Raw genomic sequence first — 57,671 nt, forward strand, 5'->3', positions numbered from 1 at the left:
TGGTTGCCACCACCACCGCCGCCGCCTTGGTTGCCACCACCACCGCCGCCGCCTTGGTTGCCACCACCACCGCCGCCGCCTTGGTTGCCACCACCGCCGCCATCGTCATCACTGGCGCCTTCCCCAACGCCAACCAGGAACCCCGATACCATGCTGAATCCTTCCTGGTTATCGGTTTCGAGGAGCACTTCGCCGGTATCCCGGTCTACGATCTGCTGCAGATCCTCAAGCGTCCTGCGCTCAAGGTTCCGATCCATGTCGTCAATCGGTGCAATGCTGTCGGCCTCACTCGGGTCGATCGCCTCCCCAAAGTTACGACCTTCGCCCGACGGGTCAGGGATAGAGACCGTGCTGGGGAGGGTGCCACGAGCGAGATTGACGGCATGATCGGGCGGGCTCCAGAGCACATCGCTGCTCACCAAAACGCCCAGCTCCTCTTCGTTCTCGCGCATGCCCTCCCAGACCACTCGAACAGCGACATCCAGCTGCGCAATCTGCCCCGAAGCATCATCGGTAGGGTCCACGTCAGAGCGGACGTGAAAGTTCGCGTTAACCCCCTGGACCGGCGATCCCTCCGGCGTATCCAGGGCATCGATCGCACGTACCAGGTCATCCTGGCTCAACGCATTCCGTAGACTGTCGACTCGCGATTCCGCAATCTGAATCGCCTCGGCGCGAGCCTTCGATTCGCCTGTGCTCGCCATGATTTCGCCGTAGAGCTTGGCAATCGCCAGCACGCCCACCGAAATCACCACCAACGAAATCAGCGCCTCCAGCAGGGTGATTCCACTTTGTTTGACTCGATAATCCTGCTTCATGCTTACGCCTTCCTGGGTTCTCGGTGTACGCGGGGCAGGGGCGGCCCAAGCGCACCAGCAATCGATTAATAAGAGGTCCAATCACGCCAGGATCCGGACACGACCGAGCGCGCCCCGATGTTGGCGCCACCGCTAGCTGCCACGGGGTCAAAGATGAAATTCGGCGTCCCTGCAATGAAGTGCGGGTCCGATTCATCGATCACCTCCGCCATTCCCTCAATGACGGCGGAGCCGTAGAAATTCGGGTTCCCCGTGGCTTCGAGGTCGCCCATGACGTACAGCACGCCATGGAAATCGTCGAAATTGCCGCGGGCAGTAACATCGCCATCGACTACCAAGATCACAGGGTTGTCGCGATCGCCGATCTGACCCAGGAGGCGGACATCCCCCTCCACCCAGTGCACTTGGCCACGCGCATCTTCGCCGAGGGCGAGTTCTCCGCTGCTGTGCACGTTCTCCGGCGGCACCTGGGTGTTCCTGAAGTCCTCTTTGCTCATGCCCATGAAGGCCTCGAAGAACTGATCCTGGGTGAGAGCGAAATTGTCGTCTCGGTCGATCACCCCCAGGCCAAGGTCGTCCTGTTGGCTGTCTAGCTGATAAATGGAATCGCCCGGTGCAGGAACCGGATCCGAATCAGACGGCCGCGGCGCATCCCGGTGTCGAGTGAAGGTCGTTCCAGACGCTCCCGAGATTGATACGCCGCCACCCGATCGAATCGTGGTGTTCTCGTAGGCGTTGTAGACGGAGGCCGAGCCCCGCATATCCAGTCCACCTCGAGCGACCAGCGGGTTATTCGGCGGGTTCGCCATTGCAGGGCCAGCCTTCATGCGCAGAACGACCACCTTTCGAGCCGCCAGGTCATCACTCCACCCGCAGGACACGATGGTGGCATCCCGAAAATTGTCGCCCTCCTGGAGCATGAGGCCCTCTGCTGCGGGCCCTGGAAAGTTGGCGGGCTCAGCGGGACAAACACTGTCAATGCCCGACACTTCTGGGGCGTCCATTGCATCCGGATCCAGAAAGGTCGCGCGGTAAATCCTGGGGTCACTCGCGCCCGATGCGATCAGGGTCGGGGTGCTGCTCGACTGCATGTGGGCCATGGCCTTTTCAAGGCCGCCCTGAGCTGCACTCGAGGTCTGCTTCATGCGCACCTCGTTCGCCGACATGCGCTGCTCGAGCGCAGCCGTTTGCGCCGTAAACACCAGTGTCAAGGTGACCGCCACCAGGATCACTACCGTGATCAAAAGGGTTGCGATTCCTTCCTGGCGTCGCCGGAGCCGATAGGGCAGACGGGGCTTATTCATGCGGTGTGCTCTCTGATTCGCGGTCATTCGGTAATGCGAACGTTGCGTACGCTCACGGTATTGCTGTACTGGACGCGGGTATTGCTATCCTGGGTGTGCTCCGCCTCCAGGGAGATCGTGATACGACGGTTTTCCGCCAGAACGGATCCTTCCTCGAGGCCCTCTCCGGAGGGGCACACATCGCCAACCGTGGTCGACCCATCGCTGCGCACCTCCATGCACCGAGATGGGCTCGCATCGAAATCGAGCGTTGTGACATTGGTCGTTAGCGGATCCGTCAGGGACGCCCATTCACCAGCATTGCAATCGAGAGTGTTGCGAACAGGGCTCACGAGCATCTGGATCTCGTTCCCGCTCAGCCGATACCCAAATACGAATTGGGAGCGCTCTTCCTCCTCGTCGCCCCACAGATCGCTGAGGTCGTGGGCGAGGGTGATGCCTGGATCCGTGACCCGGTAGCTGTAGGTCGGGTCATAACTCAGAAGGATGCACTGCCCCCCGTCATGGATCGCGATGTTCAGGTCGTCTTCCATAAACGGGTTGATGACTGGCCCATCCTCCTGCTCGCGGAGCCTCTCCGAATGCGAGTATCCGGCCCGACGAAGGTCATCGGTCATGAAGTCGATGGAGATTCGCGTCTCCTGCGTCAGGCGTGCCTCCCGTGTGGCAAAGGCACTCCCCTGGATGACCGTGATGTAGAGCGCAATGACGCCCGAGATCACGATCAGGCCCACCACCATCCCCACCATCAGCTCTACCAGGGTGAAACCCTGCTGCCGCGCGACGGTCCGCTGTTGCGGCCGGCCCCGTCGTGCCGCCAAAGACCGGCTCGTGCTCAGCATTGGTTGTAGGCCCCCAGCCCGCGTTCGATACCGCAGGCGCGAGGACGCCCGATTAGGTTGATGTCGACCTGCATGGATGCATTTCCCGAGGCCGAGGTGAACACCAGAGGTTCCGCCAGGGCTTGATTGCCTGGGGCTCCAACGCGGCTCACGGTGCCGCGGATGTGGCTGAAACGGAGCTCCTGGTCACCCGTCATGGAGACCTGGCTGAATTGATCCGACCGGGTTGCCCGCTCTACCGGGTCCTCCCCGCCGGCAATCGTGATCTCGCAGGCATTGGACGCGCCTTCCATGCAGCTGCAGCCCGGCTCTTCGGAGATGCCATGGCACCACTGGTCACCGTTGACCTCGCTGCGAAAGTACATGTCGCGACGCTGCTGAATCGCCTCGCTGCGCACGGCCTGAATCTGACTGAGCGCACTCTCGGCCGCGCCGATCACGCGCCGCTGCTCGGTCATATTTAGTACCGGGGTTGCGAGCATCATCAGGATCGCCAAAACGGCAATCGTGATCATGAGCTCAATGAGCGTGAATCCTTGCTTTTGCTTCACTCCAGGCATGAAGAGGCCTTCCAGAATCCGTCTGTACAGGGCCCATTATAATGCCTAGGTTCCAGAAGAATTGCATAAGTGCTACCGTTTATAGAATGATCCGAACCGTTCGGAACCTTTATTCCGAACCACTCGGCCAGCGCCATCCCATCGTCATCTCACCCCGCAGAACAAAGGACCACCCAATGGAACACCGAAATCGCCAGGCCGGCTTTACCCTGATCGAGGTCATGATCGTGGTCGCGGTCATCGGGCTGTTGGCCGCGATTGCCTACCCGTCCTACCAGAACCATGTCCTGAAGGCTCAGCGGTCCGATGCCCATGAGGCCTTGCTTCGCATCCAGATGGAGCAGGGGCGTCACCGGCTCAACAACCCGCAGTACGCCGAAGGTCTCACGGAGCTTGGCTACTCGAGCGATGTGATCGACTCAACCGACGGCCACTACCGTGTGCACATCGAGTCCGCGAGCGGATCCCGGTTCACCGTGGTTGCAACGCCCCAGGATCGGCAGACACGCGATGCCTGCACCAGCATCTCGCTTCAGTCCTCCGGCGGGTCCGCCACCCGAAACGGTGCGCCCTCTGGATCGATGTGCTGGTAGCCTTTCGGTAGGTGAGCGTCGACATGCAATAGCACTCGAACCAAAGGCTCGCGCTCAGGACCACCGAGAGTCATCGCCTACAAAGCGTGCTTTTAACGAATAAGAAACCAAGGAGTAGGGCCCATGAAGATTGTTCTCGCCGCAGCTGCAGGGGTCGTCCTGTCAGGCCTGGTGCCTGCTTTCGCCTCTGACGCCCAAGCCTCCGTCGCGGAAGATTGCGCATTCACGGAAACCCTGGCCCGCTCATCAATGGCGGCTCGTGTGGGCGGCCTGAGTCGCTCAGAAGCCGAGTCCGGGGTGCTCCCGACCACCGACATCCGTCAACCCGCCTCGCAGCTGTCCTACATGGTCATGATGCAGGCGTGGGATGCCGATCTTTCGTCTCTGGGGGGCGCCCAACAGGCACCGGACGCATTCGCAGCTCAGCAGCTCGAAACCTGCATCCGTAACCTGTCCGACCCGCAACTGTCCGAGCAATGGTTCCGGGATGCCGCCGCCTACACCCGAAGCCGCGGCGGCCCTCAGGTTCAGCGCCAGCTCAACCGTTAACCGCAGGACGCCCTCTGCATCACACCCCCCGTGCGGTGGTGGCGCCCCATCCAGGAGCGAGCACACCTCACGGGGTTCCTTCAGGAATTCCAGGGCAGTTCATATACAGGCCTGAACATGCGAATTCCGGATGCGATTCCGTTGCCTTATCGAGGCCCCTGAATTATCTTATATGATCTATTCTGTGCCGCATTTGCGATATGGGTCTTGTTCTCTAAAAGAGCCCGCACAAGCAATCATCAAAGGGTCGCGCGTTAATGAAAATTCTGGTGGTGGATAGCTCTCGAGTGTTTCGGGCCCTATGGTCTCGCATGATGCTCGCGGCAGGGCATAAGCCGATCATGGCCAGCAGCGGCGCCGAGGGTCTCGCGGTCATCGAAAAGGAGAGCGACCTCCAGCTGGTGTGCGCATCCATCAGCCTCCCGGATATGGACGGCGTTCAGCTGTGCAGGGAGATTCGCAAAACCAGCAACGGGCACGACCTTCCGGTGATCCTGCTCACCTCCAAGCGCGATCACTACATCCGCCAGGAGGCATTCGAGGCCGGCGTTACCGACCTCCACGACAAGAGCAACATCCGCGATCTCTTCCAGCAGGCCGCACGCTACGGGCGCGCGATCGAGAATTCCTATGACGGACGGGTGCTCTATGTAGAAGACAGCGCCACGGTCGCCCACGTCATGATCCGGGTGCTCAAGGATATGGGGCTCGAAGTAGCGCACTACACCAGCGCCGCAGACGCCCTGGACGACTTCGATGACGCGCGATGGTCACTGGTGCTGACCGACATCCTGGTGGAGGGCGATATCAGTGGCATGGGCCTCGTCAGCCGCCTGCGCGAGCGCTTCCCCGACAAGACCGAGCTCCCAATCGTGGCCATGTCCGGACTGGACGATCAGAATCGACGCGCAGAGCTGTTTCGCCTCGGTGTCAATGACTTCGTAACGAAACCTGTCATGGAAGATGAGGTTCGGGCGCGCCTTGGCAATCTGCTGACAACCCGAAAACTCCTCGACGAGGTCCAAGAGCAGCGCCAGCGTCTCTACGACATGGCCATGGTAGACCCGCTTACGGGGTTGAATAATCGCAACGTGCTCTCCGAGAAGAACCTCAGCGCGCTCTCCGAGAGCCAGAACGGCGATTCCTCCTTTAGCGCGATCCTCCTGGATATCGACCACTTCAAGCAGATCAACGACAACCATGGCCACCTGATCGGTGATGAGGTGCTCATGGCGGTAGGCGACCTTCTGCGCTCGTCCATCCGGGACACCGATATCGCGGTGCGTTTTGGCGGCGAAGAGCTGCTGGTTCTGCTCCCCGAGTGCAAGCTGAAAGATGCGCATGCCAGGGCAGAGGAGATCCGCCGACAGCTGGAAGCCCTGCGGCCATCCGGTCTGCACGTAACCGCAAGCTTTGGTGTCACTTGCTGCCCGGCGGGTCACCGCGGCCGACTCAATGAGCTCCTGCGCATTGCGGACAAAGCCGTCTACGAGGCCAAGAAGAGCGGGCGTAACCAGGTCGTCTCCCGTGTCTATGGCAAGACCCCTTCCGACGGGGAGGGCGCCCCCCAATGCGAGCCACAGAAACCCGAAAGCCGGTGTGGGCCTTTCGAAAAAGAAGAGGACACCGGCGAGCGCTGGTTCAAGACGCACCACCACTGCCGAGAATGCGGCCGCTCATGGGTGGATGAGGGCGGTCACGAATCGCACCACAGCACCTGCGACGTCTGCGAGCAGGAAATCGCTGCCCACTCCTGCGAACCCCTGACGGCCTAAAAGATATAAACTCCTATAAGCCTTGTTTTCGTCATACGCCTAGTATAAAATAGAATCATAGTCTGAATGGCGACATAAAACAGCGCCATCCACCAACGATTGCTAGGCGATCCAGCGCGCTGGAATCGCATCCGATATTAACGCCAGACGCTTCCCGCCCAGCGGGCGGCGGGCACTACGCGCTTGAAAGGAAGTCGATATGACGAACATGGACCCCAATCAGATCACGTCCCGCGAGCCGGCCCCGGAGCAGATGGGCCCGGAACCCAGCATGGCTACGCCCTGGGACGTGAACGAGAAAGAATATGCCCGCTGGAAGCGCTTCATGATGCAGGGCGCCAGCTCCCTGACCCTTATGTTCCTGGTCCTGTATGCCTGGGACTGGTTCGCCTTTGGGCTCCTGAATGATGGATGGCCGCAGTTCCTCGCCGGTGCCACTTCCGTGCTGGTGTCGATTGCTTCTTATATCGGCGTTGGTGCGTACAGCAGCGACTGGGATTCGGAGATTCCAATGAACCATCTGGCGCTCGCCTTAAGCGCATCGGTCATCCTGATGCTGGCAGCGGCCGTGATCGTTCCGGAGGCCATTCCGGGTCTGGTACTGGGCGCTTTCGTAGGTCTGGTTTTCGGCACGCTGTTCGGTCTCGTGCGCTGGGCGAGCGGACCCCTCCGGTAACTCGACTACCTGTTAACGCGGCAGGGTAGGGCTCACCCCCGATCCTGCCGCTTCACCGCGCAGCACCCCTCTCTTGGTTTCATCCACGATCGCCTCAAAGGGCGGGCCGGCGGCCTATTGCGAGCCCAGACTATCTTGTGCCCGTGGAATGCTATTCCGTAATTGATATATTATATGCACCCGCCATAAACATCTGAGACCTCGCTGTGAGACACCTATCCAGGCGCCGCCCGAATCACTTGCGCACGGCATTTTCCGCTGCCGCATCCCTAGGAGTCGCGACCGGCCTGATCGGGCTATTTCTTTCCTGGTCGCCACCGGCCTCCAACGATCGCTATATCAACGACGTGCTCTCCACCTGGGTGGAGGTCCACACGGTTGATATCGGACAGTTCGAGAGCGGATCCATCAGCCAGGAAGTCGCCCTGAACGCGCGCAACTGCAGGCTTTCCCGCGGTGAAGTCCGGAAGACAGTAAGCGATCAAGACATCACACCCGTGACCTGGTCCAGCTGGCAGGCGGACTGCCTGAATTCCATCCAGGACGCGCACTCCATGCACCACCAGGAGGCCGTGGCGCAGGCGTTTGACCAGCATGTCGCAACCGACTGCCCGGATACGGTCTGCAGAACTGGCCACACGGTCTCGTGGCAACTTCCGTTGCTGTCGGGTGCGCAGGGCGCCACGACCACAGGAGAACCACTTTGACCGCGCCGGTGATGGTACGCCTCGTCCTAGGGGGCACCCTGATGATCTCCGGGTTGGCGGCCGGCTTGTACGCAGGCCTCTGGTGGGCTCTGGTCGGCGGCATCGTCGACATCATCGGGGTCATCCAAGCCGACTACGTCGATACGGCACGGCTGGTATTCGGGATTCTCAAAGTGATGCTTTCTTCACTGATCGGATGGGCGGCCGCTTTCGCGCTCATCCTTCCAGGCTATTTCGTCCTTGCTCGGCCGCACGCGACCTGAAGGCAGCTGAACGCTCAAACCCCAATCTCAACCCCACAGGGAAACACCGCAGTGATCATCTTTCGCAATGCCAGCATCCGCTTCAAGTTATTCCTGGTCTTCGGATTCCTTATCGCACTTTCCGGAACGATCGCGGGCGTTTCCTACCTCTCCTCGCACACCCAGGGGGAGCGCTATACCGCGGCCCTCGAGGTCATGGACGAACTCCGACGCCAGACACAGCTGGAGGTCGACCATGTCCGCTGGTCATTGAACCTGGGCTCCAGTCTCATCACGAATGAGCCCTTCGAGGGGCAACTTGATCACCGCCGTTGCAACTTCGGGCAGTGGTACTACGACTTCAAGGGGTCCGATGCCTACTACCAGGCAAGCCCGGAATTCCGCGAGGCCTTCGATCGCCTGGAAGAACCCCATTACCGCCTTCACATGAGCGCGCACGCCATCACCTCCAGCATGGGGCGAGGGGAGACCGACAAGGCCGCCTCCACCTATAGCGACCGCACCCTGGTCGCTCTCGAAGAGGTGGCCTCAGGGCTCGATCGCTTCACCAGGATCCTGGAGGACGAGCGCGAGTATTTCCTGGCTCGAGCAGAAGATGGGCGCGCAACGGCGAATCTCGTAATTGCATCGACAACAGCCGCCGGCGCCTTCATTGCGCTCCTGGTCGCATCCTCATTTGGGCGCTACCTCACCCGGGCGATCTCGGCCTTGCGGGATCGCGCTCGCTCGATGTCCAGGGGCGAGCTCAACCAAAGCCCCATTCCGGTCGCATCCAAGGATGAGCTTGGTCAGCTGGGCGAGGCCTTCAACGAGATGCAAGGCCATCTATCGAACCTGGTGCGCGATGTGACGTCTTCGGCCGAAGCTCTCTCCGAAGCCGTGGACCTTCTATCGGCCAACGCCACCCAGGCAAAGTCGGGATCGAGCGCTCAGCAGCAGAAGATCGACCAAGTGGCAGCGGCCATGAACGAGATGAACGCAACCGCCCACAGCGTCGCCGAGCGCACCGAGCAGGCGTCAATCTCCGCGAGCGAAGGGAAGTCTCAAGCCGAGACCACCAGCACACGCGCGCGAGAGTCGAGCCTCCAGGTCAACGATCTCGCCAACAGCATCGGCCGATCGTCCGAGCGCGTAAAAGCCCTGGCTGACCAGACCAACAAGATCACGGACATCGTCGCCCTCATCCAGGGAATCACCGAACAAACGAATCTGCTGTCGCTCAATGCCGCCATCGAGGCTGCACGCGCCGGAGAGGCGGGGCGGGGCTTTGCCGTGGTGGCGGACGAGGTCCGAAAGCTTGCGCATCACACGAACGAAGCAGCTGACGAGATCGGTGCCACGGTCAAGTCCCTGCAGGCCGATGCCGAATCCGCGGTGTCAGCCCTGAACGAAAACGAAGAGGGGGCGGCCCAGGTTCAAGGGGACATCACCGCGATGCTTCAGCAACTGCAGCAACTGGAGACCTCCATCTCTTCGATCGAGGAGATGAACCTGCACATCGCGAGCTCCACAGAAGAGCAGTCGGTGGTGTACGAGGAGGTGAACCGAAACCTCCAGGGCGTCACAGAAGAGGCCTCCGAGCACAGCAAGGGGGCGGACCTCCTCGAGACGACTGCCCGAAGCCTGGCGGACCAGGCCGCTGACCTGCGCGAGCACATTCATCGGTTCCGGCTGTAATCAGGCCCACGCACGCGCCAGGCACATCAATCGCGGGCGAGGGACACCTCAGCCCGCACTCATATCCAGGGAGAAAGGGGCGACAGATGAGCGAGAACACTCAGGCAGCGCGACATGACCGGATCTATGCCCATACCGTTACGATGACGGTCTATTCCGATAGCCCGGATCGACTGGGTCAGGCCATTAAGGCGATCCCCACATCAGAATCCGCCCTTGGCGACTCGCTCTTCATCATTCGCCATGACCAGCAAAAAAGCCTCACCGCACTGGAGGCGTCCTCCGAGATCCTGGCAAATGGGGGCGACCCGGGCCACCTCCGGCTACCCAACCTGGACGCACTCCTGGCGGATTGCCAGGACGCCCTGGTGGCCTGCGACTCCATCCACTCCGAGACCTTTCGGGGCCACCTGAATGTCCTGATCCATCAGGCCGGGCTCTACCCGGGCGATAGCGTGGAGATGTTCTTTTTCGGCAAAGAGGGGATCTGGGGCCAGGCGAACCGGCAAGAGCGCATCGACATGCTGAACGAGTACCTGGAGCTCGAGCGCTACGTCCACAATGCATTCGCTATCCCATGATCAGGATTATCGACCGCATTCTCGGCGCCACTCAACACTCGACGCCCACACCGCACGAGAAGGACTTCCTGGATTACATGGAGGAGGCGACTGCGCGCGTGGAGCTCACCACCAAGGGGGCGCCTCGCACACTACACAGTCAATCGCGCGTCACGCCCGAACCCATCGAGGCGCTTCCCGAGCATGAGCTCGAGTCTGGTGATCAACTGGAACTGTGGGGCCGACTGGGCACCCTGTTGGGCTGCGAGATCATCCAGCACAAGACCCGCCGCCTGTAGCCCGATCCTCCGGGGCACGATCACGCCGTGTCCGAATGACCCCGCCTACCGAACCAGTCGTAGCTTCCCGTGGGGGCGCCCACGGGGCGCTTTTGGTCCGCTATCCCCCAGGGAGGGGCGCTCCACTGAACCTGGACCAGAAGAGGGGAGGGACGGATGCTCATGCGCAAAGACCGCCTCATCGTCCACAGCCGGGGCAACATCATCCCGAATCATCGCGAACATCGAGGCCGTGCGACGGTGGATTTCGACACAGGTTGCCCATAGCTCTGGCGCGCGAAATCGATCAGACTCTCTCACCTTGACCATGGGAACCGAAGACGCGCGGACGGGGTACCACATGTCCGCGGGATCAAAGCGGAAGTAGAGGGCAACGGGTTCACCTTGGTATTCGGGGGCCTGGTCTGCCCGAAGCGCCCGAAGCGCCCGGTCAAGCCCGGTCGCAAAGCTGCGATGATCGACCGCATCAAACGGTCGCCACAGGGCTTTGCACTTACTCGATACGGCTAGCCTCATATACCCCTCCCTTGTATGCCCAGGGGTGCATATTCGCACTTGCAATCCACCTGCAGACCGGCGCAGCGAGCCCGGTTGCGAACCAAGGTGGAGGCGTGGTTTGTAACACGGTCAGCGCGCCATGGCGACAAAAAAGCCGACCCAGGACATCCTCGAGCCGGCTATTTGTGAAGGGGTTCGCGAGAACGCCACCAGGCTAGGCCGCCTGATGGTTCGCCTCATCCCCCGCCAGGCAGTAATGCCCACGACGCGGTGAATCTACGCGCCCGGTGCTCTTCAGGTAACTCATCACCTGCGCCAGGTGGCGCGGCTCTTCGTGGCCGGCCGCCGCAAGGCGCCGACGAATCTCATTGAGCGAAAGAGCCTCATTCTGGGGCATCAGCTCGAGGATCTCGTTGGTCCCCGCAGCGTTCGGATTCCTCCGGCGGGTCGCACCCTTGGGCTTCGGCTTCACACCCGCCCGAATACCGAGCAACAGCTCGAGCTGCTCAATCTTCTTCTCGACCGACTGAAGATCCGACTGCTGATCGCGCTCCAGCGCGCGCTCCTCCTTCCGGTGTCGAGCGTGCAGTTCGCGCTTCTGCGTGCGGTGCTCTTTCTTGATCTCGCGACGCTCGTCCTTGGCCGCCTTGAGGGAGGCCTCGATCTCGGCGCGCTTTGCCTCTTTCTCTTCCTGCTCGCGTTCGTCCGCCAGCTGGCGAAGCTGTTCCGGTGTTAGGTTTTTCACCAGATCTCCCAAATTATCGTCCATTTATAACCTCCTGATGCTCTTCTTATTGGCACGCCCAAATGGGCGCGTTCTATCTAAAATCATGAACCGCCAATTCCGGCCCCGTGCCCCCGGGTGAGCAGACCTAAAGCGGCACGAAAACACCACCGAATCCCATCGATGCAGATCCAGCAGAACCGCTCATGGCGTCTCGATTCCGGAGCCTCTTTGTTCTTCGTCCTTCAATTCGGAGTCCTGCGTGACTCCCTCTTCTGATGGACTACATGACAATGTGACTCGCATTATAGTAGACACGTTCTAGGTTTCAATGCGGCCACTGAAAACAGGACCCTAGAACACATTAAGACGCATGAAATCACAATATCACTTGCGCTCTTTATAGCGAGATCAATTTCCTTGTTATCACGCCAAATCGACCCCACCTGAATCAGCAATATCACCAGCAATGTATGGGGATTTCATCGAAAACGACCACATGCCGCGCGCGACAGAGGAGATCGCATGAGAAAAATCACTCTAGTTTTTTTTGGGGTCCCGATCCAAAGAAGGCGCAAACCCAATGCAGCATATAAGCAAGAGGGGTATCAGATAACACAAAGAGTCCCCAATATCACGGCCCCAAACCCCTATCCGGGACCATGAAAACCAACATCATTCTTAGATGAACTCCATCGCGCCCCCGGGCGTGGCCCGCATCCCATAGAAACCATCAATCAAAGCCCCCTCATTCCGCCAGGCACATTCCACGAGACCCGAATACACCAGGTGGCCATACCTGTTGAATCCTCCTGAACACCGCGAAAGAGGGCGACATCGAGCGAATCCCGACAGCCTTCGATGGGGAGCTCTCAAACCCCGGCCCCAGAACAAGTTCAGACACGCACCGTCCGGGCCCACCCCAATCCGGACTCGATACCCAAGAGACCGAAGACCCCCGATCTCGAACGCCAGGAGAGGGTCCGCTAATAAGAACAGTTCTCGAACCAGAATCGGCACCATGAGGATTAGGAGATCCCAACCCGGGGAGGAGAGGGCGCCAAAAAGTGCACCGTAAGAGTCAGGACTCGGGATAGCGGTTACGCACCGCGCCGAGAGCACCCCGCCAGGAGCCGCATCAATAAACGGATCCCGGAATCAGGAGACACCGCAAAGAGAACAGTTCTCAATAAGCTGGGTGTCTGCGGAGTGGGTGGCGAGACCCCCACCCGGGAAGACCCCGATCACCGCAGATTTCGATTTAGAGCGCCAATTCCCCCGAAATCGCCCTCAGCCACTCCGTTGGCGAAAAAGGCTCGAATACAGGCTAATTCCGCCCCTTGAGATCGCTCGGGAGCACGCGAGAAGAGGGCAGATCCGCGGAATCACACCATCGGGGCCGAATCACTCCGAAATCACCCCGTCGGGCCCGCAAAAGCACGAGCCCGAAACACGCGCCACAGAGAACCAGCGAAAAGGGGTCAGAACGAGAGGAACCCAGAACGAACGGATCCAGGTATGCCGATCCCAATCACCCGGTTTCAGGATGAACGAGGCCAGGCAGGCTGAGACCAATTGCCCGGTCTCGGGATTGCCCGGTCTCGGGATTGCCCGGTCTCGGGATTGCCCGGTCTCGGGATTGCCCGGTCTCGGGATTGCCCGGTCTCGGGATTGCCCGGTCTCGGGATTGCCCGGTCTCGGGATTGCCCGGTCTCGGGATTGCCCGGTCTCGGGAGCACGAGATCGAGAGAGAAAGAAGGATTTCGGAATTACCCGGTTTCAGGACGAACGAGGCAGGCAAACCGAGCCCACTTATCCGGTTTCAGAATCACGAGATCGCGAACGATAGACCTCGGGATCACCCGGTTTCAGAATCACCCGGTTTCAGAATCACGATACCGAGAAAGAAGGATCTCAGAACAAGAGAGCCCAGAAAGGCGGAGACCCGAACTGGCGCCCCCACGGCGCAGCCAGCAGAGCCCAAACAGCACGAGATCACGCATCAGCGGATTCGCAATCCCGGTCACCAAAAACACCCGATCTCAAAACAAACGATTCCTGCCGCAGAAACCGATCAGCTCGAGCTCGACCCGACGGAATCAGCCCCGAATGAAGCCGGAACAGAACGAGCCCAAAAGAGAGTAGGGCGCCACACGATCCCAATTGGATGCGGACCCCACTACACAGACCCCGATCAAAATACCGAATCCTCCCGCGGTCCCTGTGGCCGATCGTTCAAGATCCCAAAACCATTCAGGCTCCGAATCATCCGGTCGAAGTCCGCCACCTCGTCCTCCGCCAAGACGCTCGCTTCCCCCTTCACCGTCCGGCCGTAATGGTGTCGCGCCGTCGCGTCCGATGTGTGCCCCACGATCAACATCTGAGACAACTGACTCAGCCCACTCCGCTTGAGCGTGGCCGCGTACTGGTGGCGGGCCGAATAGAACGTCACCCTCTCTGCCTCGTAACCAAACACCGCCACAGACGCCCGACTCAACACGTAACGGCACCGCTCGTAGAACTCCTCCCACGTCCCGTTCTCATGCTGACGATTCGCCTCCTTGATCTGGTGAAGCACAATCCTCTGCTCGTGCTCGTCCAGGTGGCCGACCGGCACCCACCTCTCCGGCAGGAACGGGATCTCGAGACCCTGTATCTTTGCGACCTTCGCCGCGTTCGTGCGCTTCCTGCTTCGAACCCTCACGCACTCCAGGCCTACGCCTTCCACTTCCTCGCGCACCCACTTCGCATCAACCCATTCGGCCGGCCGCAGCCCGGTCACCTTGGTCGCCGCCAAGAAAATCAGGACGTCCCTCGCGAACTCTGATCGCGACTTCTTTAGATACTTCTCAAGCGCTGCGAAGTCTTCCGCGCTTAGATACTTCCTCCTGAGTGCCGACCCTTGTTTCTCGATCATTCCCTTCTTGTTCGCAGCCGGCCCCCCGACGATCTTGCTTACTTCTTCCCCCGATCCCGCTGCTGCTCTAATCGCACAGCGGTAGAGCTTCCACGTATTGAATGAGATTCCCTGCCTTACCTCATCCCTCAGCCATTCCGCTACATCTATCCATTCGCTCTCGCTCTTTGGTGTCCACCTCTCTCCCTTCGCTTTCTCCCTGCCGTATCGCTTCACCAGTTTTTGCACTGTCGATCGATACGACGGAGGCTCGCTCCCGATCGCAGCAGGATCCCCTGCAGCTTGATCCTTGACGGTCATCCGTGAACTCCCTCTGTCAACCTGTTTTTCTGCTCTGGTATTATTACCGTTGTCACGTTAACTGTCACACGCAACCTCCGGGGGCTCGAGCAAGCCACCCCTGATCACCCCTCCGCGCGGGCCTCTCCGCGCAGAGGCCTGCACCCTTTGTCCGCCCCAGCGAGCACCCCTGGTAACACCTCTGGCCCCTCGGCTTTGTCGGCCTCTGCGCGCGGCAGTCGGGCCGCTGACACCCCCACATGGACCGCCCAGCCATTGCGTTTGCGCCGCCACAACCCAAGCCGATAACGGCCGGCCTGGCGGGGGAGGGCGGGCGCTCGAGTCACGCGCATTCTTGTACGTGAGCCACCGCGGATCACTGCTGGCCGGGCATTCCGGCCTTTGGGGCAATTTCTGGCACTCCGGGTCAATTTCTGGCACTCCTGGTCAATTTTAGGGCGACAGTACGCAGCCCCCTCCCTCGAGCTGGGTCAATTTCTGGCACTCCGGGTCAATTTCTGGCACCCCGCAGCCCCCATTTTTCGAGCCGCCCAGGTAAGCCGGACCTTCCATTAGGGCTTTGTCCTTAGGTGATGCTGTTTGAGCGTGCACGATTTACGCCCAAAACCCGGGAATCCCCTGTACGTCCTTTATTGCTGGCCCCTTTGGTTTATTGTATATTCCTAAGAGATACTTCTTGTGCTTCTACAAACAGGGGTTTTATATGACCGAATCACTCCCGCACTACCTCTCAGGCCGACGTCGACCGCTCGTTTTGGCGGCCGCCATCGCGCTCTTCACTGCGGGCTGTACTGCAACCCCGGAACCCAAGCCCCAGGAGGGTCCGACCGAGATCGAGCGGTCTCTTATGGAGTCGGCATCCACTATTGCTGAGTCTCGCCGGGCGCTAGCCGAAACCAAGAACGCTGACCTGACCTTGAGCCTGTCAGCGGAAGATCACGCCCTACTTGATCGCCATGCGCGACAGGTCCCGCCGGGAATGGATCGGGAGATCAGCCTCCAGTGGGACGGGCCGGTCGATGGTGCTCTCGAGATCGTTGCGGGACTCGTTGGCTACGACTTCAAGCAAGTTGGAAACCCACACGGCAGCGCCCCCATGGTTCGCCTTCGCGCCAATAATCGAATCGCGGTGGACCTGGTGCGGGAGATGGGAACATCGGTCGCCGAGCAGGCTGAGGTTCGCGTTCACCCGCGCACCGACCACGAGTCCGGGCTCATCGAGCTGCAGTACCCGGGGGTGGATGAGGGATGATCCAGTTCAAGCGGTCTCTATGCGCATTTGGCGTGATGGCGGCGCTGTCCCTATCGACAGCTGCGGCCGGCGAAGAGGACAAGGCCGAAGGGGAGCGCGAACCACTCCAGTTCAGCCAAGAAGAAAGCCAAAAATCAGCCGAACGATCCGCTCAGGCCATCGAGCATCTGACCGTGGACCTGTATGTCCCGCCCCGCAGCCGGAGCGCGAATACCGGTGAGCCGCAGATGCTTCGGGATCTGAAGGATGTCCGCGACTGGGACGGAACCGATGCGGAGCGTCGTTCTTCAAGCCTGCGAATGAGCGCGATTGAAAGCGCCGCTCGTACCGCGGGCATTCAGGGTGGCCTCAAGTGGCGGACAGACCAGATTACTGAGGAGGTAATGAGCCTCGAGGAAGTGCTCGACGAGGTCTATGAGTTCGACTCCCTGATGATCAAGTCGCGTAACCACATGATCAAGCCGCCGGTCATCACCGACGCCAACAGCATCACCCGCATTACTGATTCCGGTCAGACCCTCCGGATTGCCTCAAAGACCTTCCGGATCCTATCTGAGCCGAGGTTCGTGACTCACCCCCCTGATTGGCGGAACTACCTGATCCTGCCAGTTCCCGAGCCGCGCTCGGTTCACCGCTCGTTGCGCCCGACAAGCAAGTCCGAGCATGACGCATGGGTGCGCGGTGCGGAGAAGGGCTGGGCGGAGGGCGTGGCCCAGGCAGAAGAGATCTTCCAGCTTCAGGTCGCGCGCCTCTCCCGGGATCTGCACGGGATGATCACCTACCACATCCTCCGCTCTCACAACATGGTGACGGAGCCGATCGTCGATCAGAACTACAACCCGGTGAGCGGCGGCGGAGATCAGATGGCGATTTCAGATCGCATCATGACGATCGAAGTTTCACCCAATCTCAACCCAGACCAATCATCCTGGGAGGCGGTCCCCAGGCTGCCCGACATCGAGCGCCTGTATCCGCCGAGCTACCGGATGAGAATGATGGAACTCTCTCGGAGCCAAGAATGAGCCAAGCAGCAGTCGCCACCACCGAAGAGCCCCAGGTAGACGAGGCGCAGGAGCCACTTGCGGACCTCCTTAAGCGGTCGATCAATGTTCCGCTCGGTTTCTCCGGGCCCGAGCTCAACGAGATCCTGCAGCAGCTCGAGGAGCTGGAAGGTTTTGACGACCTCTACATCTCGACTGACATGCGGATGATCGTGAAGCTCCACGGTCACCTGTATCCAATCGGGAAGGCTCCCCTCAGCTATGCCGACGTCGAGATGATCATCAACTTCATCTATGGCGACAACGGAGCGGCCGAGGTCTACCGAGGAAACGAGATCGACACATCGCACGACTTCCAGGCGTCCAGAAAGGTGTCGTATCGGTATCGTGTCAACGCGGTGGGCATTCGCTCAAAGAGCTCCACCAAGGGCATCCAGATCACGATGCGATCGATCAAGAGCGATCCGATGCACATCGAAGATCTTGGCGTTGAAAACGAGGTCAAGGAAAACATCCGTCCCCGACAAGGACTGGTGCTTGTAGTAGGGGAGACCGGGTCCGGCAAATCGACCCTGCTCTCCAGCGTGGTCCGATCGATCCTCGAAGACCCGGAAGAGAATCGCGTCATCCTTACCTACGAGGCGCCGATCGAATATGTGTATGACAGCGTGGAGAGTCACGGCTCAATCGTCATCCAGAGCGAGATCCCGCGGCACGTCAAAAGCTTTGCAGCCGGCGTTCGGAACGCCCTCCGTCGAAGCCCGGAAATCATTCTGATCGGTGAGGCCCGCGACCGGGAAACAGTTGAGGCGGCCATTCGGGCAGCATCAACAGGCCACCTCGTCTACTCCACCGTTCATGCCAACTCTGTTGCCGAGACCCTGCGACGCGTCACAGGAGAATTCCCGGAGGGCTCCCGGGAGTCGCGCATGAAGGAGCTGGTTTCAAATATGCGAATGGTCGTTGCCCAGTACCTCGCGCGCGGCGCTCACGGTGGGCGCGTTCCGATCCGCGAATACCTGACGTTCAACCGAGAGGTTCGTGAGGCGCTTTCGGACGGACGGATCGACACGCTCATCAGCGACGTGAATCAACTCGTTGAACTCCACGGCCTACCGATGGCGAGGGACGCGAAAGACAAGCTCGAACAAGGCCTCATCACCAAAGAAACCTACGACTTGGTCGTTTCGGGGATCTGATATGCACCCAAGCAACTGGCGAAACATTTCCAAGATGCCAAAGATGGGGGTCGAGTCCTTGGCCCTCGATCTTCGCATCCTTCTTGTCTGGCTCCCGCTCATTGTCACGCCTGCACTGACGACCATCAGCGCAATCGCGACCGTGATTCTTCTGATCGCTCAATTCAAAAAGGTGAATGTGAAAATGCTATTCCGACTGGCACGGCGCAAAATCTACGGAACCCGCCGAGGCGCCCATGTACTCTGGCGAGAGGGCTCTATCCTTTCGGTCGCACTCGCTTCGGTGGTGGTAGCCGGCTCAATGTCGGCCCCGGCCACCCCCGCCAATGCGTCCTTCTTGATTGTGGATCCGGCGCCGGGCCCAGGCGCTGAGGCGCGCCAATACCCGTACCCGCTTGACCCAGTTGTGCAGGGCTTCGCCCAAGAGGCCGAGATCAAGAAGACGGTGACCGAGCTTCTGCCCGGCGGATGGGCTGCCGAGTTTCAGCCCGCCTCTCTGGCCAACGAGAAAGTCCGCTGGTGGAGCGACCAGCGTTCCATCGGTCACATCATTGACCACCTGGGCGACCAGATTGGGGCCGCCGTTACATTCGAGCTGGACTCCGGTCTCGTCCGCTTTGTAGACCAGCAGCGTGCTTTCGGAGAGAACGGCGCGGCCCAGCCGCTCAGCTGTGAGCGCTATGCTTCTCAGCGCCAGGCTGGCAACCAGGGCGCCGCTGAAAGTGAAGGCGCGGCCGCCGCCCCTCGGGAAGCAGCCTGGGGGCACCCGAGTGACGCAAAGGACGGCGCGGAAAGCGCGTCCTCAGGAGGGCAGGCGGGAGGCCGATCATCGTCAGCGAATGGCGAGCGCGCCCAGTCCGAGATCGAAGGTCCCGCATGGGGAACCAAAGATCAGCCTGGCGCTCACTTCATGCGAACCGACATCCTGAGCGATGGCACCGAGCTGGTTGTCCGCTCGTGCGAGTACCGCCTGAAGGAGGACTAACCCCAGACGGCTGAAAGGCCAAGTAGTGGGCTAGCCGCCCTCACGTCACCCTGGATCAAGGTGCGTGAGGGCGGTTTCTTTTTGCGTCCACCCCATCTCGGATACGGATGGATAGACAGACCTTTCCGGGCATAGCGATGAGGCCCCGCAATGCGGGGCCTCACGAGGCACTTCAGGATTCGATACGGCCCGCTTCTCTACGCGAACTCAAAGTCCAAAGAAGGCTCCGCACCCCTGAAGAAGCGACCTTGAACGAGCCCCAGGTTCAACCGATACAGATCAGCCAGGACGTCAGCGTTCTCTACGCATGGGACGATGAGTTTCTTGCCATGCTCCTGGGCGGTCTTGGAAATCTCTTCCATCTCGACCTGGCCTCCTTCTCCGCCACTTGCGAGGCCCTCAGTGAAGGATGCGTCCAGCTTGAGGTGATCAGCCTCGACATGCTGCAGGAGTCGCAGCGGATCCAGGCCGCCCCCGAACTCGCTGATACACATACCGACCTCCATTTCCCGAAGGCCGCTAGCCACTTCTCGAGCGTGTGCAAGATTGGCGGCCACTGCCGCCTCCTTGAATTCAACTGCGACGTTTTCCGGGGGCACGGTCGTCTCACCCAGGTCTTCTTTAAGCCACCCAAGGACGGCTTGATCCACCAGTGACCCAGCGCTCAATTTAAGGAAGAACAACGTGCTCGGGTTCCCCTTCATCTGATCAGCAAGGGCCTTCAGGGACGCCTTTAGGGTCCACCGATCAAGCGACGCCGCGAGACCTGTCCGCTCAGCGCTGGGGACGAAGGCGCTCGAATCGTGGATCTCGCCGTCTGCATCCTTGAGGCGAACGGACACAGAGTACCGCGGACGATCAGTCCCATGGATGTTCACGATCGGCTCGTACATCAATTCGAGCCCGCCCTGGTCAATGGCCTCCTTGATGCGGGAGGCCCACTGCTGATCCGACTGAACCTGAGTGATTTCACCTTCTTCCGGGCGGAAGAAGCACACCTTGGGCCCTTCACTGGCCACCGAGTCTTGCAGGGCCTTATCCGACAGCGACAGAAGGCACTCCGCGTCCGACGAGGCCTCATCCGCAATCACCGCACCGGCCGAAAGCGTACATTCCACGGAGCTGCCATCAAAATCAAAGATGCGTCCCGAAACAGCGCCCATCAGTGCGAGTACCCGTTCCTCGACTTCGCCCCTTCGCGTGTCGGGGATCAGCAATCCGAAGTGCTCACCCTCCATGCGGGCGGTGACGGACGGGTCGCCAAAATGCTCATCGATCATATTTCCAATCTCGGCAAGCAACAGGTCACTGGTCGACAGCCCAATGTTGGCGCGGATCTCAGTGAATCCATCAACCGCTAAGGTGACCAAAGCGAAGGGCTTTTCTGATGCCGCCGATTTTTGGTGGGCGGCCTCAACCATCTCCGCAAAGAAGTGCCGGTTGTACATCCCCGTAACCTGGTCGCGCTGTGAGAAGAAATCGGCCTTTCCTGCAAGCGCAGGATCTTCTTCCCCGGCGCCCAAAAGCACCTGGATGCAGTCTTCTCCGTCGACATTCGCAGCGGACAATCGAACGTCAGTTTCGAACTCCTCGCCGTCATACGACTGGAGCCGCATGACCTGGCTGACCGATCCCGAATTCCCGCTGACCTGGAACTTGCGCATGAAAGCCTTCAGATCATCGCGAGCACCCGGCGCCACCAAGTCCATCAATGGCAAGCCCTCGACGTCATCCGGGTCCTCAATCCCAAAGCGCTCCCGCCAGGACTCGTTAGCGTAGAGATGCATTCCTTCGTGGACATAGGCAATGGCGTCGCGAGAATTATCGAGGAGTTGTGCGCAGCGCTTCTCGGCCTCCTGAAGCTGAGTCTCCGCCCGAACCTGCTTCTGCCTCACCAGGAAATGCTCGCGCGCACGCACCACCAGGATTCTCGCGAGATCATTCGAATCGTGCCCAATGGCCGCATAGGCGCCCATTTCGTAATCGGCAACGCGCTCCTCTTCCGGGCGATCGGTCATCACCAAGAGCGGAGTGCTTCGGCCCGCATCAAGCAATTGGGCGTCCACCTGCGCAGGCGTCAGATCTGAACCGCGCTCGATCAGCACGACGACGTCGGAACGGTGGCTCTCCAAAGCTTCGGCAAGATCCTCCGCAGTGGCCACTTGGTCCGGCCGAACCGCGTGCCCGTTACTCCGGATGCCACTAATGACCTCTTCCGCTTTGTTCGGGTTGCTGGTCACAAAAAGAATGCGGATTGGTTCGTTCATGATCTGAGTGCACCGTCTGCGTAGTTAACCGTCATGTAGGCCTCAAGCTTTTCTTGCCGGTGGCCATGTTCCCTTCTCGGGATGCTCCCCATCGTTGTCAGCGGGGTGGTGAAGCTAACCCAGGACACTGCCTAGGCTCGCAAGGGATCCTCGGCCTTCGGAGTCGCCACTCGTGGGGGCGTCCTGTTTCATTTCCCCGTCGGCCGCGTCCCGATCATCAGGGCGGCTGCCCTCCGATCGCTCGGCAAGTGGCCGCGGGGCTGGGACGTGCTCTGGTGATGGTTCGGGCGGGTCGTTCTGGTCTGGTGGCGACTCAACAGGTCCTTGTCGAGGGGGTGGCACTGCGTCATCAACTTCCGGCCAGGTCGTCGCGGGTGCGGGGCGAGGCCGAGACTCCGGGGCCTCCTTGCGCCCAGGCTGCTTATCAGCTCGCCCAATGCGGATCTCTGGCGCTTGCTCTTGAATGACCACTTGGACCGGTTGCCCACCCGAAAGAGATTCCCGGCACCGGAGATCAGCCTCCATCTGGTTGATCATGGCCCTCCGGACCCACTGGTTTCGCACATGGCCGCCCATGCCCGACAGGTACAGCTCGAGATTCTTCTCCCCCGGGTCCCGGTCAGGATGGATCCGGATCCTCAGCCTGAACTCTTTTGAATCGCTTACCGCCACGGAACACTCCTACCTTCGATCCCTAACTTGAAGGGGGCCGAAACGCATCAGCGATCCGACCCCGTTCCTCGAGAACCCAGCCAGTCAATTGCGCCCATCAGGGGCGAGTGGCGGTTACTTGGCTACGAACCTCATGTACTTCGCCATCCCACGGGCGTTCGCGAAGACGGGCTCATCCGCAACCGTTTGGTGGGGGAACCAGTCCTCAAGCATCTCCCTGAGACCCATCGACCCACCACCGATAAAGATGATGTTGTCCAGGGTGGCCGCCTGCCCAAGGAGTCGCATGGACTCATTGCTGATGCGACGCACCACCGCAGCCTTGGCTTCGTGAACCATCTGCGAGACGTCGATCTGCTTACCAAGCAGCTTGATCGAGCCCGTATCGACCGCCTTATCGATCACTGCATCGGAAAGCTCGGAAACGTCGTACTTGTTCATGATTTCGCCGCGGACGTGCTTGTGAACGTCCAACATTCCTACATTCACGGACCCACTGCGCGCCATGTCGACCACCTGCGATTCGATCACCGCAAAGTCCGTGGTGCGGCCGCCGATATCAATAATCGCAACGCTTTCGCTTCGGCGTTCATCCGATGCGACCATTCGGCCATCGCTGTCGAACTGGATGATGTAGTCAAACCACGCAGCCAGGCCTTCCGGTAGGACATCGTGCCGAACGATGGTGGCCATTCCCCTGTCAGCCTTATTCGGCGCCTTCACCAGCGAAGCTGGCGCCATGATGTTCTGCGTCTTTTTGTCGATCAGGGACTCATTCTTCTCGGTCACCGCGCCCGGGCGGTAATAGAGGCGAATTGGGAGGCCAGTGGCGATCTCCACGTCATGCCCGCCATAACCTGCAGACATCAGAGCGTGGTGAACGATGACCCGATTGAGAGGGGAGGTTGGGTAGCCATCGAAGGCGATGTTGTCGCCGTTCACTGCGCCGGCTGAATAATGGACGCCATCAACCTCGATCTCCGAGATGTCCGTTACGCGACCATTCAGAGCGAGCTGCTCTGAGCGCCCGACACGGGCTCGGCTTTGGACAATGCGTGGCGACTTCCCAACTTGAACGATCTTCGTGTTGAAGAAGCCATCATCGACGCCCAGGATCACTTTTTCACTGGCCACTCTTATCTCCCAATGTCACTGTTTGTATCGGTTCTAGTATGCATAGAATGTATCACTTTACATTCAATTCAACAAGTCTTTGCCAGTGATCATGCACTCGACCGATATACCTTTCGTGATGCTCGGGGGTACGCGAATGGTAGTTACCAACACCTTCCCAGAAGGTCTCGGCCCTGCTCAGCTCGTTTGCCAAGATCCAGGCGCCGATATGAAGGTTCATGCACCCATTGTCGCGAATATCGACCACCCCCAGATCCACCCCAATTCTGTTCTTCATCTCCTGGATCCAGATCGTATTGATCTGCATCGGCCCAAGATCCCGGGTGCCGTTGGTGTTCTCGACCTCCAACCCAGTTCTACCGCCCTCTGTAGCCAAGATCGACAGCAGAAGCTCGGGCGCAATGCGATACCTGCGAGAAACAGACTCCATGCAATCCTTGTATCCCGACAAGTAGGGGAATTCCCGATCTACGATTCGATGCATCCATAGGATCTGTCGATCGGTGGGCTCTTTTCCGTATAGGGCAGAAGTGGAGCCCAGGGGGCTCGCCGAAGCGGGGGCGGTATAGAGCGCAAGAAATATCACATAGGCAACACAAACCAGCGAGAAGTAGAACGCTTTTCCTGTTGATAGCGAATGCATGACGGATTCTATTGAGATAATAAGGGATTAACGGGAACTCCCCCGCCAAAACTGACGGGGGAGGGGGCCACAGCGGATCGCACGGGATCGGGTTTTACGCGGCGTCTTTTTCCGGATTCGACGACTTCTTCTTATTCCAGGTGCGAGTCTTCCAGATGTCATCGATCCCTCGGACGCGGGCCTCGAGGTTGACCATGTCGACCCATTCCTCGAAGCGGCCGGCTTCGGCCTCCCGCCTCAGATGGACCGCTAGACGGGCAACGGCAGGACTATACGCTGACTGCTCATTCTTCCAGCGCCGACCGGACACCATTTGCTTACCTAGGGCAATCCCAATTTCGTAAACCCCAAGGCCGGTCATCTCCATCAGCTCATCCACAGTCGGCGGCTCTTCAATCGGCCAGCGCTCTGGATTGTCCTTCAGGTATCGGAAGAGGATAGCGATCGGGGGCGATACCGCCTCCCGGGGTTGCTTGTTCACAGCCTTCCCCCAGATCGGCATCGTTACACCAAGCGCCTGCCGGACTTCCTCAACGGTCAGATTGAGATCCGTGAGGATCGCACCCAAGTGAAAGCCAAGAACGGGCGTCTTGTTCAGGTTCATCGAGGCGCCGCTGGCCGTATCTACCTGGACGGGATTGTCAGTCGACCACGTATCCCGCTCCATGATATCCCCAAGCCCTCGAAGCTCGGCCTCTTGTTGCACCAAGGAGAGCCAGTAGCTCAAGCGCCCACGGTTGGCCTCATGCATGATGTGGTGCGCAAGGCGCGCCACCGGCTGGGACGGCTTCGTTGTTCCATTGAGCCAGCGAACGGCCGCGGTGCTGTGGCACCCCAGTGCGAGACTGAGCTCCTGGTTACTCAAGCCTGTGACTTTCTGGACCTCGCGCATATCCGGCGCATCCAGGACAGGGCAGTGCTCGGGATGCTTATCCAGGTAGCGGAGGAGGAGGGCGATCGTCACGTTCCGCACCGGGCAGAGCCCTTCGGCGCCCTTAACCTTGGCGGTCCAGTGCTGGATAGCCAGCCCCAGAGCGAACCGCATCTCCCCAACCGTCAGCTCCAGCTTCAGCCGCATGCGGTCAGCATCCCGACCAATCACGGGCCGATTCGAAGGAATTATAAGTCTTTGTTTTTGTTCTATGCTCATCTGCCCTCCCGTGAGGATTTCCAAAGCCAGGCAAAAACCGCCCAAGCCTGGATTACTGGTCGCGTCACAGAGATGCGCGGGGGGGGGCTTGCCCCGAAGTGCGAAAGCATGGTGAACCAAGCGCCCAATCGGCCTATGATACGAGCCATGCGCCACAGCACCGCGCCGCACCCTGTTTTTCGTAAGTGTACACGATTTTCATGCGTTGCGCATCATTTGTGGTATTCTCCTTGCGAGCGATAGAGCGGGATGAGCAACATGGAAGAACTAGCGAAAGAACGGGAGATGGTCCTTCGGGGGGCGCACGTTTCCTTTGGAGACGACGGCATCGAGGACCGCAAAGGATTGATTCTCCACTCTATCCCCATGCCCATGAGGATCCAAAGCGAGAGCCTCAACGGATCGGGGCTGCCGGAAGGGGCCATCACGCTTCTGTACGGCCTAAGGACACCCCTGTCCAGCGTACCCGCGCTTCACGAAAAGACAGAGAAGGAGGACGCTACCGTTCACCCGGTGAAGGTGCGCGTCCAGCTCCCGTGCCCCGCAGGCATCAACGCCACGATGGAGAACCTTCCGCACATCAAGATGATCCACCTGGATCATGCCCAGAGACCGCTGATCGAGCGGTTCACCGAGGAATTCCTGAAAGCGGTTCGATCGGAAGGAATCACCCCAAAGAACAAGCTCGGAAAGGAAATCGAGAGCCTGTCGGGGCTATCAATGACGGACATGATCGACCTGGTGGGCCGATACCCGGAGTTCCTGTCGAAAGTGCTCAGAACCGATGACTTCAAGCATATCCAGCTCGTTATCTATCGGATACGGGAAGAGGGTCATTCGGCGATCCGCGCATCGCTATTTTCCGCGGATCCGGTTGTTGAGACCTTCCTGGTAGAGGCCCCAGATTTCCCTGTTTCGATGCCACCCCTGGGCTTGTAGCACCTCTCAGAGACGGGCGAGGAGGTCAATAGAACCCCCGCCCATCTTCCTCCAGCTCCTCTTCGCTCACGCGCCCGCTTCTCGGGGCGAAATCGCCACCAGCTGAATCACCGTCATCGTCGTCCATGGTCTCAAGGATCTGGCCGATGATATCGACGACGACATCCGGGTCATGATCAGGAGTCGGATCGGTGGGGTAGCGCGTCGCCTGAGACAGCCGCTCGGTGGCTCCGCGAGCCGACTTCTCGGCTGCCCCCTTCTCCATTCCGGCATACTCATTCACTCTCGCCAGAGAGGAGGTCAGGCTGTCACGGTCAATCAGCCCTGATCCAAAGATGTCGCCGAAGTGCTCCTTGGCCTCAGAGTACGCATCGTCAGCGGCTCCCATTTCCTCTACCCGGCCACGAACCCCGATAAGATCGTCCTCTTCCGGATCGTCATCATCCGATTCAGGCCCGAAGCCCTCGTAAACGTCACCACCAAACGGATCCTCGCTGCCATCAGCACTACTGATCTCATCAAGCTGATCGCCCAGGCTCCCCCCCTCGCTTTCATCCAGGGGCTCGCCCTCGATATCCCGGAATCGGTTGCCGCCGGCTGCCTCATCTGCTTGCTCTTCCTGTCTGAGCGCACGGATGTTTTCGGCAGCTCGGTCCGAAATGTCATCTGAGCCCTTCAAGGCCTCCAGGGCAGACGCGGCACGCTCATCCTCGAACGCAAACCCTCTCATGGCGGCAAGAACAGACTCGAGTGGCCCGGCACCGTTGGACCTCGCCTGCGCGATCAAGCTTGCTACCGATTCAATCGCCTTCTTGTCGTGATGCGCCTCGACTTTCCTCGCTGGATCCACCTTCTCCTTCAGGATCTCCATGAACGTCCTGGTCGCCTTCTTACCCGAGTCCTTGATCCTCTCGATCTCGGTCTCGCTCGGCGAGTCAATCTCGAGCCCGCGAGTTAGCTGTACAAAGCGGATGAGCTTCGGATTCGCATAGAACATATCGACGCGAATGAGCGTGTCCTTGAAATTGATGAACACTTGCCCCTCATCCAGGACCGCCAAGTCTCTCGGATCAAGTCGATTGCGGCGCGTTACGTTCGCGCCCGACTCGTAGTAGTCGCCGGCGCCGTCTTCGTTCCTCTGAAGGGACGTGTTCTCGCCAAAGTAGCCCTCACCAGCTCGCTCCTTGAACACCTTAACGGTTTCCTCGAACTCCTCGAGGCGGCCAACAATCTTGATGTTCGTGTTACCGATTACGGACGCGGTTTCCCGAGCCGCCTTGTCGCCAAGGCGCTTCATGGCGGGCACGTCCTGAGCGGCGTAGATCACCTGGAAACCAATGCTTCGCGCCTGCGCAGCCGCCACAGCCATCCCTGAAACGAAGTAGTAACCCACCTCGTCAAAGATCGCCGGGAAGGGGACACTCGACGCTGTCGGCCTGTTCTCCAGGTTGTCGTGAACATCCCCCTCCAGCACTGAACCCAGAGAACTCGCCATCATGCTCTTCAGTGAGGCGACCACAATACGCCCCAGGTTAGCCAGTGAGTTCTCGGACTTTTCCAGCGCAGGAAGGAGAACGATAAGGATGCGGTTTCTCAGAACCACATCCTCCATATCCACTTCACTCATGCGCGCGTTGAATATGTGCCCAAAACGACCCGAGAGCTCGTTCAAGGCCGGAACCAGCTGCATCGTCACATAGCCGTGCTGCTCGAATGCGGTCGGGTTGTTGACCTGAGCGCCCTGAGCCAGGGCATCGATTTCTTCCTCTTTCAGGCCGGGGAGCGTCTTGAGGTATGCCGTCAGCTCGGCCCGAGCAACCATCGGAATGGATTCGTCCCGGACGATCTTTGCCACCTTATCGAGCTCGAGGTTTTCCCGAATGATGTCAACCGTCAGGTGCTTACCCTGCGAGTCGCGCTGATACACGAGCGGCGTAACGAAGGCCGAGACTGCCGCCTCGGCCCGCTTGCCCCAAATATCCTTGTCGGCGTCGACGAGGCTTCGGAGAATCTCGATGATCGCGGACGACGAGCCTCGAGACATGAAATTGAAGGTGTTCGTAATCTGCGAGTCAGGGAGGCTCCATGCGTCCACGTTACCCGTGAGATAGTTCACGACCAAGACATCGTCAGCCCGACCTACGCGGTGTGCTAGCGACATGATCCTGACCGCCACGTCTAGATCCGCCTTACCGTCAACGAAGACGAATCCGGACCCCTGGATGAGGGGGTTCCACATCAGCGAGGTCAGCGACGCGGTTTTGCCGCCACCGGTCGTAGCAAGGAAGAGGAGATGCTGGCGAAGAGCGTTATTGGTGAACCAAATTTCTTCGTCGGTGTAATGCCCTCGACCAAAAAAGTAAATGCCAGACGCGGGGCCCATTTTTCCGCTTCCAGCCTTAAGGTCATGAGGATCTTTTCGAAGGCCGGATGATGCCGGAAGAAAGAATGGTAGCTCCACGAGGCGAGCGAAGTGCCACCAAAACAGAAGACCGAATAGCAGCAGGGACAAAGGGGCAACGCCAGGGATGAAGAGACCGAACAACCCGAACATCCCGACGACGATCCCCATGTCCGGGGACGCCACAAAGGACAGAGCCTTTTGGATTGGCGGTCGCGTATCCCGACTTACTAAGCGGCGATCAATCTCTTGATCGCGGACGTGAAGCTTCTCCGCGGGCATCTACGCACCTTGTGAAAATAGTGAGGCCTCATGCGGGGAGCGCAGAGGAGGCGCGACGGAGGGCGGGCGCGAGCTGCCCGTCAATAAGGGAATCCACCACCACCCGAAGGGTTGAAGCTTCCATCCCCAAACCCACCCCAGGTGCTCATTCCGCCACCACTGGTGGGAATGTCAGTACCGCTGATATCCGAGATGGCCCCAATGATTGCCGTCTCGCATGACCCCAGCTGACCACTAGAGCCGCCACCGAAGCCGCCGCCAAACGAGCTGTTATTCAGGAAACCACCAATCCCGCATGACGACATCAGTGACTCGCCAGCCTCCATTAGGTAGCGATCTGCGGCCGCCTGGTGGGCGTCCGCGGTGCTCTGGGAGCAAGAGGAGGGTGCAGCCTGAGACACCGAAGCAAGGCCTGCGACCGCAGCGCCCACCAACCAAAGCCCAATCTTGTTGCTCGTCTTCATCTTTCCCGGTCTCTACTGGGTTCGTTGTGGTTATCCTGCTGCCGCTCGGTCTCGCTCCAGAGCCTTAAGGATGACGGCCTGGCGCTCCTCCGAGAAGATCGTCCTCGCGATCTCGAGGCGCTTGATGTGACCAATTCGCATCAACAGGGTTCGTACATGCAGGTTAGCGACCCTCAGCCCAACCTTGGCCGGGTTCAGAAGTTCTTCAATGCGCTCCGGAGACTGTTCGACAACCTCCCTGAGCGTTAGGAATGAACGAGGGAGATTAATCATAGCTAGTAGACCGCAAAGTAACGCCGGATCGGTCTCCGCGAGGATCTTTCTATTTTCCGGCTTATCCAGCTTGGCGCTCAGTGCCTCAAGTGCAGACGAGGTTTCCTGGTCCTCGTCTGAAGGCCACCCTTCGTTGTTCATGGTGATCTCAACGAGGGTGCGAACGTCAATTTCGAGTTCGTCTAGAAAGCCCTCAACGTCCGATTCCCTCAGCACCCCGGGAACCTCTCGATCTTAAGTCTCGGCGTATTGTCGATCTTTATCATAAGTGGCATAGTACACGAAGATACTGACACCGGCAACAAGGGCAGGGGCCACATTAATGCACATAAGTGATCGTCTATTTTCACTCTCGGCCTCTGGTCCTGGTGCGCGATCGAAACGGTCAAGAGGGGGCCTGTCTCGCCCGCTCTCGGGCCTCTTCCTCCTCCTGTCCCTCCTTTTTTTCGCGAGCTCAGCGTTTGCGCAGTCTGCAGACGAGCTCTCCCGGACAGAGCAGCTGCACGAGCACAGCGCATCAGAGCTCATCTCGGATGCGGAACAGCCGGGCTTGCCACCGGGATCGCTGCAGGGTCCAGCCGAAGATGACCTTGGTTACCTGATTCTGCGAAAGCTGCTCGGGGCGCCGGCATCCCAGACGCTCGAATACTTTGACCGGTCCGACGCTTCCCCGCCTCCGGGCGCAACGGCAACAGCTTACGTCCTAGGGATCCTCCCTGGAATCGCGCTAATTATTGCGGGCGTCCTGTTCGTCTACCTGTTCCTGATGGGATCTTTCAGTACGGGTAACACCGGTCAGTTCCTGGGCCGCAAATGGGACTCCGCCATGGTTCCGGTGCGATCAGGCCTCTGGGTGATGATGCTCATGCCTTTGCCCGGGTTTACCCCTTTGGCCGGTGTCCAGGTGCTGGTTCTGTTTCTGGCGCTCCTCGGGATCGGCATGGGGTCGGCCGTCTGGGCGCAAGCCGCCAAGTACATCGTTTCCGCCCCTATCGTCACTGTTGAGGTCCCCCAGTCAGCCGAGGCGGCAAACGCGCTCTTTCAAGGAAATGTCTGCCTCCACGCCCTGCGGGAACAGCGAGTCCTAGAGGGAAGCGGAGCAGCGATAGATTGGGGGGCGCCTTATACCCCAAGCAACCCGAGGTATGCCGAGCGCGACCAGACCAACCCGTACGCCATGTCGACCCCGAACACGCTTGAGGATAGGAATGAGACGTGGCAAGAGATCAGGTTCGGCGAGGGCGGCGCCTGTGGCGCTAAAGAAATCATGACCGCTGTCCCGAACGCCGTGCCTGGGAACAGCCCGAATGCAAATGTAAGCAACCTAAATCGGGAGCAGTTCAACCGCATTGCTCAGCCGGTGCTCCCTGCCATGCAGGCTTTCGTTTCGTCCACGAACTCCCTCGCCCAGCGCATCGGCACAGATGCGGACTACGAAATCACCTCCGCCGACATCACTGAATACAGCCAGGCGATGGCGACATTCCGCACTGCTGTGCAGGCCGGCGTCTACTCGGATCCTTCCGATCTATCTGAACTCGAGCTCCAGTATGCAGAAGACATCTCCAGAGGGGGGTTCGTCCTCGCAGGCGCCTTCTACTGGCAGATGGAGCGCCGCCACGATGCGATGGTCTCGTCCATCAAGCAGGCCATCTCGACACTGAGCGAGCCCGATGTCCCCAGCACCGGCACTGACGGCCTGTGGGAGCGCGTCAAGAACTTCATTCGGTCCGAGAAGGCGACAAACGAGTTCGTTGAAACCGCCATGAGCAACTCGGACGCGCTGATGCGGGAATACCTCGCTGCCACCATGTCGCCAAAGGAGCAGTTTGAAGCCACAGCCACTGCATACGGGGCATCCCCTCAGTTCCTTGGCGTCGGCCGCTGGCTCTCAGGGGCATCAGCAACGCTCGCCGAGAATCTGACCCGCATCATCCGCCATGACCAGCTTGCTGGGCACGGCGTAGACAACGCCAATCCAAATCCGATTCTCGAGATCAAGCTAATGGGCGACGTGATCACGAACGTCGCCACTATCGCAATGGTTGCGGGCCACGCCTTCAAGTTCAAAAGCGAAGGCCTGTCTAGCCAGCCTGTTATTGGGAAGGGATTTTCAGCAGCGCTTGCGGTTCCAATTGGAACCGTTTCCTATCTCCTGATGCTCGCAGTTTTCCTATTCAAAATAGGGTTCCTTTACGCGAACATTATTCCCGCGATCCCGACGATTCTTTGGTTTACAGCAGTTCTGAGCTACTTCATTTACGTCATTGAGAGCTTGGCTGCCGCGCCGTTCTGGGCAGCGATTCATGCGCACCCCGACGGGGGCGATGAATGGGCAGGCCGAGGGGGGAGCGGTTATCCCATCGTCCTCACTCTCACGCTGATGCCATCACTGATGGTCGTCGGGTTTGTCCTGGGCAACGCGATCATGCGCATGGGCGGCTGGCTCATCAACATCCTGCTGTTCGGGGCCCTGGAAGATATGAACTCGATGGGTCTCAACCTCCTCGCGTTTATTGGCATCCTGGTGGTTTACGGGATCCTGATGGTGATCCTGATTTACAAGTCATACTCCCTGGCCTTCACGCTGCCGAAGACCGTTCTGTCCTGGATGGGCGTCAACAATGCCATGGGCGACCTGGGCAGCAGCGAGGACAAGAACACCATCCTCATGGGTGCAGGTGCCGCGGGTGCCGCCGCTGGGGGAATCGCCCAGCAGGGACTCAACAAGAAACGCGGACCCGCGCCGTCTGCTAACCCCTCCGGTGAGCCGCCGCGCGGCGGAGGAGGCGAAGGTGGAGGATCTGATAGCACCACCGATGCCAAGGGAGGCTCATCCCGCGGGCAACGAGCAGGCCGGGTCGGCGACATAGGCCGGAAATGATCGGCGCACCCTAGGCCTGCCAGTTCCTAGCTAACCAACGAGGACTGAAAACGGAAGCCCGCCACATGGCGGGCTTCTTATTGTCTTGAACCCAGGCTTCAACGTTCGGAAGTGATTACACGCAGGCGCACAACAAAAAACCGGTGCAGGAGCCTCGCTCTTGCACCGGTCTATGGGGCCCACATCTGGCCTAGAAGGCTACATTCTCTTCCACTGCGCGCGCGACAAGTCCGATGTGGTCGTCATGTCGCCATAAATGGCGCCGGCCGTGCACTCGGACTCCATGGCGCAATGCTCATTTTGCGCCTTCATCTGCTCCAGATTGCGGCTCTTGGAGAGACCGTTTCTCGCCATGATGTTGAAGCCACCAAGCTCGGGGAACGGATCGTTCCCATCCTTATCCAGGATCGGAGAACTGGTGCGCTGGTAATACTCCATCGGGAAATAGAGGAGGCTCTTTCCAGACTGCTCGCGGAAAGTCCCGTTCTCCAGGATGAAGCGCTTCCTTCGTTCCAGCCATCCGTCATCCCGCTTGATGTCGGACGCTCTCTGCACCTTTCCAATCTTCTCCGCTTCCGGGGCGACACCCTCCGACGCCATACGGGACTTGTCGATACCTTCCCGCAGGCGATCAATGTAGCTCCTGGCGATCGCTATCCTCTCCGCGATTTCATCGGCACCGGCTCCGGATAGGTCGCCCCCGAGGAATGCATCCAGGTCATCACAGGCATCCCTTGCCATCCACGCCGGGACCACCATATACATGGCGACCCGCTCGGCTCGTGCAATCGCCTCGACGGAATACTCTCGGATCTTCTCGTTGCGCTCATTCTCGTCCCATTCATGATGGGAGTAGTGGCGGGGATCGGAGGGATTCTCAAACATCGCGATTATCCGAGAGATTGCGACCTTCACCTCCATCTCCAGGATGGAGGAGATGACTGACCCGATGGGCTTGTCGGAGATGAGGCTGGGCTGAAGCTCCTCTTCGCTCACTCGCTGTTGTAGCTCGCGGGCACTGTCTTGCTCGCTGGACAGCTGTCGCCGGGTAGCTTCGAGGTTCTGCTTTAGAGCCCCGATCTCTTCGTCGAGGAGCGCGTTCTGTCCGCCTTCCTCGCGTTTCTTGGCGTTGAGATCGGAGATCTTCTGTACGACCCGATTGAAGTCCTCAGCGAGGTTGTTGTACTCATCGACCAGCGTGTTGTACTGGCCCCAGGACGGCCTGGATTCCGCGTGACGCCTGGCCGCGAACATTTCGCGGATGGCGCTAGCCTCCTCTGGCGTTGGCCCCGAGAAGCAGGATGCGATAAACATCCCGCCCGCCATACCACTCCCGTTTCCTCGTCCAGACATGCTCAGGCCCCCACAAGGGTTGTCGTTTTCTTATTGGTTAGCGTGACGCCTGGCACATCATTTGTCAACCTATCCCGCAACCCCTGGGCGGCGTGACAGGGCAGGGGTGATGCTCGTTTCTTTCCACCCATCAAGAGAGGCATCTCCCACGGCCTCGAGATCTTTCTGCATCTCCGTGTGCTTCGCTTTCTTCTCGAGCTTCTCCATCGCCGTCTCATAGATGTCGTCGATGTCCATGCCATCAGGGTCGAAGGAAATCACGTTCTCCCAGCACACGCTCATTCCGCGGTCGTGATTTTCCGATTTCCGAAAAGCCTCGCGAATGGAGTCTCCCTCGTTGACCTGATCCGCCAAGCCCTTGCAGATATTCGCTTCGAGAGGTAGGAACTGCGAGATGTAGTCCCAGCGGGAATCCTCCGCGATTCGCTTCGAGATGGTGCGCGAGCGGTATTGGGCAACCAGGACCCACTCGTGAAAACGGAGTCCGCGCTGCTGAGGTTGCGGAGCGTTATCCCGCAGGCTCGGAATCGCCTGCCCCTCCGGCGGCTGGCTACCTGACGGCACTGCGCTCTCCGGCGCAACCGGGCGAGTGAGACCATTGCGCTCACGCCTCTTGTCCTCAAGCGCGGCCACCCATAAGGCCTCCGGGATCTTGAGCTTCTCGGAGAGCTCTTTAGACAGGTTTGTTTCGATAGGGTGAGGGGAGGGGAGGCGAGAGAGGATGTCCTCGATCTCTCCGTAGCAGAAGAACCTTCCCTCCGCTGATTTCGTGAGCCCCCTGGCGGCGAAATCCTCGACAAACGCATCGGTCAGCGCCATGACGTTTTCCCGCATAAAGGCCTCGAACTGCTCTCTTCCTTTTTCGGTAATGAAGTCGTCAGGGTCGCTACCTTCAGGAAACAGAACAAACGCCGCCTCGAAGTCCAGGGCCGGGTCTGAGAGGATTCCATTGCGGATCTTTCGCATGGCTGCTCGGCCCGGGTTATCGCCGTCCATGGCGAACAGAACGTACCGACCTGCTTCGTTCAGATTCCGAAGATTTTCCTCGGTCATCGCAGTGCCCATCGATGCCACGACGTTTGGGATTCCGTACTGCGAGAGCTTGATGACATCCATGTAGCCCTCGACAACGAAGGCCGGCTCGAGATCGGTTACCACCCCTAGGCGATGCGCGCCGAATAGGATTGATGATTTCTGGAAATGCTCGGACTCTGAGGAGTTCAGGTACTTTGGTCCGGCCGCATTATCATCGACCGCTCTGCCCCCAAACCCGGCCAGCGTCCCGTCGGCCGCCCGGATTGGGATCATGATTCGGTCCCGGAAGCGGTCAATCACCGCGCCTCTGTCCGTTTCGATGAGAAGGCCCGCTTCGACCCCCACCTCCTTGTCTAGATCCGTCGCAAGGTAGGCGCTCGATCGCGGGGAGTAGCCAATTTCCCAGTCCTTGACCGTCTCTTCCGAGAAGCCCCGATCCAGCATATAGCCCAGAGCCTCTTCGGACGCCCAAAAGGCTTCTTGAAAACGCTTGCTCGCCCACTCCAGAGTGTCGGCGACGTTCGCTTCTGGTTTCTGTTCCTTCTTTCCGAACCCAAACATATCGCTTACACCGCAACCCTGGGCGCTCGTTGAGGCTCCGATTGAGATGGGGCAGAGGGGGAGGGCTGGTCAACGTGCGCGGCTTCGGGCACAAGGACCGATCCCAGAATGTTGTACGCCTCGTCCTTGAGAGACGCCAGCGATGCATCGTTCCACACCACCAGGTCCCCGTCCTTCTCCTGAATGCCGTCTTCGCTGCAATGGGTGGCACTCTGAGGCGGCAGCTTGCGCCGGCGGGCATTGGCCTCGGAACGGATGTGAATCAAGGCGCCACCACTTTCACGAACGAGGTCACCTTCGTCCTCGAAGCGGATATCTGAGACCAGCGTCCTGGCTCCTTTCGGAGCCCTAATAGCCAAGCTTTGAACCCAGACCTTTGGGTTCACCATTCTTTGCCCCCAATCGGTGCCGATAGTCTGCTCCAGCGAGCGCATCGTCCGCCCTCCAAGCGCTTCGATGGAGGCGTCTTTGATCTCTTCGCGGCGCGCGAGCGAGACCCCAAGAACAGCGCACGAAAGCTTGCGGAGAGGGGCGGCAAACGAGTCCCAGTGGAAGGCTCCCCCTGATCCTTCCTGGAGAAATCTTGCAAACGTGTCTTTCCCGGCCCCCGCAAAACCCGCAATGCCCACGGATCCGCGGTTAAGCATCGCTTCCTGTCCGTGCAGATAGAGGGCCTTCCGCGAACCCCAAGGCTCGTCCAGTGGGATTGCCACCGTGGGATGCTGAAGCACGATCGGGAGCCTCCAGAAACCATGCCCAACGATGGCGCCCCAGTCGTGACGCAAAGATTGGGCGAGATCTGCCGCCGTCCATCCCGGCGCTGCATTAGCGGGCCGCCCAGGATGCTGGGCGACATCGAAACCCGAGATGTCTGACACCAAATCAGCGAACGGTTTTGGCAGCTCCACAACACCCATGACTGAACCCTCGTGAATATTGCGCTGACCATATCACTTTCGACATTCTGTGCAAACTGTTTCCGGAGGAGCAGCGTTCGCAGTGCGACTTGCCGGTCTGGCCGACGGAAGGCTCTCGAGGCCCACAGCGGCGCATATCGATCAAGCGTTACCGAATGACGTGCCGCGCCGAACGACGCCCATCATCAGCGCCGTTCGTTCTGTCACGGAACGGGGTACACAGGAAAGATGAAGCGAATCGAAAGCGCTTCATAGCGCCCTACTTGGGCCCATTCTTCTACTTCTGATAATAGGGGTTATCAGCAATTAGAGCCCTCCAGGGCCGCCTCTTGCTGCTTTCGCTTCTTCCCCGGCCGCACAAACCACAGGGTGTCCGAATCAATACCCCAGTTCTCCACCGCGCCGACCTCGACCAGGCGCTCCATTGCCTTCTTGGTCTTCGCCTTGAATGCCCGCTTCGACTGCGTTTCCGACCCGCATAGCTCGATGATCTTCCCGATCGAGACGCGATGCGGAACCGGCCGCGTTACGTGTGACATCACGTACCCGAAGAGCCAGCGCGCCAGGTCGCCCCTCACAGCCAGCCACATAGAGCGTTCATAGCGCGAGAAGCCATCCAGGAACAGCCTCGCAAGATTTACGTTGAGGTGAAGGTATGTCTCGCCGGTCTCTGCATCCGAGCTGAACTCATGGATCAGGCTACCTTTGTAGGTGGATCGCGGCGTCTTCACCTTCACCACGCACGCCATCATTCGGTCGATGCTCTCACCGAGCCATTCGTAGTCGGACTGTCCGACGTTCTTGCCAAGCTGTTTCAGGATTCCATGAAGACTGCACCGCACCACGTCACCCTCCATCGGAGGCTCGTGATGGTCGGGCTCACGCCCTCCATCATCTTTGGCGGCTTGCTCCTGCAGCTTCCTGTCATACCAATGGCTCAGGTTCCCGTATTTCTTCCTGTACAGGTCGACAGCGTGCATCCAGACAAGCAGGTCTGATTGGTCGAGCCGCATACCCGTGTAGCTGATCGAGACGCCCTTCCAAGCCGCAATATCGCGGTTCTTGTACATGTCTCGAGCCCCTCGCCCAGCAACCTTGAACAAAGCCGACCTGAGTACGCAGTGCGGGGCGGCGATCTCGTCCTCCTTCCAGTACGGAATCACCTCCTTCCTGCGTCGCCCGCTCGCCCCGGAATCGATTCCCAGCTCCATCTGCTGCCCGTTGCTCGCCATAAGCCCTACTCTCCCCCTGGAACATAAGAAGCAAAGGATATCATGAAAGCATTTAAGAGATCACTTGCGAACATCGAAGGCCGGGTGTATATTACCCCCTCAATGATCGTATGTAGTCATGTTGTTTCATCTCCTGGATCGGGGGCTAAAGATGGGTTCCACGGCTGAAAGACTGATTGATGCGTTGCCTCAGCGCCCGCACATCCGCGATGAGGATGTCGCCCGCTGGCTCGACGCTGTTCGTCGCCGGGATCCTGGGCGCGAGGTTTGGCACACGGACCGTCTGTTTGGTATTGGCGGCTCCGAAATCGGCAACTTCGTTCTGCACTCGCGAGGCGCCTTCGCGTTCGATCACCCGCGGAACATCATTCAGTCCAAGCTCCTTATGCGGGCGCCCAGTCCATCGAACCCTGACACGGAGCGCGGGACCGATCTTGAGCCGATCATCGGCAAGAAATTTCTCGAGCTTTCGGGTGGGACTCGGGACACCGAGGCGCTTCGTCACCTTGAAAACTATGACGGCCCTAAGCGTGCGAGCTGGATGCGGTCCAACCTTGACGACATCGTCGTCATTGACGGCAAGCGCTACATTCCCGATTACAAGGCTCCCGGGCCCGGCCGCGCTGAGATGTACAAAGAGAAGGGCGCCCCGCTCGATTACTCCTGCCAGCTCCACCAGTACCGGATGTGCTGCGAAGATGCCGGAATCCCAATCGACGGACTACTTCTCGTCCCTTTCTCTATGAATGAGTGGACCCCTCTTCCGCTCGAGATCGCCCATGACCCGAATCTCGATTCCGAAATCGTCGCCGTGGGAGATCACTACTGGAATGAGTGCGTACTGAAAGGCTTCATTCCTCCATACCGGGAGCCCGATGAGGACCCCGACCCCGTCGAGATCCCCGATGAGCTGCGGGAGCTCGCGGTTCGTTTCGCCCAGGCCCGCGCGCTCGAAGAGGAAGGCAAGGATCGTGCTGCAACGCTGAAAACCAAGATGGCGTTCATGGCCGAGCACTACGGGCTCACCCAGCGCCCCCTGACCTCGGTAGGCGTGGCCAACTTCAAGACCGACCTGCGCACAACGATTGACCGGGACCGAATCAACGAGCTCCTTAAAGCGCAAGAGGTCGACCCCAAAAAATTCATGAAGGTCGCGCGGAGGGAGTTCGATCATGTCGCCGCGATCGAGGAAATCGAGAGGCTTTATCCCGACATCGACTCAGAAGAGCTTGTCTACGAGAAGCCCTCGCTAACGGTTTCGCTGACCCGGAAGAAAAAGGGTGACGAGGCCGAAATGCTGGAAATCATTCGATCCGAAGTGCGCTCTGCAGCGTCTTCGGTTCTCTCATCCGACGAGCCCGCTCAGGGCGAGCACGAAGAGGAAGCTGCCCCAAAAGAAACCGAGACGAAACCGAAAAGCAGTAACGAACCCGTACAACAACGAAGCACCCTTCATCAACTCCGCGGTCGCATCTAACAACGACCCCTGACGAGGACGAAATCATGAGTCTTTTTGCGCAGCTCCAAGAGAAAGCCCAATCCGCCAACGCTGAGGGCGGCGGCTCCATGGCCCCCATGGAAAACATTGCAATCGCAGTTTCCGGGTACGACATGTCGGGGCAGACGCATTACGCGGTCGGCCGGCGCATCGATGATGACGGAAACCCCGACCCGAATTCGCCAGAGATCCGGATCAGTCTGCGCGAGGACAAGCAGAAGCGCGCTAACCCCCGGGCCGAGATCGCGGATTTCGCGAACCCTTCCAGCAAGAGCCACACAACGCAGGGCGGCATCCTGGTCGCCTCGAACTGCTATCCGACCCGGGGCGCAGAGAACACCTACTCCTCCCGCTGGCTGAGGCCGTACGCCCACAACCCGAGCGAGGCGATCGTGCTTCGACGGCTCACCACCGTTGATGCCTACCAGGGTGTTGACGATAAGAATCAGCCGCGCCAGTTCGTCCGGCTGGTCTCGTTGCGACCCTCGGGCGCTCAAGCGGTTACCAGCTCCGCAGACCTTCGGGCCAAGCTGCGCGATGCCCTGCAACCCTCCAACCCCGCCATCAATACGCTTGCCGTAGTGCGGGCTGTGGCGGCCGGCCCTGACGGCACGGACCAGACGTTCGGTGTTGTGGTGGACTCCCACTCCGAGCGCGATCCGTCTACGGGCTACAACCTCACCGCAGACGCAGAGAAGTCCCTGCAGATGCTCGAATCGAATGGCACCCGTAGCGGCTTCAGGCTCGCGGACTTCGACCAAGTGCTGGGCGATCCAAATCTCAAGATGATGGAAGTGGTTCCCGGGACCGCAATCTACATGGGCAAGCAGTCGGTGCAGGCGTTCTTTAAGAACCCCAAAACCGTCGATCTGACCAATCAGACTTACCGCGTCCCCAGTCTCGCGGAAGACGGCGTCGAGCGCGCCTTCATCCCGACTTGGGTTGCTCTGCGCGAGTACCCGCAGCGCGACCCCAATGTGGCGCCCGGTCTCTTTGTCACCGAGTTCGCACCGGAATTCTCGTTCCCGGATCGCTATCGTCTCCACGATATTCCGACGCCGAACTACTCGAATCCGGCTGCCGCTTTCCCCTCGAACCCGCCGAAGAAAGAAGGCACGCAGCATCAGACCCCGATGAATCAGGGTCAGGCTATGCCGCAGCAGCAGAGCCCGATGAACCAGGGTCAGGCCATGCCACAGCAGCAGAGCCCGGTGAACCAGGGTCATGCCATGCCGCCGCAGCAGAGCCCGGTGAACCAGGGTCAGGCCATGCCGCAGCAGCAGAACCCGATGAACCAGGGTCAGGCCATGCCGCAGCAGCAGAACCCGATGAACCAGGGTCAGGCCATGCCGCAGCAGCAGAGCCCGATGAACCAGGGTCAGGCCATGCCGCAGCAGCAGAACCCGGTGAACCAGGGTCAGGCCATGCCGCAGCAGCAGAACCCGATGAACCAGGGTCAGGCCGTGCCGCCGCCTCACCAAGGGTTCGATCAGACCCCTCCGCCTCCGATGGACGATCAGGCTGACGGACTTTCCGAGGAAGATGCCGCCTTCTTGGACCAGATGGCTCCCAGCAGCGCATTCCGGCCGCAGGTCTGATTTCCACTCGACCCAATCAACCCTGCCCCGGTTTCCGGGGTGGGGTTTTTTCCGTTCGGAACCGGAATTCCTGAGATGCGATTAACCGACGAACAGCAGGCCATTCGAGACACCCGCAGCAAAAAGGTGTCGGTATCCGCTTTTGCGGGAACAGGGAAAAGCTCAACGCTCAGGGCGCTTGCGGAAAGCCGCCCTCGCGAAACCTTCTTGTATATCGCCTACAACTCATCCGTTGCTCGCGAGGCAAACGATAAGTTCCCGGCGAACACGAAGTGCACAACCGCTCACGGCCTCGCATACGCGGGGTACGGGCACCTCTATCGATCCAAGGGGAAGCTCCAGGCTGGAGGCTCGATGACCGCCTGGCAGGTGCTCCAAGCCCTACCGGAAGCCGCCCAGTCCCATATTTCCGAAGAGCAGAGACCCGTATTTGCGCGTCACGTCCTCGAGTCCCTGAACCGATTTCTCTATTCGAGCGACAAGCAGATCAAGATGCAGCACGTTGCCTTTCGCAAGGCCAATGATCCCGATGCCAACTACGACGCCCACGAGATCCTGAAGGCCGCACGATTTTGCTGGAGGCTGATGGTCGACTACTCCACTCGCGCGCTGCCGATGACTCACGACGGCTACCTGAAAGTCTTCCAGATTTCCGACCCCATCCTGAAGGGCGACACAATCCTTCTCGATGAGGGGCAGGACGCTAATGGCTCCATGTTGTCGATCATCGACAGCCAGCGAAGTGTCCGCAAGATCTTCGTCGGGGATCGCCACCAGCAAATTTACGCCTACCGAGGCGCCCTAAACGCACTCGATCGCCTCGAAGGATTCGACGAATACGCGCTCACCCAAAGCTTCAGGTACGGCGAGACAACGGCGTCGCTGGCAACGCGAATCCTGAAGGACGCTTCCAACGAGGAAAGGGTAATCCGCGGCGCACCCATCGAAACCGAGATTGCGGTTGCCGAAGCAAATCTCGAGCCCGGAAAGGCCATACTCGGGCGAAGCAATATCGGCCTGATAAACCGCGCCCTGGAAGCCATCGACCAGAGGATCCCCGTCTCCTTCCGCGGGGGGCTCAAGCAATACGATCCGATCAAGCTGGTCGATGTCTACGCACTGAAATACGGCGGAACCCTCCGGTCCCCCGAGCTCAAGCGTTTCCGGTCATACGAGACCCTGTCGTACTACGCCCAGAAGAGCGGAGATGCCGACATCCTTTCGGCGATCAAGCTCGTTGACACTCGCGGGCGCGACCTCCTGCGCGACATGGACCGCTTAACGCACGCAGCCAGCTGCCCCCGCGATCCCTCGAATGGCATCGATTTTCTTACGGTGCACAAGGCGAAAGGTCTCGAGTTCGACCGGGTCGAATTGTCTGACGATTTCTCCGCCCTGGAAGGACGGAGGAAAAGTGAGACTCGGGCCGTCTCCGAAGTCCCCCTGTCGGAGATCAACCTTCTCTATGTCGCGCTCACTCGTGGAATCCGCCGCATAGACCTTCCTAAGGGGGTTCGCTCATTCATCCAAGCCAACTGGCCTACTGCAGGGGTGGGCCTGACGCGAGAGGAGTGGCTTAAGACGATGCCTGCCAGCGCCGGGAAGATCCCTGGGGGCGAGTAACAGTTCCGCATGCTCTCCGTATGTGATACGTTTCATGCAATTCTTCTGACTGTTTTAGAGGGGCATCAAGATGAAATGGATTGATCTCAGCGAACACCAGGCGGCCGTGATACCTCAGCGGCTCCCATCAGGCCTGGTGGTGCTGGTCCTTTGGTCTGGACCCGAGTCTGATACTCAGCCCGAAGCGATTCGATCGATCGGGTTCCAGCAGCTCCCCTCTGGTATTTGGTTTTCTCGGCGCTGGACAAACCCCGAAGGCGGGCTGAAGCCGCCCAGAGTGGCCGATTTCTCGCCTGCATTCCCGCGTGCCGCCCTAAAAGAAATGTCGTGGGACCAAGTCACTACCATGCCCTCCTCCCCTCCTTCTGAGCCCAATGCCCTCGAGCCCGCTTCGAACGAGGCGCCTAAAACGCCGGCCCAGCAGTTTGCGCCGCTAAACGAGGAGTCCTTCATCGGCATTAACTCGGACGGGGAGCGCGTCTACGCAGGCGCCGACGCCCGGTTTGTGGTCGCCGCGGATGGGTCGCGCGTGCCAGGCCCCGAGATCGATCCGAACGGCCGCGGCATCGTAGATGCCCGCTTCCTTCATGCCGGATCCGCGAGACGCATCGATGACTTTGCGCTGCTGTCCTGCGCTCGAGGAGCCCTCCAGAACGCATACCAATCAGGGTCGGACCTAGGCAAAGAGCAGATCCGCGAGTTCGCGGACACCGTTCTGACAGGGGTCAATGCCAGGACGTCTATGGGGAAAGGAGCCGTGGCGAAGGCCCATGAGGCTTTGGTTGTGGCTAACGCTGAATTCGCGAATCGCATGCGCCTAGATGGCCAGTCCGCGATTGGCACCCTGCTTGACGACATGGTGTCGATCGAAGACCGGATTGCCCCGCTCTCCAGCGAGACTCACACCGACATGCCTCTACCCCTGGCGGCCTGCGCGGGCGACTTGATTCCAACCGCCGACCGCTTGGTTACGGTTACGCACTCAGTGGGCGCCAATGCGTCGGCCGCCCTACACCCCAGCTCGGAAGTGACGTTCATTGCGGATAAGTCCCGCACGGCCCTTGAGTCGTACGATATCCCGAAGCTGTTCCGGTCGAGCGCGACCATTCGAACGAACCTCGACCTCCGGCATCGCTATACACCCAACAGCACTGACGTGCTCATCGGACACATTCAGCAGCTTGACAACGCCATCACGGAACTCCCGCCGGTGGATGGTTCCCAGTTCCTCGATACGGCCCTGTGGCAGGCCACGCATGCGCTGCGCACCATAGGCGACTCCGGGCGCGCGTTCCTGTCCTTCCAGGCGCCGCCGAATGGATTCTCAGAGGCCGCCCTGGACCAGTTTGCTCGATGGGCTTCCACCTATTATCACGTCGAGTCTGCGATTGATCTTTCCCCTTCAGCCACCGGGAAGCCATCGGTGGATCCGGCCCGCCAGGTGTTTGCGGTTCTCATCGGCGGCCGAAGAGCAGCGCCCGACCCAGAAGCATCGCGTGTGGAGATCCAGAAGCTGGAGTCCCTGGACGATCTGGCTGGCTGGGTGACCTCCACTCTCGAAGCCCGAAAATCTCTCGGTGCCGCCCAGGTGGAATACGAAGGTGAGCGGGTCTCGGAAATTCTGCGGGACCTGCGGAACAAGTCTCAGGCTGCTGAAGCGGCCCACCTGAACGCCTACCAGGCACGCTACATCCCGCTGACTCGCATAAGCGAAAGCAGCACCATGGTTCCAAAGTTCATGGCGCGCCCCCTGCGGCAGGCCTTTACTCGCCTCTTACACGAGAAAGGCCCAATCGATCAGTACGTCGGCACTTCTCTAGGGCTCGAAAAGGATGCCCTCTCGGACGGCCGTTACTCCGCCGAGCAGATCGACGCCCTTGGGCTAATGTTTCGCCGAATGGATCAAGGCAAGCCATTCCTCATTGGCGACCAAACCGGGGTCGGCAAAGGTCGAGAGCTTGCAGCGGGCATTGCCAAAACGATCCGCGATGGCAACCGCGCCGTATTCTTCTCTGAATCCTCCGCCCTCTTCCAGGACATCTACCGAGACCTGAGCGACATCGGGGCAGCCGATGGGATACGCATATGGTCGCTCAACGACGACGCCGTGATCCGTGATCCGGCCGACCCAGGCAACATCGTGTACCAATCCGACCCGAAGCAGACCCGGCGTCTGCTGAAGTCGAATCTTCGCGAAATCGACGAAACTCTCGAGGGCGTGGACCTAGTTCTCTGCACCTACTCGCAGATCAGCCGCCTAGCCCCCGGGGAGAAGAGGCTCCTGTCTAGCCACAGAAAGAAAGAAGACGGGGCTTGGGTGGATCCGGCCGGCGTCTACTCGCTTGACGACATCCAATCCATGAATCGCGCTGAGAACAAAGGCGCCCTTATGACCTGGATTACCAGGGGCGCGAGCATCTTTGCCGACGAGGCCCACAACGCTGCCGGACAAAGCAACACTTTCGAGCGCATGAAGACCATTATTGAGGGCGCAGGCCCGGTCGTTTTTGCAAGCTCAACCAGCGCATCGGACGCCAAGAACTTCCCTCTGTACGCCGACCTGTTCCCTGGGGACATCAACGACGAGCAGCTCATTGGGACCCTCAAAAAAGGCGGCGCACCACTCGCCGAGGTGGTCTCCCAAATGCTCACCTCGGACGGCGCATACATCCGCAGGGAGCATGACATTGGGGCCCTCGACGTGGAGCCGATCACCGACCCATCTCGCCATGACCGAAACGTTCGGCTGACCAATGCGTTTGCTAACGTCATCAGTGAGTTCGGGATGCTCACAAGCGAAATACACCGGACCACATCTGCAGCCAGTCAGCGGCTTCGCCAGAGCAGCAAAGGATCGCCTGGCCCCAAGGCTGGTCGCGAAATAGGCTTCTCGTCCTCACTCGGCGTTGGGTCGCAGCTCGAGATTATGGGCAGGCACATCCACCTTCTCATGTCGGCAGATAGCGTTGCTGATCACGCGATCGAGGATCTCAAGGCCAATCGAAAGCCAATCATCTTCTTCAACTCCACCTCGGAGGCTCTACTGAAGGCCGTCAAGGATCGCCATGAATCCCTTGGGCCCGAAGCCGAGACCCCTCTTGAGGCTGCCGGCTACGACATAACTGATGAAGGCATCCCTGCAATCCCCACCATCAGGGATTCTTTCGCCCGCGTGCTTCAGGGCGTTCTCCGGGTCGACGAACGCGATGAAAACAACAAGGTCCGCAGAACCATGTCGATCGAGGAGCTCGCCCAGGAATACGGGCTGAGCGCAGGGAAGGTCACGAATCAAATCCAGAGCGTCATCGACGCCATTGACGACCTTGCCAAGCAGGTCCCAGAGGAGGAGCTGCGCCTGGCCCCACTCGACATCATTCGCCACCGAATCGCGAAAGCAGGCTTTTCAGTGGCCGAGCTAAGCGGGCGCAAGCATGAGATCCAATTCTCGGGCGAGGACGAGCGGCCCCGCATCGTGGATCGACCAAACGTCGCGCAGAACGACATCATCCGCGGATTCAACTTCGGCGAGTATGACGCCCTCATCGCAACACGAAGCGGAATGACTGGCATCAGCCTGCACGCTTCAAGGAAGTTCTCCGACCAGAGGCAGAGGTCTGTCATCAAGACGGAGGCCGAGACACGGCCGGAAAAGATCTTCCAGATGTTCGGTCGAGCCTATCGTAACGACCAGGTCAACACCCCTCTTCTCAAGACATTCACCACTGGCATGCCTTACGACATACGGCGAACTGCCATTGAGAACAACAAGATCCGGAGCCTCTCCGCAAACACAACGAGCAACCGCGCCTCGCCAATTCTGCGCGAGACCATTGACATCCTTAACCCCGTTGGTGACCGGGTGTGCGCAAACTGGCTGCTCAACAATCCCGACATGATCGACCGGCTGTTCATTCGAGAGGACGAGATCACCAACGGACTAAAGGGCGTCGGTGCCAACACCGGCAATTCGCTCTCGAACAAAGTCACTTCCCGGCTCATGATGCTTCCATATGAAGAGCAGATTGAGACCTATAATCAGCTGGAATACGAATTCCAGTCCCATGTTCGATCACTGGAGTCTCGAGGCATCAACCCATTCCGGGTAGAGGAAGCCGACCTAAAAGCACGCGAGCTCAGTCGCGAGGTGGTATTGGGTGCAGAACGGACCCACTATGAGTCCGAGTTCGATCGACCAGTAGAGCTGGTTGAAATCGAATTTGATATCACCGTCAACCCGCTTACTTCAGATCAAGTGGACGACCTTGTGCGTAAGGGATCGGATGACATCCTGCATCTTCCTAGGGTCCGCGACGCTATCAAGCGTGGAGCGGCATCGGATGCTGCTATCAGCGCATCCCCGATGGCACCTTACCGAGCGATCGTCGAAAACAACCGCGAAGACCTCCTCGAAAAAACCCTGAAATGGGAGTTGATGGGGCGTCGGTTCAGCAGACATGGAGGACATGATTCCATTGAGTCGGCCCTTCAGGATTCAAAAAGCCAGGTTTTTGAACTCAATCAAAGGCTCGATGACCTAGTGGATGCGCTATCCAAAATCCGTATCGGATCGACCATCACCAGTCACGACCTCTTTAGGGGAGACCGAGAATCCGTAGTCGTGGCCATCCAGCCCCCTACGCCTGGGTATGAGCATAACGCGAGCCAATATGAGGTCCACCTCGCCCGGCCAGACGCCAGCTCCGTTACGGCAGTCCCCTTGACCCAGCTCATTCAGTCTGGGGCCCTAGACACCATTTCGGCATCCATCTGGAGCGACAATCACCCGCTCCGGTCTACATTTGACTCAGCCAAATCCGGGACCTTTAGCCAGCGCCGATACATGCTTTCAGGAAACCTGTTCTCTGCCGCGAACTGGGCATCCCAGAAGAATGTCGGAGTCCCCTTCGCCTATACGGACCATACAGGCGTGCGGCATCGGGCCATTTCCCTGAATGAGAAATTCCACCCAGAAATGATTCGGTCGACAGACATACCTGTTACCGACGCTGCAAAAGCGATCGACTTCTTTGGAATCTTCCCGAAGTCGTCACTCGAAAACCAGATGGAATACAAACCATCAAGCAGCGTGAAATTGCAGTGCAACCAGAGCGCGCCCACCAAATACGCGGTCCCTGGCGAGTACACCCTCCAATTTCCAACAAAAAATCCAAGGCTCGCAAGACTCGCCGACCACCTCCCCTCCGCTGGAAACACAACGCGCACCATCGTGGGCTTTGATGCCAAGGACATGGGCAATGTTCTGCAGTTTCTAAAGAGTGCCGGCATTCAGCTACGCACGCCCGCCCGAGAGAGGGCATGGGAATGGTCCCAGGAGTACGATGCGCGCGAACAAATGGGGTCGAAGAAACCCTCTGATTCGTTGGAACCGGATGAAACAAAGGGTACACTAATGCACAAGGCAACGGCCTAGCCCACACGAAACCTCAGAGGGGAGAAATGAACAATAGCGACCACGCGAAGAACCCTCCACGTCCCTTTAAGACAGGGGATGTCGTAGCGCTTCGAGACATCCCTCCGGGAGAGGATCAGCCACGAGATCTCGCTTGCTACGTCCCTGATGGCCGCAGCGCGGTAATGGTTCTAGTGGATGACCCTTACACCATTTTCCGCCTGGACCGGGAAAAGCTAGCTGAGCTGAGACCCCTCGCAAGGGATGCCACCTTTGGCCCTGAGAACGCCGATCAGATTTCCGGCGTCCTTAGCGAGCGAGCGCGAGACACCGAGGTAGAGGTCGTGTCCGGGAAGTTCCGGTCTGGCGCCTACGCAATCGCCTTTCGAAAGGGGCTGGACACGCCTGTAGACGAGAAGATCTTTGCGATCGCTCACGGGCCCGAGGCGCAGCAGGCATTGGTTGAGGCCGCAGAAGGCCACAATCACTCCCTGCGATCTGCGGTCGCGAGCTCCCCGGATCGCGCGCCCTCCACTCCCCGGCCTCGCTCCCCGGGAATGTAGATCGCGCCCTTCTTGTTGGCCCTGGATGTGTGAATTAACGGGAGCGCACGAGAGCACCCCGTGCGCCCTCAAAGGCTATCTATGAACCTGCTTATCGTTGAGAGTCCCAGCAAATGCAAAACCATTGAGGGGTACCTCGGCCCCGGCTGGGTCGTCGCTGCTAGCTACGGTCACATCCGGGATCTCCCCGAGAAAGAGATTGGGGTGGCGCCCCCCGATTTTCGCCCCAAATACGAAATTCCCGACCGCTCCAAAAAGGCGGTCTCTAAGCTCCGCTCCCTCGCCAAGAAAGCCGACAAGATTTTCCTCGCGACTGACCCCGATCGAGAAGGCGAAGCCATTTCGTGGCATTTGGCGGCGGTTCTCGGCGTCTCGAAAGACCCACGAGTAAGCCGGATCTCTTTCAACTCCATTACACCGGAGGCCGTGAAGTCGGCAGTCAGCAACCCTGGCCGAATCGATACGCACCTGGTTGCGGCGCAAGAGTGCCGGCGGGTGCTTGATCGACTGATCGGATACATGGTTTCCCCGGACCTTGCCCGGGCGCTCGCCGCAAAGGCTTCAGCCGGGCGAGTCCAGACTCCAGCCCTGCGCCTAGTAGTAGACCGACAAAATGAGATCGACGCGTTCGTCCCTACTGATCACTTCCTCGCTCGGCTCGGATTCCCTGGCGGGTGGTCAGCAACCTGGGTTGCTGCCGATCACTGCGAGGGTGACCCGCCCTACTGCCTAGAGCGCGGACTTGCTGAACAGGCGGCGGGCACGCCCCAGGTTCGAGTGGCCACCTATGAAGAGGGCACTCAATCGCGCAACCCCAGTCCCGCGTTCACGACCTCATCTCTCCAGCAGGCTGCCAGTTCCAAGCTCAAGATCCCACCGAAGCGGGCCATGGACCTAGCGCAGAAGCTCTACGAGAAAGGTCTGATCTCGTACCATCGAACCGACTCCAAGAACCTCAGTGATGAGAGCGTCCAGGCTCTTCGGGCCTACCTTTCGTCAAAAGGTATCGAGCTGCCTGAGAAGCCGAATCGCTGGAAAGAAGCCTCCGGATCCCAGGAGGCGCACGAATCGATCCACCCTACGCGCTACGAGCTAGAGAAAATCCCCGACTGCGATGACCCCGATCTCCAGCGGCTCTACGACCTGATCCATGCCAGGGCCCGCGCCTCTCAGATGCTCCCGGCCAGATACAACGCCAAGGTGGCGATTCTGGAGTCGACCCAAGCAGACTCTGGCGGCCGAATTCACCGATTCCGCGCAAAGGGACGCGTACTGAAGTCGCCGGGCTGGCTAGCCGCATGGAATCCAGATGAAGAAGCCGAGGAGGAAGTTGACCCGGATGACGATCCCGATGCCGACAACCCGATTCCTCGCCTAGCCAATGGGTCGGTGATTTCTGTCGAGCAGGGCCAGGTCGTTTCCAAAACGACAAAGGCCCCACCCCTCTATACAGAGGCTTCTCTAGTGCGGGCACTGGAGCGTCGGAATATCGGACGACCCTCCACCTATGCCTCAATCCTGGACCTCAATCAGCGTCGCGGTTACTGGTCCGTTTCGAAAGGCAAAATCCACCCGGAGCCGATTGGCCACTCGATCATTAACGCGCTCCGCCCGCACTTCCAGTTCGTTGACCTGGCCTTCACCGCGGACCTCGAGGCCCAGCTGGACCGGGTAGCCAAAGGTGAAGCCCAGTTTGGTCCACTGGTTAAGCTCGCGTACGAGATGCTCTCCAAAGAGACCGAGAACCTGAGGGCAAGCAATCCGGAGGCTCCCAAAGGGGCTGGCAACGAAGAGGCCCATGCTGATTGCCCGAAATGCGGCCGTGCAATGCGTCGCCTCCCTTCCAAGAAAAAGAGCGGCTCATTTTGGTGGTCGTGCTCAGGTTTCCGCGAAGACCCCAAATGCGACTTCAAGGCGCCCGACCTCAAAGGCGCCAAGCCACCCAAGCCTGACCTGGAAGCTGCGAGCAACAGCGAGCGCAGCACGAGTGACACATCCGCAGCCCCGCCCTGCCCCAACTGCAACGAAGACCACGGCGGCCTCCTGCTGCAGCGAAAGGGGAAGTACGGGGTCTTTTATGGGTGCAACCGATATCCCGAATGCAAGACCACCGTGCAGGCCGACAAGAAAACGGGCGAGCCCGCCCTAGAGAGCGCCTAGGAAGACACTGGAACCATGAAAATCCCACAGGACTTCGTCGACCGCCTTCGATCCGATGTACCGATCGAAGATGTGATCGGTCGGCATGTGAAGCTCAAAAAAAGCGGAAAGGAATTTCAGGCGCTTTGCCCTTTCCACACTGAAAAGAGCCCCTCTTTCTCGGTCGTGCCCTCCAAAGGGTTTTACCACTGCTTCGGGTGCGCCGAGCACGGCGACTCCATCAGCTTCATCATGAAATTCTCGCAAGTCGACTTTCGTACCGCGGTTGAGGAAGTTGCGGCAGTCGGCGGGCTCACCATTCCAGAGCCAACCCCGGACGCCACCAGCGCTTCGATCGCCAAGAAAAGTGCTGAAAGCAAGAAGAACGCTGACCGGAAATCGGGGCTCATCTCGAACGCCCTCTCCGTCTTTCAGGGAACCTGGAAGAACCTGCCGGAAAAGACGCGCCGATCGATCACCTCAGGCAATGATGAATTCTTTTCCAATGAGATCGGGATTGGATGGGCAGACGGGGCCGGCTCCACGTCCGTGATCGATCTCATTGCCGAGTCCCCAAACGATCTGGAACTGCTGCGCCAGGCGGGACTTGCCGAATATTCGGCAGCTGACGGGCGCTATCGCGATGCCATCAACAATGCCCTCATTCTTCCTGCCGCCGATAGCGCCGGGAAGCTCCGGGGCATCTATTCGATCCCAGCGAAAGGCGCCCGAGTATTCCGGGGAGCGCGTCAGGTGAACTGGCATGGAACCGGACGCCCCACCTGGGTGGGTGAGCCGCAACGGATCCAGTCACAGTCGTCCAAGAGCGACGGCCCCCAGTACCAAGGGGGCGACCGACTTTGGATTACAGATTCCATCACGATCTACGGGCAAGCGTTGAATGCGAGCATCCGGAACATCGTGTACGTCCCGAAGCCCGAAGGATTCGAGGCCGACCCAATGCTGCAGCGCCTCCAAAGGGTTTCCGAGAACCAAGTGATCCTGACGCACAATGAATCCCTTCTGGCGCCCTCCAAGAACCCCTTGCTGACGGCTGTCGCGCGGGTCAGCGATCCGAGCGTGAAATACGCGGTTGTCCCCCACTTTGCGATCCCGCAAGCCGCGAAAGCACCCCCTGAGGCGCTACCTGGATACATTGAACAGGTCGTGACGGGCCTCCAGATTTACGCTTGCCCAGAATGCTCGGGCGGGAAGGAGAGGTTCCTGGAGCAAGCAAGGCCCTGGGTTGAGGAGATCCGCCACCCTATTTATCGATCCATGGCGCAGGAATCGATTGAGAAAGAGGCCGCACAAATCCACGAGGCTTCACTTTCAGTGGGATCCAGCAGCAAGGCATTCATCTCAACCCCAGAGGCCATCAGCGAGGATATGAAAGACCTGATCGCCGAGGCCGTTGAGAAGCGAGGTCGGATTTCTCGGCCCATGCCTCCTCACCTGCAGGGCCAACCGGGACACAATCTCCTCTTTCGCCTCACCAACGAACAGGCGCCTGACGTCACGCATGCTGAGCTTGCGGCAGCGAAGCTTATCCTTGATGACGTGAATGCCGCTAAGCGGGCCCCATCACTCGCCAGCGAAGACCAGGCGGAGCCGGCACCCCATAAAACAAGAACCCCCTAGGTGGGGGTTCTGCGTGCTTCGCCCTTCTCGAGCCCTTATGGCCTCATTCCCACCGCCGGTCGGTCTCCGGGATCGCGCACGGCATCCAGGTCGACCGTCGTCCCATCTTCAATCGCAACGACCTCGGCATATTCCGACAGCTGCCCGCGGATGGCCTCCGCATGTGCTTGGCAGCTCTTCGGATAGATAAACACCGTGGGAGGCATCTCCTCAGGAAGCTCACTGCGGCGGGGCGCTGGCGCTCCCATATCTGACGCATAGATCAACGCAGACACGCGTTTTCCGAGATTCTTCGTCGCCCATTCGACCGCCTGATTAATGGGCTCTGCAAAACTGGTCCCACCTCGGCCGCTGATGCCGAAGCCGCCCGAGGCGAGTGCTTCCTCCCAGTTGTCCTCCCGCAGGATTGTCGGCTTTCCTCGAATCACGGTGTCAGCCGACATGACGACCAGCTCGGGCGACGCGTCATCCTGCTGCCGAACCATTCCGAAGGCCTCCGTGACGACCTCGCTAAGAATCTCTCGATCCATAGATCCGGAGCTGTCGACCAGAAATAGCACGACATTCTCGTTGACATACGGGACACCTGAGCCATCGTAGAACGGCTCGAAACCGATCTCGTCCTCTTCCAGGTAGTAGATCTCATGAGGGATGTCATCGTTGTAGTCGATGAGGGCGCCCTCCCCCTGAATGAGGTGCCGCACCGAGTCCAACCAGGAGAGCTTGCTTTTCGCCGCTATATCGATGACTTCCTGGATTTCGTCCTCCACATGCCCGCCCGGCATCCTAGATGCGCTCTCGGACTGTTTGCGGATTTCTCTTGCCTCCGACAGGGCCGCCTGCACCTTGGCGTCAGCCTCCTTGTCCAGGGCCTCTTGTTTTTTCGATGTGTCCGCATCGCTGATCTTCAGCTTGTCCGCCACGCCCTTCAGGCCTGCTTTATCCAGCGCCTTCTTCAGATCCGAAACCGAGACCAGGTGGTCATTCCCACTGGGGTCATTCGGATCGTCACCGCCTAGCGGGTTCTGCGGACCATCCCCGTCGTCAGGGATCCCTGGTGCCCCGCTCCCCCCCGGATCTCCCTGGCCTCCTGGCTGGTTTTGCTGCTGCTTGCGCTTCTCCTCGCGCTCTTTCTTTTGAACGATCGCGATCGCCTCTTCAGAGAGGCCTTTGTAGTTCGCCTTTTCTTCCTCAGACATTCCAAGGGCCGGAGGCGACGGCTTCGTCTCGCCAGGGAATATCGACCCGCCTGTGAACACGGGCCCACACCGCATTCCCGCCTCACTCAGGATCTCTTCAACTCTCGGGTTGATGTACGCATCGGCTGCGATGTTTGCCGCTCGCGGATGGATGCCCCGCATCCTCTGTAGATGCTTCAGCATCATGTGCATGCCTTCATGGGCTAGCACCGGAATCAACGACTGGGTCTTCTCCCCTCTCTGGCGTGATTCGGCGTCCTCCTTGATGAGCATCGCCAAGAAATCCCGATGGAAGAAGATATGATGCCCAGTTGTGAACGCCGTTCGGCATACCTGGGTTAGCATTGGGTGGTCGTAGCAGTAGACCGGGGTCGAACGCAGGAGGATCGACAGCGCACCAAATCGCGGGACGCCTGACGCGTTGTTCCCTGAGAAGAACTCGACATACTCCTCAAGGATGTCCTGCATCTTGTCGTCGGTGTTGAGTCGCGGTGCTCGGGCCAGCTCCTCACTGAACTTCTTGGAATCTTCTTCGAGTCTAACCTCGCTCATGAGAGCCCCCTACATCCGTGCCCGGGCTCGCCGGGGTGCGTTGTTTGGATCCTGACTAGGCGCAGAGGCAGCCACCGCGGCGCGCATCCTCTGGGACGAGATGAACGCCCCCATGCTGGCTGAGCACCCACTTTCCGCCATATCCCGTATCGACCATCCGTTCATGGAATGAACCGGAGCTTCCAGCGAGACCTCCTGCCGCTCAACCCACCCCTTGAACTCTTTAGGCACGGAATCCAGCTCTGCCCGGCCAAGAACAAAGGCTGCAAAGCATGCAGCCTGAACATCAGGCCCCATTGTCTCCGCGCCCAGACCCGCCTTCTTGATGGATCTCCATGCCCTATCGGCATTCCCCATTGCGCCTTTCTTTGCCAACGAATCCAATGCGGACAGCATTGGATGCCGCCCCATGCCCCAATGAATTCCGCCAGGCTCGACCCCTGCCGATCGATTAACGTCAACCACAGCCCCCAACGACGACTCCACCACCTCGAGCGTGTCATCCTCATGAAGGCCTGCTGAGAGCTGATGCAGAGCGATCTCTGAAATCCAGACCGCCCCTCCGCCTCCCGCCCCGGTCAACTCGACCGACAGGCTTGACCGGTCACCTCTCCCCGCCCTGATGGCCTCCAGGGTGACCGCTGCGGCGTCTTCCGAGGATCCGGATGTGTCGATCGATGGCATCACGAGGGCGAGCATTGGAACCGATGGCGGCACGTCGATTTCCTCATCGATCCTCAGCGATACGTACTGATCGAGCGCCACCCACTCCGATGGAGCCTCCCTGATGTCTCCCGCGAGGCTTTCCGCGTCCTGGGAAGAAATGCGCTTCGGCATCTGGTGCAATAGATCGTCCAGCGAAAGCATTCTCGTCTCCATCTTCCGTCTTTGCCGTGGCCTCAAGCGGGGAAAGGCCGGCGCCCACACCCCTCGTGCGGCGTTCAGTCTAGCGGCATGTTTGCATAAGTGCCACTGTTTACGCTAGTCTCCCCTCATCACGCGGCCGCGCGCGACATCGCACCACGGATCATTGATTAATTACGGCGCCAAGGAGCAAATGGATGTCCGACAAGACCAAGAACCCAGGCTTTCCCGAGATCTCCACCGAACGATTGATCGAGTACCTCTGGAAGGATCTAATGATCCGTGCTCATACCTCAGGTGCCGACCCGGAATGGGATCGCCACATTGAAGATGTCTGGAAGGCGAAGCAAGGCACGCCGTACTTCGAACGCAAGGTAATCCCAACCTATGCGCGCGGCTTCCCCGGCATGGGCAAAACGACTGCATTCCTGGTAGCCGCCAAAGAGGTGGCCGACGACCTCGGAATGAACCTGGTCGAGAACCCTGATGCCCATTACAAGGTTCAGAAGAACGACCTGGTTGTCGTCCTGATGGAGATGGCCGGCGAGGTGTCGAACTCCAACTTCAAGGGCCCCCCGCGGAAGCACACCTTGGCGGGGACCGACAAAGAAGACTTCACGAAGACGATGCCATCGCACAGCATCGGCGCCCTCAAGATGAGCCGCCTCGGCGTGCTTCTGCTCGATGATTTCGCGAACGCTACCCCATCCATTCAGAACACGGCTCTCCCGGTTCTCCAGATGGGGCGCTCTGTGGGCATGGACCTTACCAGCTACCACGATGGCTTGAACCATGTCCTTGGCGGGCTGACCGGAAACCTTGGCGCGCTAGATGGAACCCACACAGCTACCACGTCCTCCGCGCTCGCTACGCGTGTTCGCTCATTCATGGTGAGGGACACCCTGAAGAAGTGGCATGATCGGACGATCGCGAAGTACAACGACCGGATCGCGGACGCGGGTTACTGCGACTTCCTGCAGCAGAACCCGGAGCTCTTCCACCGCCCCGATACATCCAAGGCCGGCCTTCCCTACCCGAACTCGCGAACCCATAGCGACTTTCTGGAGATGGCCCGAGAAGTTGTCTTCTCCTACGAGTACGAGATGGAGGAGGCAATCAAATCGCAGAAGTCCGGGCGCTCGATGCCGATCCCTACCTTTGAGCCCCACCTTCAAACGCTCGAAGAGCTCGGATCAGCCTCGCTTGGCGTGGAATCCGGCCGGAAGCTGCGTGCCTTCTATTCCGCGCGGATGACCCATGCGGCACCGCTCGCAAAAGAGCTGGCCGAGAACGGCGAGCTGAGCAAGGATTCCCTCGAGCTTCTGCAGTCAAAATGGGGCAACGAACAGTCGGCTGACGAGAAGGACTTCGGGTACGCCTTCTTCGGCAGCCTGTCCCGTTATATGGCGCCCAAGCTCGCCGAGGCCTGGAAGTCTTCCAAAGAAACTGGCGACACATCCACATTTGACGCTCACACTCGAGCGATCTCGCATGCGATGTATGACCTGGCCCCCGACAAGCGGCCCCTGGGCTACTTCTCGACGTCGCTAGCGGAGCGCATGGTCCGCACCACCGACGCACCCGACATCATCGGCCACAACACCCCTGCGGGGCCGGTGCTGAACCAGGACATGCTGGTCCAGATGGTCCGGGTCATGAGCACGAACGACAACGCGCATATCGCCGCGAATGAATTCTCGTCAAGCGCAGGCGAGAACAAGAACAAGCTCATCCACACGGGCTTTATCGACCCCATCTCCTTGATGGCCCAGATGAGCGACGCACCCGATCTGGATTTCGACGCGATTGTTGAAGGGGTGGACCTGCCGAGCGCTGCGGAACCGAAAACCGCTGCGGCAAACGAGCAGGAGAGCACCAATGATCTGTTCCAAGAGCCCGTGAAACGCCCCAACAACAGCTTCGGCGTATAAGTCTGAGGCGCCAGTCAATCCGGGCTGGCGCCCTCCATCCAAATCAGACCTGGTGAGCCCCAGGCTGCACTACGCGAACCCCCGCTTATGGCTGACATCTTTAGCCACCCATGGCTTCTCGCTGCGGCCCTCACTTCGTTCTTTGCCATCGCCCTCGGGTGGGCTTTCCTGCCTCGCGCCCGTTCCTCTCAACGATATCGCATCAAGCAATCGAGAAAGATCCTTGAGCGCCTCCCTCATCTAGCTGGGGAAGTTGGGTCGCACTCTCATCGAGCACGCGTCCTTTCCTACCTCCGAAAGATCGACCCTTTCACCTTTGAAGAGATGCTGCTCGAGGCATTCAAGCGTGCCGGGTTCCCCATCAAGAGAAACAAACGATACACCGGCGACGGAGGTATCGACGGCCGCGTTCGTATCGATGGCGTTTGGTGCTTCATCCAGGCCAAGCGGTACAGCTCCTATGTGAGCGCGCAACACGTACGAGACTTTCAAGCGCTATGCGACCGAATGAGAACTCCCGGTTTATTTATCCACACAGGACGGACCAGCCCCGGGACCAGGGCCCTTTTCCAGGATCACGCGGGCACGGTTCTCGTCACGGGTGGAGAGCTTTACAACCTTCTACTGGTTGGCAAGTTCTCTACTTCTTGCGCTCAATAAAAAAGCCCCGGCTCGCTAGAGACCAGGGCCTTCTCGTTCAGGCTTTCGCCTTTCCTCTCTAAATAGCTACATCGCCATTCGTTTTCGAACCTCGAAAGCATGTTGCTCGGCTGTCAGACTTCCGGTCAACTTCGCCTGAACCCCGTCTTTCTTGAGCTGCTCAACAAGTTCATTCGTCGCCATCGACGTCTTGAACTCGAATACACGGCCATCAGGCTTCTCGACTTCGAGTTTTACCAGGTGATGGAGCTGCTCGTCCGTCGCCATCTTCTTCATTAAGCTCTCGA

Annotated in this window: 42 protein-coding genes (1 of these 42 running past the window's edge); 23 read left to right on the plus strand and 19 right to left on the minus strand. The window is 59.4% G+C overall.

What is annotated here, in order from left to right; translation table 11 throughout:
- From F579_RS15295 to F579_RS0112890, 4 genes are all read right to left on the minus strand, one after another.
- Positions 1 to 818 (minus strand): prepilin-type N-terminal cleavage/methylation domain-containing protein (locus F579_RS15295; RefSeq protein ID WP_196800555.1); only part of this gene is annotated, 818 nt, incomplete at its 3' end.
- A gap of 65 nt (positions 819 to 883) precedes the next feature.
- Positions 884 to 2,122 (minus strand): hypothetical protein, encoded by a 1,239-nt coding sequence (locus F579_RS0112880; RefSeq protein ID WP_026301138.1) that lies wholly within the window; start codon positions 2,120 to 2,122, stop codon positions 884 to 886.
- Positions 2,123 to 2,145: 23 nt separating this feature from the next.
- The gene (locus tag F579_RS0112885) at positions 2,146 to 2,964 is read right to left on the minus strand and encodes a prepilin-type N-terminal cleavage/methylation domain-containing protein (protein ID WP_019025459.1); all 819 of its coding nucleotides are present in this window, start codon (positions 2,962 to 2,964) and stop codon (positions 2,146 to 2,148) included.
- On the minus strand, positions 2,958 to 3,524 hold the full coding sequence (locus tag F579_RS0112890; RefSeq protein ID WP_026301139.1) for a Tfp pilus assembly protein FimT/FimU: 567 nt from the start codon (positions 3,522 to 3,524) through the stop codon (positions 2,958 to 2,960). Before F579_RS0112890 ends, F579_RS0112885 begins: the two co-directional genes overlap by 7 nt.
- A gap of 176 nt (positions 3,525 to 3,700) precedes the next feature.
- On the opposite strand from F579_RS0112890, the gene F579_RS0112895 reads away from it, so the two are divergent.
- From F579_RS0112895 to F579_RS0112935, 9 genes are all read left to right on the plus strand, one after another.
- Positions 3,701 to 4,117: a type IV pilin protein gene (locus F579_RS0112895; protein ID WP_019025461.1), complete on the plus strand. Its 417-nt coding sequence runs from the start codon at positions 3,701 to 3,703 to the stop codon at positions 4,115 to 4,117.
- A 123-nt stretch (positions 4,118 to 4,240) separates the two neighbouring features.
- A complete protein-coding gene (locus tag F579_RS0112900) occupies positions 4,241 to 4,666 on the plus strand; it encodes a hypothetical protein (RefSeq protein ID WP_019025462.1) in 426 nt (141 codons plus the stop codon).
- A gap of 257 nt (positions 4,667 to 4,923) precedes the next feature.
- Positions 4,924 to 6,441 carry a diguanylate cyclase gene (locus F579_RS14690; RefSeq protein WP_081616932.1) on the plus strand — a complete coding sequence of 506 codons (1,518 nt, stop codon included), beginning with the start codon at positions 4,924 to 4,926 and terminating at the stop codon, positions 6,439 to 6,441.
- Positions 6,442 to 6,640: 199 nt separating this feature from the next.
- On the plus strand, positions 6,641 to 7,117 hold the full coding sequence (locus F579_RS0112910; RefSeq protein ID WP_019025464.1) for a hypothetical protein: 477 nt from the start codon (positions 6,641 to 6,643) through the stop codon (positions 7,115 to 7,117).
- Between the two features lie 239 nt (positions 7,118 to 7,356).
- Complete coding sequence (locus F579_RS0112915) at positions 7,357 to 7,824, plus strand: hypothetical protein (protein ID WP_231365823.1); 468 nt, start codon at positions 7,357 to 7,359, stop codon at positions 7,822 to 7,824.
- Positions 7,821 to 8,087, plus strand: a complete 267-nt coding sequence (locus tag F579_RS0112920; protein ID WP_019025466.1) for a hypothetical protein — start codon at positions 7,821 to 7,823, stop codon at positions 8,085 to 8,087. The genes F579_RS0112915 and F579_RS0112920 overlap by 4 nt, the downstream gene beginning before the upstream one ends.
- A gap of 51 nt (positions 8,088 to 8,138) precedes the next feature.
- Entirely contained in the window at positions 8,139 to 9,764 is a 1,626-nt protein-coding gene (locus F579_RS0112925) for a methyl-accepting chemotaxis protein (RefSeq protein WP_019025467.1), read from the plus strand.
- Between the two features lie 86 nt (positions 9,765 to 9,850).
- On the plus strand, positions 9,851 to 10,345 hold the full coding sequence (locus F579_RS0112930) for a hypothetical protein (RefSeq protein ID WP_019025468.1): 495 nt from the start codon (positions 9,851 to 9,853) through the stop codon (positions 10,343 to 10,345).
- On the plus strand, positions 10,342 to 10,623 hold the full coding sequence (locus F579_RS0112935) for a hypothetical protein (RefSeq protein ID WP_019025469.1): 282 nt from the start codon (positions 10,342 to 10,344) through the stop codon (positions 10,621 to 10,623). Before F579_RS0112930 ends, F579_RS0112935 begins: the two co-directional genes overlap by 4 nt.
- 712 nt (positions 10,624 to 11,335) lie before the next feature.
- Here F579_RS0112935 and F579_RS0112940 read toward each other — a convergent pair.
- Together F579_RS0112940 and F579_RS0112945 are read right to left on the minus strand one after the other, a co-directional pair.
- A complete protein-coding gene (locus F579_RS0112940; RefSeq protein WP_019025470.1) occupies positions 11,336 to 11,890 on the minus strand; it encodes a hypothetical protein in 555 nt (184 codons plus the stop codon).
- Positions 11,891 to 14,039: 2,149 nt separating this feature from the next.
- On the minus strand, positions 14,040 to 15,062 hold the full coding sequence (locus F579_RS0112945; protein ID WP_019025471.1) for a hypothetical protein: 1,023 nt from the start codon (positions 15,060 to 15,062) through the stop codon (positions 14,040 to 14,042).
- A 703-nt stretch (positions 15,063 to 15,765) separates the two neighbouring features.
- On the opposite strand from F579_RS0112945, the gene F579_RS0112950 reads away from it, so the two are divergent.
- The 4 genes from F579_RS0112950 to F579_RS0112965 are packed head-to-tail and all read left to right on the plus strand — an operon-like array spanning position 15,766 to position 19,499.
- Positions 15,766 to 16,314 carry a DotD/TraH family lipoprotein gene (locus F579_RS0112950; protein ID WP_019025472.1) on the plus strand — a complete coding sequence of 183 codons (549 nt, stop codon included), beginning with the start codon at positions 15,766 to 15,768 and terminating at the stop codon, positions 16,312 to 16,314.
- Positions 16,311 to 17,336, plus strand: coding sequence for a type IV secretory system conjugative DNA transfer family protein (locus F579_RS0112955; RefSeq protein ID WP_019025473.1), 1,026 nt, complete (start codon positions 16,311 to 16,313; stop codon positions 17,334 to 17,336). The genes F579_RS0112950 and F579_RS0112955 overlap by 4 nt, the downstream gene beginning before the upstream one ends.
- Positions 17,333 to 18,514 carry a type IV pilus twitching motility protein PilT gene (locus F579_RS0112960; protein WP_019025474.1) on the plus strand — a complete coding sequence of 394 codons (1,182 nt, stop codon included), beginning with the start codon at positions 17,333 to 17,335 and terminating at the stop codon, positions 18,512 to 18,514. Before F579_RS0112955 ends, F579_RS0112960 begins: the two co-directional genes overlap by 4 nt.
- A 1-nt stretch (position 18,515) precedes the next feature.
- Positions 18,516 to 19,499: a hypothetical protein gene (locus tag F579_RS0112965; protein WP_231365824.1), complete on the plus strand. Its 984-nt coding sequence runs from the start codon at positions 18,516 to 18,518 to the stop codon at positions 19,497 to 19,499.
- Between the two features lie 197 nt (positions 19,500 to 19,696).
- Here the strand turns inward: F579_RS0112965 and F579_RS0112970 are convergent, their stop codons facing one another.
- The 4 genes from F579_RS0112970 to F579_RS0112990 all read right to left on the minus strand — a co-directional run bounded on the left by F579_RS0112970 (position 19,697) and on the right by F579_RS0112990 (position 25,293).
- Positions 19,697 to 21,766 carry an EAL domain-containing protein gene (locus tag F579_RS0112970; protein ID WP_019584620.1) on the minus strand — a complete coding sequence of 690 codons (2,070 nt, stop codon included), beginning with the start codon at positions 21,764 to 21,766 and terminating at the stop codon, positions 19,697 to 19,699.
- Between the two features lie 786 nt (positions 21,767 to 22,552).
- Positions 22,553 to 23,572, minus strand: coding sequence for a ParM/StbA family protein (gene parM / locus F579_RS0112980; RefSeq protein WP_019025478.1), 1,020 nt, complete (start codon positions 23,570 to 23,572; stop codon positions 22,553 to 22,555).
- Between the two features lie 52 nt (positions 23,573 to 23,624).
- Positions 23,625 to 24,215 carry a lytic transglycosylase domain-containing protein gene (locus F579_RS0112985; protein WP_231365825.1) on the minus strand — a complete coding sequence of 197 codons (591 nt, stop codon included), beginning with the start codon at positions 24,213 to 24,215 and terminating at the stop codon, positions 23,625 to 23,627.
- Between the two features lie 94 nt (positions 24,216 to 24,309).
- Positions 24,310 to 25,293 (minus strand): hypothetical protein, encoded by a 984-nt coding sequence (locus tag F579_RS0112990; RefSeq protein WP_019025480.1) that lies wholly within the window; start codon positions 25,291 to 25,293, stop codon positions 24,310 to 24,312.
- Between the two features lie 330 nt (positions 25,294 to 25,623).
- Between F579_RS0112990 and F579_RS0112995 the strand changes: the two genes are divergently transcribed.
- A complete protein-coding gene (locus F579_RS0112995; RefSeq protein WP_231365826.1) occupies positions 25,624 to 26,304 on the plus strand; it encodes a hypothetical protein in 681 nt (226 codons plus the stop codon).
- 25 nt (positions 26,305 to 26,329) lie between these two features.
- Here the strand turns inward: F579_RS0112995 and F579_RS0113000 are convergent, their stop codons facing one another.
- Positions 26,330 to 28,876 carry a type IV secretory system conjugative DNA transfer family protein gene (locus F579_RS0113000; protein ID WP_231365827.1) on the minus strand — a complete coding sequence of 849 codons (2,547 nt, stop codon included), beginning with the start codon at positions 28,874 to 28,876 and terminating at the stop codon, positions 26,330 to 26,332.
- 605 nt (positions 28,877 to 29,481) lie between these two features.
- A complete protein-coding gene (locus F579_RS0113010; RefSeq protein ID WP_019025483.1) occupies positions 29,482 to 29,940 on the minus strand; it encodes a hypothetical protein in 459 nt (152 codons plus the stop codon).
- Between the two features lie 334 nt (positions 29,941 to 30,274).
- Here F579_RS0113010 and F579_RS0113015 point away from each other — a divergent pair, with 334 nt between their 5' ends.
- A complete protein-coding gene (locus F579_RS0113015; protein ID WP_231365828.1) occupies positions 30,275 to 32,608 on the plus strand; it encodes a DotA/TraY family protein in 2,334 nt (777 codons plus the stop codon).
- A 198-nt stretch (positions 32,609 to 32,806) separates the two neighbouring features.
- Here the strand turns inward: F579_RS0113015 and F579_RS0113020 are convergent, their stop codons facing one another.
- The 4 genes from F579_RS0113020 to repC all read right to left on the minus strand — a co-directional run bounded on the left by F579_RS0113020 (position 32,807) and on the right by repC (position 37,706).
- Positions 32,807 to 33,922 (minus strand): hypothetical protein, encoded by a 1,116-nt coding sequence (locus F579_RS0113020; protein WP_231365829.1) that lies wholly within the window; start codon positions 33,920 to 33,922, stop codon positions 32,807 to 32,809.
- Between the two features lie 108 nt (positions 33,923 to 34,030).
- Positions 34,031 to 35,557: a toprim domain-containing protein gene (locus F579_RS0113025; RefSeq protein ID WP_019025486.1), complete on the minus strand. Its 1,527-nt coding sequence runs from the start codon at positions 35,555 to 35,557 to the stop codon at positions 34,031 to 34,033.
- A 5-nt stretch (positions 35,558 to 35,562) separates the two neighbouring features.
- Positions 35,563 to 36,474 (minus strand): hypothetical protein, encoded by a 912-nt coding sequence (locus F579_RS0113030; protein WP_019025487.1) that lies wholly within the window; start codon positions 36,472 to 36,474, stop codon positions 35,563 to 35,565.
- A gap of 299 nt (positions 36,475 to 36,773) precedes the next feature.
- Positions 36,774 to 37,706 carry a replication protein C, IncQ-type gene (gene repC, locus F579_RS0113035; RefSeq protein ID WP_019025488.1) on the minus strand — a complete coding sequence of 311 codons (933 nt, stop codon included), beginning with the start codon at positions 37,704 to 37,706 and terminating at the stop codon, positions 36,774 to 36,776.
- 151 nt (positions 37,707 to 37,857) lie between these two features.
- Here repC and F579_RS0113040 point away from each other — a divergent pair, with 151 nt between their 5' ends.
- The 6 genes from F579_RS0113040 (at position 37,858) to F579_RS0113070 (ending at position 52,178) form a co-directional block, all read left to right on the plus strand.
- Positions 37,858 to 39,183, plus strand: coding sequence for a YqaJ viral recombinase family protein (locus F579_RS0113040; protein ID WP_231365830.1), 1,326 nt, complete (start codon positions 37,858 to 37,860; stop codon positions 39,181 to 39,183).
- A 26-nt stretch (positions 39,184 to 39,209) separates the two neighbouring features.
- Positions 39,210 to 40,802 (plus strand): hypothetical protein, encoded by a 1,593-nt coding sequence (locus F579_RS14695; RefSeq protein ID WP_155996901.1) that lies wholly within the window; start codon positions 39,210 to 39,212, stop codon positions 40,800 to 40,802.
- Between the two features lie 75 nt (positions 40,803 to 40,877).
- On the plus strand, positions 40,878 to 42,425 hold the full coding sequence (locus tag F579_RS0113050) for an AAA family ATPase (RefSeq protein ID WP_019025491.1): 1,548 nt from the start codon (positions 40,878 to 40,880) through the stop codon (positions 42,423 to 42,425).
- A 70-nt stretch (positions 42,426 to 42,495) separates the two neighbouring features.
- Positions 42,496 to 47,856 carry a strawberry notch-like NTP hydrolase domain-containing protein gene (locus tag F579_RS0113055; RefSeq protein WP_019025492.1) on the plus strand — a complete coding sequence of 1,787 codons (5,361 nt, stop codon included), beginning with the start codon at positions 42,496 to 42,498 and terminating at the stop codon, positions 47,854 to 47,856.
- A 623-nt stretch (positions 47,857 to 48,479) separates the two neighbouring features.
- Positions 48,480 to 50,558, plus strand: coding sequence for a type I DNA topoisomerase (gene topA, locus F579_RS0113065; RefSeq protein WP_019025494.1), 2,079 nt, complete (start codon positions 48,480 to 48,482; stop codon positions 50,556 to 50,558).
- A gap of 15 nt (positions 50,559 to 50,573) precedes the next feature.
- Complete coding sequence (locus F579_RS0113070) at positions 50,574 to 52,178, plus strand: CHC2 zinc finger domain-containing protein (RefSeq protein WP_019025495.1); 1,605 nt, start codon at positions 50,574 to 50,576, stop codon at positions 52,176 to 52,178.
- Between the two features lie 35 nt (positions 52,179 to 52,213).
- On the opposite strand, the gene F579_RS0113075 is transcribed toward F579_RS0113070, so the two are convergent.
- Positions 52,214 to 53,929, minus strand: a complete 1,716-nt coding sequence (locus F579_RS0113075) for a hypothetical protein (RefSeq protein ID WP_019025496.1) — start codon at positions 53,927 to 53,929, stop codon at positions 52,214 to 52,216.
- 9 nt (positions 53,930 to 53,938) lie between these two features.
- Positions 53,939 to 54,796, minus strand: a complete 858-nt coding sequence (locus F579_RS0113080) for a hypothetical protein (protein WP_019025497.1) — start codon at positions 54,794 to 54,796, stop codon at positions 53,939 to 53,941.
- 194 nt (positions 54,797 to 54,990) lie between these two features.
- Between F579_RS0113080 and F579_RS0113085 the strand changes: the two genes are divergently transcribed.
- Together F579_RS0113085 and F579_RS15470 are read left to right on the plus strand one after the other, a co-directional pair.
- On the plus strand, positions 54,991 to 56,724 hold the full coding sequence (locus F579_RS0113085) for a hypothetical protein (RefSeq protein WP_019025498.1): 1,734 nt from the start codon (positions 54,991 to 54,993) through the stop codon (positions 56,722 to 56,724).
- An 87-nt stretch (positions 56,725 to 56,811) separates the two neighbouring features.
- On the plus strand, positions 56,812 to 57,384 hold the full coding sequence (locus tag F579_RS15470; RefSeq protein ID WP_019025499.1) for a restriction endonuclease: 573 nt from the start codon (positions 56,812 to 56,814) through the stop codon (positions 57,382 to 57,384).
- 66 nt (positions 57,385 to 57,450) lie between these two features.
- Here the strand turns inward: F579_RS15470 and F579_RS0113095 are convergent, their stop codons facing one another.
- Positions 57,451 to 57,671: the end of a hypothetical protein gene (locus F579_RS0113095; RefSeq protein WP_019025500.1), read on the minus strand. 256 nt of this gene lie beyond the right edge of the window; only the last 221 of its 477 coding nucleotides appear in the window; its start codon lies off the right edge, out of view; it ends in the stop codon at positions 57,451 to 57,453.

The organism is Thioalkalivibrio sp. ALJ21 (assembly GCF_000378605.1).
GTDB lineage: Bacteria > Pseudomonadota > Gammaproteobacteria > Ectothiorhodospirales > Ectothiorhodospiraceae > Thioalkalivibrio.

Bases quoted from the DNA above. Each gene is read 5' to 3' on its own strand.
- F579_RS0112880 (WP_026301138.1), bottom strand. From the start codon at position 2,122: ATGAATAAGCCCCGTCTGCCCTATCGGCTCCGGCGACGCCAGGAAGGA.
- F579_RS0112885 (WP_019025459.1), bottom strand. From the start codon at position 2,964: ATGCTGAGCACGAGCCGGTCTTTGGCGGCACGACGGGGCCGGCCGCAA.
- F579_RS0112890 (WP_026301139.1), bottom strand. From the start codon at position 3,524: ATGCCTGGAGTGAAGCAAAAGCAAGGATTCACGCTCATTGAGCTCATG.
- F579_RS0112895 (WP_019025461.1), top strand. From the start codon at position 3,701: ATGGAACACCGAAATCGCCAGGCCGGCTTTACCCTGATCGAGGTCATG.
- F579_RS0112900 (WP_019025462.1), top strand. From the start codon at position 4,241: ATGAAGATTGTTCTCGCCGCAGCTGCAGGGGTCGTCCTGTCAGGCCTG.
- F579_RS14690 (WP_081616932.1), top strand. From the start codon at position 4,924: ATGAAAATTCTGGTGGTGGATAGCTCTCGAGTGTTTCGGGCCCTATGG.
- F579_RS0112910 (WP_019025464.1), top strand. From the start codon at position 6,641: ATGACGAACATGGACCCCAATCAGATCACGTCCCGCGAGCCGGCCCCG.
- F579_RS0112930 (WP_019025468.1), top strand. From the start codon at position 9,851: ATGAGCGAGAACACTCAGGCAGCGCGACATGACCGGATCTATGCCCAT.
- F579_RS0112935 (WP_019025469.1), top strand. From the start codon at position 10,342: ATGATCAGGATTATCGACCGCATTCTCGGCGCCACTCAACACTCGACG.
- F579_RS0112940 (WP_019025470.1), bottom strand. From the start codon at position 11,890: ATGGACGATAATTTGGGAGATCTGGTGAAAAACCTAACACCGGAACAG.
- F579_RS0112945 (WP_019025471.1), bottom strand. From the start codon at position 15,062: ATGACCGTCAAGGATCAAGCTGCAGGGGATCCTGCTGCGATCGGGAGC.
- F579_RS0112950 (WP_019025472.1), top strand. From the start codon at position 15,766: ATGACCGAATCACTCCCGCACTACCTCTCAGGCCGACGTCGACCGCTC.
- F579_RS0112955 (WP_019025473.1), top strand. From the start codon at position 16,311: ATGATCCAGTTCAAGCGGTCTCTATGCGCATTTGGCGTGATGGCGGCG.
- F579_RS0112960 (WP_019025474.1), top strand. From the start codon at position 17,333: ATGAGCCAAGCAGCAGTCGCCACCACCGAAGAGCCCCAGGTAGACGAG.
- F579_RS0112965 (WP_231365824.1), top strand. From the start codon at position 18,516: ATGCACCCAAGCAACTGGCGAAACATTTCCAAGATGCCAAAGATGGGG.
- F579_RS0112970 (WP_019584620.1), bottom strand. From the start codon at position 21,766: ATGAACGAACCAATCCGCATTCTTTTTGTGACCAGCAACCCGAACAAA.
- F579_RS0112985 (WP_231365825.1), bottom strand. From the start codon at position 24,215: ATGCATTCGCTATCAACAGGAAAAGCGTTCTACTTCTCGCTGGTTTGT.
- F579_RS0112990 (WP_019025480.1), bottom strand. From the start codon at position 25,293: ATGCGGCTGAAGCTGGAGCTGACGGTTGGGGAGATGCGGTTCGCTCTG.
- F579_RS0112995 (WP_231365826.1), top strand. From the start codon at position 25,624: ATGGAAGAACTAGCGAAAGAACGGGAGATGGTCCTTCGGGGGGCGCAC.
- F579_RS0113000 (WP_231365827.1), bottom strand. From the start codon at position 28,876: ATGGGGATCGTCGTCGGGATGTTCGGGTTGTTCGGTCTCTTCATCCCT.
- F579_RS0113020 (WP_231365829.1), bottom strand. From the start codon at position 33,922: ATGTTTATCGCATCCTGCTTCTCGGGGCCAACGCCAGAGGAGGCTAGC.
- F579_RS0113025 (WP_019025486.1), bottom strand. From the start codon at position 35,557: ATGTTTGGGTTCGGAAAGAAGGAACAGAAACCAGAAGCGAACGTCGCC.
- F579_RS0113030 (WP_019025487.1), bottom strand. From the start codon at position 36,474: ATGGGTGTTGTGGAGCTGCCAAAACCGTTCGCTGATTTGGTGTCAGAC.
- repC (WP_019025488.1), bottom strand. From the start codon at position 37,706: ATGGCGAGCAACGGGCAGCAGATGGAGCTGGGAATCGATTCCGGGGCG.
- F579_RS0113040 (WP_231365830.1), top strand. From the start codon at position 37,858: ATGGGTTCCACGGCTGAAAGACTGATTGATGCGTTGCCTCAGCGCCCG.
- F579_RS14695 (WP_155996901.1), top strand. From the start codon at position 39,210: ATGAGTCTTTTTGCGCAGCTCCAAGAGAAAGCCCAATCCGCCAACGCT.
- F579_RS0113050 (WP_019025491.1), top strand. From the start codon at position 40,878: ATGCGATTAACCGACGAACAGCAGGCCATTCGAGACACCCGCAGCAAA.
- F579_RS0113055 (WP_019025492.1), top strand. From the start codon at position 42,496: ATGAAATGGATTGATCTCAGCGAACACCAGGCGGCCGTGATACCTCAG.
- topA (WP_019025494.1), top strand. From the start codon at position 48,480: ATGAACCTGCTTATCGTTGAGAGTCCCAGCAAATGCAAAACCATTGAG.
- F579_RS0113070 (WP_019025495.1), top strand. From the start codon at position 50,574: ATGAAAATCCCACAGGACTTCGTCGACCGCCTTCGATCCGATGTACCG.
- F579_RS0113075 (WP_019025496.1), bottom strand. From the start codon at position 53,929: ATGAGCGAGGTTAGACTCGAAGAAGATTCCAAGAAGTTCAGTGAGGAG.
- F579_RS0113080 (WP_019025497.1), bottom strand. From the start codon at position 54,796: ATGCTTTCGCTGGACGATCTATTGCACCAGATGCCGAAGCGCATTTCT.
- F579_RS0113085 (WP_019025498.1), top strand. From the start codon at position 54,991: ATGTCCGACAAGACCAAGAACCCAGGCTTTCCCGAGATCTCCACCGAA.
- F579_RS15470 (WP_019025499.1), top strand. From the start codon at position 56,812: ATGGCTGACATCTTTAGCCACCCATGGCTTCTCGCTGCGGCCCTCACT.